General features: G+C 70.8%; 54 protein-coding genes (2 of these 54 cut by a window edge). 22 read left to right on the top strand and 32 right to left on the bottom strand.

Annotated features, from left to right (window positions below; translation table 11 throughout):
* From BLT43_RS13935 to BLT43_RS13915, 6 genes are all read right to left on the bottom strand, one after another.
* Positions 1-1231, bottom strand: part of the annotated coding region (locus tag BLT43_RS13935; RefSeq protein WP_090113776.1) for a malectin domain-containing carbohydrate-binding protein (this coding region is incomplete at its 3' end). Its footprint begins 8342 nt before the window's first position; 1231 of its 9573 annotated nt are in view.
* Positions 1232-2199: 968 nt separating this feature from the next.
* Positions 2200-3510: a TRAP transporter large permease gene (locus BLT43_RS13930; RefSeq protein WP_090113775.1), complete on the bottom strand. Its 1311-nt coding sequence runs from the start codon at positions 3508-3510 to the stop codon at positions 2200-2202.
* A complete protein-coding gene (locus BLT43_RS13925; protein WP_090113773.1) occupies positions 3510-4046 on the bottom strand; it encodes a TRAP transporter small permease in 537 nt (178 codons plus the stop codon). The genes BLT43_RS13930 and BLT43_RS13925 overlap by 1 nt, the downstream gene beginning before the upstream one ends.
* 53 nt (positions 4047-4099) lie before the next feature.
* A complete protein-coding gene (locus BLT43_RS13920; protein WP_090113772.1) occupies positions 4100-5071 on the bottom strand; it encodes a TRAP transporter substrate-binding protein in 972 nt (323 codons plus the stop codon).
* A 223-nt stretch (positions 5072-5294) separates the two neighbouring features.
* The gene (locus tag BLT43_RS19165; protein ID WP_165612621.1) at positions 5295-5447 is read right to left on the bottom strand and encodes a hypothetical protein; all 153 of its coding nucleotides are present in this window, start codon (positions 5445-5447) and stop codon (positions 5295-5297) included.
* A 364-nt stretch (positions 5448-5811) separates the two neighbouring features.
* Positions 5812-6792 (bottom strand): LacI family DNA-binding transcriptional regulator, encoded by a 981-nt coding sequence (locus tag BLT43_RS13915; protein ID WP_165612620.1) that lies wholly within the window; start codon positions 6790-6792, stop codon positions 5812-5814.
* A 348-nt stretch (positions 6793-7140) separates the two neighbouring features.
* Here BLT43_RS13915 and BLT43_RS13910 point away from each other — a divergent pair, with 348 nt between their 5' ends.
* The 9 genes from BLT43_RS13910 (at position 7141) to BLT43_RS13870 (ending at position 16651) form a co-directional block, all read left to right on the top strand.
* The gene (locus BLT43_RS13910) at positions 7141-8151 is read left to right on the top strand and encodes a TAXI family TRAP transporter solute-binding subunit (RefSeq protein ID WP_090113769.1); all 1011 of its coding nucleotides are present in this window, start codon (positions 7141-7143) and stop codon (positions 8149-8151) included.
* 120 nt (positions 8152-8271) lie between these two features.
* Positions 8272-10215, top strand: a complete 1944-nt coding sequence (locus BLT43_RS13905) for a TRAP transporter permease (protein WP_090113767.1) — start codon at positions 8272-8274, stop codon at positions 10213-10215.
* Entirely contained in the window at positions 10212-11444 is a 1233-nt protein-coding gene (locus BLT43_RS13900) for an NAD(P)/FAD-dependent oxidoreductase (protein ID WP_165612619.1), read from the top strand. The genes BLT43_RS13905 and BLT43_RS13900 overlap by 4 nt, the downstream gene beginning before the upstream one ends.
* Positions 11445-11469: 25 nt before the next feature.
* The gene (locus BLT43_RS13895) at positions 11470-11889 is read left to right on the top strand and encodes a Rid family hydrolase (protein ID WP_090113764.1); all 420 of its coding nucleotides are present in this window, start codon (positions 11470-11472) and stop codon (positions 11887-11889) included.
* Complete coding sequence (locus BLT43_RS13890) at positions 11879-13009, top strand: NAD(P)/FAD-dependent oxidoreductase (RefSeq protein WP_090113763.1); 1131 nt, start codon at positions 11879-11881, stop codon at positions 13007-13009. Before BLT43_RS13895 ends, BLT43_RS13890 begins: the two co-directional genes overlap by 11 nt.
* On the top strand, positions 13009-14403 hold the full coding sequence (locus BLT43_RS13885; protein ID WP_090113761.1) for an FAD-dependent oxidoreductase: 1395 nt from the start codon (positions 13009-13011) through the stop codon (positions 14401-14403). The genes BLT43_RS13890 and BLT43_RS13885 overlap by 1 nt, the downstream gene beginning before the upstream one ends.
* A complete protein-coding gene (locus BLT43_RS13880; protein ID WP_165612618.1) occupies positions 14403-14693 on the top strand; it encodes a (2Fe-2S)-binding protein in 291 nt (96 codons plus the stop codon). The genes BLT43_RS13885 and BLT43_RS13880 overlap by 1 nt, the downstream gene beginning before the upstream one ends.
* 7 nt (positions 14694-14700) lie before the next feature.
* Positions 14701-15927, top strand: a complete 1227-nt coding sequence (locus tag BLT43_RS13875; RefSeq protein ID WP_090113760.1) for an NAD(P)/FAD-dependent oxidoreductase — start codon at positions 14701-14703, stop codon at positions 15925-15927.
* Positions 15928-16015: 88 nt separating this feature from the next.
* A complete protein-coding gene (locus tag BLT43_RS13870; RefSeq protein WP_090113758.1) occupies positions 16016-16651 on the top strand; it encodes a GntR family transcriptional regulator in 636 nt (211 codons plus the stop codon).
* Here the strand turns inward: BLT43_RS13870 and BLT43_RS13865 are convergent.
* The 8 genes from BLT43_RS13865 to BLT43_RS13830 all read right to left on the bottom strand — a co-directional run bounded on the left by BLT43_RS13865 (position 16648) and on the right by BLT43_RS13830 (position 26384).
* Positions 16648-17694 carry a cyclase family protein gene (locus tag BLT43_RS13865; RefSeq protein WP_090113756.1) on the bottom strand — a complete coding sequence of 349 codons (1047 nt, stop codon included), beginning with the start codon at positions 17692-17694 and terminating at the stop codon, positions 16648-16650. The genes BLT43_RS13870 and BLT43_RS13865 overlap by 4 nt on opposite strands.
* Positions 17691-19583, bottom strand: coding sequence for a TRAP transporter permease (locus BLT43_RS13860; protein WP_090113754.1), 1893 nt, complete (start codon positions 19581-19583; stop codon positions 17691-17693). Before BLT43_RS13860 ends, BLT43_RS13865 begins: the two co-directional genes overlap by 4 nt.
* Positions 19584-19663: 80 nt before the next feature.
* Complete coding sequence (locus BLT43_RS13855) at positions 19664-20617, bottom strand: TAXI family TRAP transporter solute-binding subunit (RefSeq protein ID WP_090113752.1); 954 nt, start codon at positions 20615-20617, stop codon at positions 19664-19666.
* Positions 20618-20668: 51 nt separating this feature from the next.
* A complete protein-coding gene (locus BLT43_RS13850) occupies positions 20669-21025 on the bottom strand; it encodes an AtuA-related protein (protein ID WP_090113751.1) in 357 nt (118 codons plus the stop codon).
* Positions 21022-22383 (bottom strand): acyclic terpene utilization AtuA family protein, encoded by a 1362-nt coding sequence (locus BLT43_RS13845; RefSeq protein WP_090113749.1) that lies wholly within the window; start codon positions 22381-22383, stop codon positions 21022-21024. The genes BLT43_RS13850 and BLT43_RS13845 overlap by 4 nt, the downstream gene beginning before the upstream one ends.
* 306 nt (positions 22384-22689) lie before the next feature.
* Complete coding sequence (locus tag BLT43_RS13840; protein WP_090113748.1) at positions 22690-23445, bottom strand: HpcH/HpaI aldolase family protein; 756 nt, start codon at positions 23443-23445, stop codon at positions 22690-22692.
* Between the two features lie 13 nt (positions 23446-23458).
* Positions 23459-25354, bottom strand: a complete 1896-nt coding sequence (locus tag BLT43_RS13835) for a TRAP transporter permease (RefSeq protein ID WP_090113746.1) — start codon at positions 25352-25354, stop codon at positions 23459-23461.
* Between the two features lie 64 nt (positions 25355-25418).
* A complete protein-coding gene (locus BLT43_RS13830) occupies positions 25419-26384 on the bottom strand; it encodes a TAXI family TRAP transporter solute-binding subunit (RefSeq protein ID WP_090113744.1) in 966 nt (321 codons plus the stop codon).
* A 168-nt stretch (positions 26385-26552) separates the two neighbouring features.
* Here BLT43_RS13830 and BLT43_RS13825 point away from each other — a divergent pair, with 168 nt between their 5' ends.
* The 3 genes from BLT43_RS13825 (at position 26553) to BLT43_RS13815 (ending at position 29807) form a co-directional block, all read left to right on the top strand.
* Positions 26553-27536: a LacI family DNA-binding transcriptional regulator gene (locus tag BLT43_RS13825; protein WP_090113743.1), complete on the top strand. Its 984-nt coding sequence runs from the start codon at positions 26553-26555 to the stop codon at positions 27534-27536.
* An 86-nt stretch (positions 27537-27622) separates the two neighbouring features.
* Positions 27623-28957 carry a histidinol dehydrogenase gene (hisD, locus tag BLT43_RS13820; RefSeq protein WP_090113741.1) on the top strand — a complete coding sequence of 445 codons (1335 nt, stop codon included), beginning with the start codon at positions 27623-27625 and terminating at the stop codon, positions 28955-28957.
* Between the two features lie 85 nt (positions 28958-29042).
* Entirely contained in the window at positions 29043-29807 is a 765-nt protein-coding gene (locus BLT43_RS13815) for an SDR family NAD(P)-dependent oxidoreductase (RefSeq protein WP_090113739.1), read from the top strand.
* A gap of 16 nt (positions 29808-29823) precedes the next feature.
* Here BLT43_RS13815 and BLT43_RS13810 read toward each other — a convergent pair whose 3' ends face one another.
* The 12 genes from BLT43_RS13810 to BLT43_RS13755 are packed head-to-tail and all read right to left on the bottom strand — an operon-like array spanning position 29824 to position 42375.
* Positions 29824-30738, bottom strand: coding sequence for a sugar kinase (locus BLT43_RS13810; RefSeq protein WP_090113737.1), 915 nt, complete (start codon positions 30736-30738; stop codon positions 29824-29826).
* Positions 30738-31973 (bottom strand): CaiB/BaiF CoA transferase family protein, encoded by a 1236-nt coding sequence (locus tag BLT43_RS13805; RefSeq protein WP_090113734.1) that lies wholly within the window; start codon positions 31971-31973, stop codon positions 30738-30740. Before BLT43_RS13805 ends, BLT43_RS13810 begins: the two co-directional genes overlap by 1 nt.
* A complete protein-coding gene (locus tag BLT43_RS13800) occupies positions 31970-33112 on the bottom strand; it encodes a hypothetical protein (protein WP_090113732.1) in 1143 nt (380 codons plus the stop codon). Before BLT43_RS13800 ends, BLT43_RS13805 begins: the two co-directional genes overlap by 4 nt.
* Positions 33109-33996: an SMP-30/gluconolactonase/LRE family protein gene (locus BLT43_RS13795; RefSeq protein WP_090113731.1), complete on the bottom strand. Its 888-nt coding sequence runs from the start codon at positions 33994-33996 to the stop codon at positions 33109-33111. Before BLT43_RS13795 ends, BLT43_RS13800 begins: the two co-directional genes overlap by 4 nt.
* Positions 33993-35051 (bottom strand): ABC transporter ATP-binding protein, encoded by a 1059-nt coding sequence (locus BLT43_RS13790; RefSeq protein ID WP_090113730.1) that lies wholly within the window; start codon positions 35049-35051, stop codon positions 33993-33995. Before BLT43_RS13790 ends, BLT43_RS13795 begins: the two co-directional genes overlap by 4 nt.
* Positions 35038-36165, bottom strand: a complete 1128-nt coding sequence (locus tag BLT43_RS13785; protein ID WP_090113729.1) for a hypothetical protein — start codon at positions 36163-36165, stop codon at positions 35038-35040. The genes BLT43_RS13790 and BLT43_RS13785 overlap by 14 nt, the downstream gene beginning before the upstream one ends.
* Positions 36162-36920: an SDR family NAD(P)-dependent oxidoreductase gene (locus BLT43_RS13780; RefSeq protein WP_090113727.1), complete on the bottom strand. Its 759-nt coding sequence runs from the start codon at positions 36918-36920 to the stop codon at positions 36162-36164. The genes BLT43_RS13785 and BLT43_RS13780 overlap by 4 nt, the downstream gene beginning before the upstream one ends.
* Positions 36920-37699, bottom strand: coding sequence for an enoyl-CoA hydratase/isomerase family protein (locus tag BLT43_RS13775; RefSeq protein WP_090113725.1), 780 nt, complete (start codon positions 37697-37699; stop codon positions 36920-36922). The genes BLT43_RS13780 and BLT43_RS13775 overlap by 1 nt, the downstream gene beginning before the upstream one ends.
* Positions 37700-37703: 4 nt before the next feature.
* Positions 37704-38531, bottom strand: coding sequence for a carbohydrate ABC transporter permease (locus tag BLT43_RS13770; RefSeq protein ID WP_090113723.1), 828 nt, complete (start codon positions 38529-38531; stop codon positions 37704-37706).
* A complete protein-coding gene (locus tag BLT43_RS13765) occupies positions 38528-39415 on the bottom strand; it encodes a carbohydrate ABC transporter permease (protein WP_090113721.1) in 888 nt (295 codons plus the stop codon). The genes BLT43_RS13770 and BLT43_RS13765 overlap by 4 nt, the downstream gene beginning before the upstream one ends.
* Positions 39416-39465: 50 nt before the next feature.
* Entirely contained in the window at positions 39466-40674 is a 1209-nt protein-coding gene (locus BLT43_RS13760) for an ABC transporter substrate-binding protein (RefSeq protein ID WP_090113720.1), read from the bottom strand.
* Positions 40675-40695: 21 nt separating this feature from the next.
* Entirely contained in the window at positions 40696-42375 is a 1680-nt protein-coding gene (locus BLT43_RS13755) for a substrate-binding domain-containing protein (protein ID WP_090113718.1), read from the bottom strand.
* On the opposite strand from BLT43_RS13755, the gene BLT43_RS18940 reads away from it, so the two are divergent.
* From BLT43_RS18940 to BLT43_RS13730, 6 genes are read left to right on the top strand one after another with little or no spacing between them, the layout of a single operon-like run.
* Positions 42368-42628 carry a hypothetical protein gene (locus BLT43_RS18940; RefSeq protein WP_131802656.1) on the top strand — a complete coding sequence of 87 codons (261 nt, stop codon included), beginning with the start codon at positions 42368-42370 and terminating at the stop codon, positions 42626-42628. The two genes, BLT43_RS13755 and BLT43_RS18940, sit on opposite strands and share 8 nt — an antisense overlap.
* Positions 42625-43296, top strand: coding sequence for an amino acid ABC transporter permease (locus BLT43_RS13750; protein ID WP_090113717.1), 672 nt, complete (start codon positions 42625-42627; stop codon positions 43294-43296). The genes BLT43_RS18940 and BLT43_RS13750 overlap by 4 nt, the downstream gene beginning before the upstream one ends.
* Positions 43293-43964 carry an amino acid ABC transporter permease gene (locus tag BLT43_RS13745; protein WP_090113715.1) on the top strand — a complete coding sequence of 224 codons (672 nt, stop codon included), beginning with the start codon at positions 43293-43295 and terminating at the stop codon, positions 43962-43964. Before BLT43_RS13750 ends, BLT43_RS13745 begins: the two co-directional genes overlap by 4 nt.
* A complete protein-coding gene (locus BLT43_RS13740) occupies positions 43964-44698 on the top strand; it encodes an amino acid ABC transporter ATP-binding protein (RefSeq protein WP_090113713.1) in 735 nt (244 codons plus the stop codon). The genes BLT43_RS13745 and BLT43_RS13740 overlap by 1 nt, the downstream gene beginning before the upstream one ends.
* 4 nt (positions 44699-44702) lie before the next feature.
* On the top strand, positions 44703-45626 hold the full coding sequence (locus tag BLT43_RS13735) for an isoaspartyl peptidase/L-asparaginase (protein ID WP_090113711.1): 924 nt from the start codon (positions 44703-44705) through the stop codon (positions 45624-45626).
* 16 nt (positions 45627-45642) lie between these two features.
* Complete coding sequence (locus BLT43_RS13730; RefSeq protein ID WP_090113709.1) at positions 45643-46437, top strand: transporter substrate-binding domain-containing protein; 795 nt, start codon at positions 45643-45645, stop codon at positions 46435-46437.
* 29 nt (positions 46438-46466) lie between these two features.
* Here the strand turns inward: BLT43_RS13730 and BLT43_RS13725 are convergent, their stop codons facing one another.
* On the bottom strand, positions 46467-47468 hold the full coding sequence (locus tag BLT43_RS13725; protein WP_090113708.1) for a LacI family DNA-binding transcriptional regulator: 1002 nt from the start codon (positions 47466-47468) through the stop codon (positions 46467-46469).
* A gap of 71 nt (positions 47469-47539) precedes the next feature.
* Here BLT43_RS13725 and BLT43_RS13720 point away from each other — a divergent pair, with 71 nt between their 5' ends.
* The 4 genes from BLT43_RS13720 to nagA are packed head-to-tail and all read left to right on the top strand — an operon-like array spanning position 47540 to position 51143.
* Positions 47540-48445 (top strand): ROK family protein, encoded by a 906-nt coding sequence (locus BLT43_RS13720; protein ID WP_090113706.1) that lies wholly within the window; start codon positions 47540-47542, stop codon positions 48443-48445.
* On the top strand, positions 48429-49160 hold the full coding sequence (locus BLT43_RS13715; RefSeq protein WP_090113705.1) for a copper homeostasis protein CutC: 732 nt from the start codon (positions 48429-48431) through the stop codon (positions 49158-49160). Before BLT43_RS13720 ends, BLT43_RS13715 begins: the two co-directional genes overlap by 17 nt.
* 44 nt (positions 49161-49204) lie before the next feature.
* Positions 49205-49987 carry a glucosamine-6-phosphate deaminase gene (gene nagB / locus BLT43_RS13710; RefSeq protein WP_090113703.1) on the top strand — a complete coding sequence of 261 codons (783 nt, stop codon included), beginning with the start codon at positions 49205-49207 and terminating at the stop codon, positions 49985-49987.
* A complete protein-coding gene (gene nagA / locus BLT43_RS13705; protein WP_207497556.1) occupies positions 49980-51143 on the top strand; it encodes an N-acetylglucosamine-6-phosphate deacetylase in 1164 nt (387 codons plus the stop codon). The genes nagB and nagA overlap by 8 nt, the downstream gene beginning before the upstream one ends.
* 56 nt (positions 51144-51199) lie before the next feature.
* Here the strand turns inward: nagA and BLT43_RS13700 are convergent, their stop codons facing one another.
* The 5 genes from BLT43_RS13700 to BLT43_RS13680 all read right to left on the bottom strand — a co-directional run.
* Positions 51200-51424 carry a hypothetical protein gene (locus BLT43_RS13700; protein WP_090113701.1) on the bottom strand — a complete coding sequence of 75 codons (225 nt, stop codon included), beginning with the start codon at positions 51422-51424 and terminating at the stop codon, positions 51200-51202.
* A gap of 151 nt (positions 51425-51575) precedes the next feature.
* Positions 51576-53144, bottom strand: a complete 1569-nt coding sequence (locus tag BLT43_RS13695) for an ABC transporter substrate-binding protein (protein WP_090113699.1) — start codon at positions 53142-53144, stop codon at positions 51576-51578.
* 31 nt (positions 53145-53175) lie between these two features.
* On the bottom strand, positions 53176-54264 hold the full coding sequence (locus BLT43_RS13690; RefSeq protein WP_090113697.1) for a DUF917 domain-containing protein: 1089 nt from the start codon (positions 54262-54264) through the stop codon (positions 53176-53178).
* Positions 54264-55367, bottom strand: a complete 1104-nt coding sequence (locus tag BLT43_RS13685; RefSeq protein ID WP_090113695.1) for a DUF917 domain-containing protein — start codon at positions 55365-55367, stop codon at positions 54264-54266. Before BLT43_RS13685 ends, BLT43_RS13690 begins: the two co-directional genes overlap by 1 nt.
* Positions 55360-55919 carry the 3' portion of a hydantoinase/oxoprolinase N-terminal domain-containing protein gene (locus BLT43_RS13680; protein ID WP_242652301.1) on the bottom strand. It continues 997 nt past the right edge of the window, so only the last 560 of its 1557 coding nucleotides appear in the window; its start codon lies off the right edge, out of view — the gene reads right to left on this strand; its stop codon occupies positions 55360-55362. The genes BLT43_RS13685 and BLT43_RS13680 overlap by 8 nt, the downstream gene beginning before the upstream one ends.

Below are 55919 nucleotides of genomic sequence, written 5' to 3'. Positions count from 1 at the left end.
CGCCATAGACCAGCTGCAAGGCGCCGTGGTCGGGGTGGTCCCAGGTGTAGAGCGACGCGCCGCCCTCCCCGGCGGACAGACTCCGCCCGTTGAGGTCGTCGGAGCGGGTCACTTCATGGAGCTGGTCCCAGTTCTGCGGGTCGAAATTGCCGAAGATCTCGTTGTTGTCCTCGACGTAGAGGTTGGTGGCGATGTAGCCCGGCGGCGTGCCGGTCTCGGCCTCGGTGGAGTTGGTGTCGCCGTCCTGGTCCTCGCCGGCGGGGCGGCCGCCCCAGTTGTTGTTGGCGCCGTTGTCGTAGGTCCAGACCCGGCCGTCCTCCGTGACTTCGACGTCGTAGGCGTTGCGATAGCCGGCGGAATAGATCTGGACCGGGCCGTCGGCGATCAGCTTGGCGCTGTTGAGACCGTCATTGCCGCCGAACGGATCGGCGGCGTCGGTCTCGCCGGCCCGGATGGGGTCGTTCAGCGTCGGCATGTCGTAGACGTATTTGCGGCCCGAGGCCGCATCCGTGTTGACGGGCATGCCGGCCAGCTCGGTCAGGTCGACCTCGAGGATCGCCGCCGAGTAGGGCTGCTCCTGCTGCCCGGCGAAGTTGTTGGACGGGGCGCCGGTGTTGGCGTTGCCGCCATTGGCGACGATCAGCCGCTCGGAGACCAGCTTGCCGTCCACCACCTCCTGGATCACCTCGAGGCCGTTCGTCGCGTGGTTCTCCTCGGAGCGCGCCAGGCCGCGGACCAGGTCGATGGCCTCCCAGCTTCCGTCGGGCTGCTGGACCAGCTTCGTGATCATGCCCGAATTGGTGTCGAGGCCGGCGTCGTTGCCGCCGCCGCCCGCGCCGATCCGGCTGTCGGAGGAGGTGACGTACATCACCACGGCCGGCTTGCCGCTGGCCAGCATCACCGGGTCGCCATTGGCATCGTACTGCTGGGTGACGTCGATGCCGGTGACCTGCCGCTTGCTCGAGCCGAGCGAAGTCCCGTCATCGTTGAAATTGGGGATCGTCTTGACCAGGTCCACGTCCTCGGCATCGGTCACGTGGAAGCTGGCGGTGGGGTCGGCGTCGTTGGGATCCTTGTCGCCGAACGCGACCGTCAGGACCTTGATGTCGCCGTCCTGCTCGGTGACGTAGAGCCGGCCGTCCGGCCCCCAGACCAATGCGGTCGGGCTGCCGATATTGGTCTTGCCGTTGAGGTCCAGTTCGCTCGCGGTGAAATCATTCGTTACAGCCATGCGCCATCGAATTCGTCCTAGGACGAACCTCCCTGTTCGCGAAACCGGGCGGCCTCGCGTCAATTAAATCCACAAGCGGAATTCCCTCGGCAGCCCGGCTGGGGCCGACGGGACGGAACGCTGCTTTTCAGAGATGACCGGCCATTTTCGCACGATGGGCGTGCCGGGCCGGGCCGATCTTCACTTGCTCTCCGCGCGAGAGGCCTTCCGAAGCTAGGCCCCTGTGTACACGCGCCTGAGAGACACCTCGCCGCCGACGCGGATCGCGCCGGTCGCAGGCTGCGTTGCCGGACGGCCCGGCGGGCGCAACCGCGCCGCCGGACCGAGGGATGCTGCGTAACCCATCATCATGTCTGGGATATTCAGAAGGTTCGACAGGGACGGGAGCCGGCTTCGACCAGGAGGGGCGCTTGCGCGGATACCCGTTCTCACCCTGTCATTTTCGAGCCACTCATGAACTGTCCCTCTCGGTCTACCGAGCCGTGCCGATGGCACCAGAGGCGGTCTCAACATTGTCAAACTCCACCCGAAAAATCTCACGACCCCTTGGAGCCTCCCCGCCGGGTCGTGCCGCCTCTCCTGAGCCGGAGGCCGTCGCCCCGTAGGGTTGATCGGCCATTCACCAAAACTGCCCAGAAGTGCAAATGGGGTCAATAAAACAAAGGGTGTAAGTAAATTATTTACCTTTCTCCGGCCGAATTGCGGAAATGCGATGAAACCCAATGGATTTCACGGCCGCTGACGAATGACCGCGTTTTGCCGCCACCTGAACGGTTTGCCGCTGCGCTGAATGGCTTTTCCGGGAGGGCGGGACCTTTGCGCCCGGCAGGCGCACGCCGTCACCCCGCCCCTGCCCGACCGCACCCTCGCGGGAAGGCGGGCCGACCTGCGCGGCGGGCGGCCGCCCGCCGCCGACGGGCCTTGCAACCCAGAGTAGCCGGTCAGCCGAAGCGGCCGACCGGCCGCCCTCACATCAGGTCCGGCGCGACCCAGCGCGGGAAGGCCAGCACCAGCTCGGGAAACAGGATGCAGGCCAGCAGCACCCCGAGCATCGCCAGCAGGTAAAGCGTCGTCGCCCCCATCGCCGAAAGCATGGGGATGCCGCCGATCCGCGCCGCGATCAGCAGGCACAGCCCGTAGGGCGGCGTCACCAGGCCGAAGGCCAGCGCCATCACCCCGACGATCCCGAAATGCACCGGGTGGACCCCGGCCTCCAGCGCCATCGGCAGCAGCAGCGGCGCGAGGATCGCGGTGGCGGGCAGCGCGTCCATGAAGGTGCCGACCAGCAGGATCACCGCCGCCGCGAACAGCAGCACCAGCGTCGGGTCGCTGACCGAGACCAGCCCCATCAGCAGCGGCGGCAGCTTGTAGAAGGAGATCAGGTAGCCGAACACCGAGGCCCCCACCAGCGAGAACAGCGACAGCGCCGAGAGCCGCGCCGTGTCGGAAGTGGCGCGCGCCACGCCGCGCAGGTCGAGCGTGCGGTAGACCGCGAAGCCCAGCACCAAGGCCACCAGAACCGCGATCACCGCCGCCTCGGTCGGCGAGAACCACCCGAAGCGGATGCCCCCCACAACGGCCAGCGGAATGCTCAGCGCCAGGAGCCCGTCGCGGCTGGTCGAGAGGATCTCGGCGGCGCCGGCCGGTTCCCGCACCGGCACCTCGTGGCGGCGCGACAACAGCGCGCTCACCGCCATCAGCGCCAGCCCGATCAGCAGGCCCGGCACGATCCCGGCGAAGAACAGCCCGCCGATCGAGGTGTTGGTGATCGCACCCCAGACGATCATGGTGATCGAGGGCGGGATGACGTTGCCGATCACCGATGAGGTCGCGGTCACCGCGACCGACAGGCTGGCCGGGTAGCCTTCGCGCTTCATCGCCGGGATCAGCACCGTGCCCACCCCCGCCGCGTCGGCGGTGGAGGAGCCCGAGACGCCGCCGAACAGCACCGAGACGAAGATGTTGACCTGCGCCAGCGCGCCGCGGAACCGGCCCAGCAGCGCCAGCGCGAAGGCGATCAGCCGGTCGGTGACCCGCGCGGCGTTGATCACGTTGCCGGCCAGCAGGAACAGCGGCACCGCCAGCAGCACGAAGCTGTCCATGCCGTAATACATGCGCTGCATCAGGATCCACGGCACCAGCCGCGGATCGAGCCAGACCACCAGCGCGCTCGCGGCGATCAGCGCGAAGGCGATCGGGATGCCGAAGGCGATCAGGAGCCCGAGCGCGGCGAAGAGAAGCCCCGGCAGGACACCGGCGGCAAGATCGAGTGGCAGCATCAGCCGTCTCCCTGCGTGGTCGCGGCGACCCCGGCGCGCGCCCGGCCCGGCCGCACCCCGTGCAGAGCCATGGCCAGGAGCCGCTCGGCCAAAAACAGCAGCATCAGCCCGCCCAGCACCGCGAAGCCCATGTAGATCCAGATCATCGGCAGGCCGGTGACCATGGCGGTGCGGCGCAGACCGGAGAGGCCGAACTCCCAGCCGTATACGACGAAGAGCAGCCCGATCGCGGCCAGCGCGAGGTCGCGCAGCACCAGCAGCGCCCGGCCCAGCCGCCGCTCCGGCCCGACGATCTCGAGCACGAAGTGGTCGTCGGCCGCGACGCCGAGCGCGGCGCCGGCCAGCACCAGCCACTGGAAGGAGAAGCGCGACAGCTCCTCGGTCCAGTAGGCCTGCGGCAGCATGGCCAGGTTGCGGGCGAGGATCTGGTAGAGGATGGCGAGAAAGAAGAAGACGATCAGCCCGAAGCACAGGCCCGACAGCGCGCGCCGAAGCGCCGCGTTGCAGGCCCCGAGGGCGGCGAGGATGGATCTCATGGCGGGGGCTCCCGACCGGGGCCGGCCCGGCGCGCGCCGGGCCGGCGCGGCCGTCACTGCACGGACTTGATGCGCGCGACGAGACCCGAGAGCCCCATCTCCTCGACCACCGGCGCCACCGCCGGCTCGACCGTGCCGATCATCTCGGCCTTGTCGAGATCGTAGGTCATGGCGCCTTCGGTCTTCAGCGTCTCGAGGCTCTCGGCGTCGAGCCCGAGCTGCAGTTCGCGCGCATAGGCCGAGGCCTCGGCGGCGGCGGTCGCGACCGCCTCCTGCTGCGCCGGGTCGAGCGCGTCCCAGGTCGCGCCCGACATGGTCAGCGGCCGAACGGTGATGTCATGGCCGCTTAGGCCGATATGCGGCGCGACCTCGTGGAAGCGCATCCGCAGGATCCATTCCGGCTCGTTCAGAAGCCCGTCGATCGCGCCGAGCTGCAGCCCGGTGTAGATTTCCTGGTAGTTGTAGACCGCCGGCTGCACGCCGAGCGAGGACCAGGCCGCGAGCAGCGGCTTGGTCGGGTTGGTGCGCAGCTTCAGCCCGTCGAGCGCGGCCAGCGTCTCGACCGGCTCGGTGCTGACCACGTGGCGCTGGCCGCCGCCGAAATAGCCCAGCACCTTCACGCCGGTCTCGGCATGGATCGCCTCGCCGATCTCGGCGCCGGCCTCGCCGGTCAGGACCGCCTCCCAATGCGCGGTGTCGCGGTAGAGGAAGGGGATCGAGAAGACGTTCGCCGTCGGCGCGAAATCGGTGATGTTCTGCGGCGCCAGTACCAGCAGGTCGAGCGCCCCGGCCATCTGCTGCTCGAACATGTCGCCCTCGCCGCCGAGCGCGGCATTGGCGAAGATCTCGACCGTGATCTCGCCGTCGGTCAGCGCGCTCAGCCGCTCCGCGAAGCGCTCCGCGCCGAGATGGTAGGCGGTGTCCTCGGTGCCGATATGGCCGAAGCGAAGCTCCAGCGCCTGCGCGGCGCCGGCGGCCCCGGTGAGGGCCAGTGCGGAAGCGAGAATGGTCGGTAGGGCGCGCATGTCATTCCTCCCAGATGCGTGCTCGTAAGCGGGTCCGCCCGCTTTTGGAACGTTCCATTTAGAACGTTCCAAATAGATCTCCGATGCCGTGCCGCCTGTCAACGAAAAAGGGACGCGACGTCATGCCGTCGTATCGCGGAGGGCGGTTTTCGCCGGCGGCCCGGCTGCATCCGCCTCCCCTGTCGTGAGCTGCCCCGTCTGAGTGCTCCAGGTTTATTGTTAGTCATGGTCGGCCTCCGGTCGACGGGCACGACGCTTCCGGCAGAAGGAATTCCATCATCTGGCGCAGCTGGCCCTCCAGCATCACGCGCCCGAGATGGGTCGGCAGCCCGCGCGCCGCCGCGGCGGCGAGCTGCCGCGTCTCCTCCGGCTGCATGTTCACCTCGGCCACGAGAGTGCCGGGCGAAAGGTCCGCCGGGTCGAACGGCAGCGGATCGTCCGGCTTCAGCCCCAGCGAGGTGGCGTTGACGGCGATGTCGTGGCCCGCCTCGACCTCGACCGCCCGGAAAGCCGCCTGCAGATGCTGCAGCAGCGCGCGGGCCTTGGCTTCCGAACGGTCGGCGACGGTCAGCCGCTCTCCCGCCTGACCGGAACCGGGGCGCGCCTAGCGCGCGACGCCCGCCGCAGCCGCCTGTGCGCCCGAAGGCTTCAGTGCCCTTCTCAGCACCCCCTCGCTCCGGTCGGAGCGAGGGGCCGGCATGTCAGGCGGCGACGCGACCCAAGGCCCTTGGCACAGCCTTTCAGCGCGACGACCCCCTGCGGACAAATTCGACAGGAACGACGCTATGGCTTGCAGGTGACGCGTCGCCTTCGATCGTCTGCATGAGCACGCGCAGGGTTTCACCGACCATCTTGTCGATCGGCTGCCGGATCGTCGTCAGATCGAAGCTCGGCCATGCGGCGGCGGGCATGTCGTCGAAACCCACGATCGAGAGATCCTCGGGCACGCGCAGCTTCGCGTCCTTCCGGGCCATCTCCATCGCGCCGATCGCGATCTGATCGTTGACGCAGAACAGACCCTCGAGATCGGGATGGCGGCCGAGCAGCTGCGCGGCGGCTTCGTAGCCGCCGTCGAAATTGAACTGGCGCGCCCGGACCACGGCCGGCTCAGCGATCCCGCGTTCGGCCGCGCGCTCGAGAAAGCCGTTCATCCGCTCCGTGTTCACCGTCGTGGGCTCATGGCCGACGATCAGGCCCAGACGCCGAAGGCCGCCATCGATCAGCGTATCGACCGCCATGGCCCCACCGGCGCGGTGGTCGCAATTGATCGAACTCAGCTCGGCGCCCTCTATGGTGCGGTTCAGCGTGACCGCCGGAATGCCAAGCGCGATGCAGTGCCGGCAGATCTGGCGCGAGAATTCGAGCGACGCGGCCGCGGTGATGACGAAGCCGTCGACCGGGTAGCGCAGCATCTTCAGAAGCTGGTCGTCGGTATCAAGGTTCTCGACGGCCGTGATCAGGAACACGTTGTAGCCGATGTCCATCAGCCTGCTGCTGAAACAGTCCAGCAGCCGCCCATAGGACGTGCTCGCCTGGTTCGAGACGACAACCGCGATGAGGTTGGTGCGTTTCGTCATTAGGCTGCGCGCCGCCGCGTTGGGCACGTATTGCAGCTGCTGCGACGCGGCGAGAACCTTCTGCCGGGTCGCAGGCGACACCGCCGCGCCGGGCGTGAAGGTCCGCGAAACCGCGGATCTCGATACGCCGGCAAGCTTGGCCACGTCCTGCGCCGTGGCCCTGTGGGTCCGTGCCTCCCCGGATCTGCTCATCATCTCCTCCCGTAATTCGCCGACGCGGATGACGACCAATGCAGATGGCCGTCATGCAGGACACGGACCAGGCCGGCCCGCTTGACCCGCTCGCAAGGTCGATTGCCTGTCAAGGTGTTTCACCTCTTATGAAAAAGTTTCGCCTCGTTGACACGCGCAACTTCCGCACCATAGCGTTCAACTGCACGCGCGTGCAACCAGGAGGAAAACCCAGTCCCTGGTGCCAGTGCAGGCAGCTTCGGCCGGATCGGCCAATCGCAACGAAACACGTAACCGAAGCGACCTAAGGGAGGAAAACGAATGACTATGCATTCTGCGAAACTCAGCGTCAGGGGGCTCATCACGGGAATGGTGGGTGCGCTCGCGATCACCGCATCGGCCACCGGGCTGCAGGCCATGGAACAGAAACCGGTTCAGATCATCACCGCCGGCACCGGCGGATCGTGGTTCCCGACGGGCGCCACGATCGCCGACCTGGCCAACCAGTCGTTCGACGGCCAGCCGGTCTCGGTCATCCCCGGCGCCGGGGCGATCGGCAACATCGCCCGCGTCGGTGTCGGCAAGTCCGACATGGGCCTGTCCTACGGGCCGTTTCTCAAGCTCGCCAAGGAAGGCGGCAACGACATCAACCCCGGCGAGGGCTATGACGACCTGCGGGCCATCCTCGCGCTCAATGCCTACCCGTTCCACTTCCTCGTGGCCGACAGCGTCGGCATCTCGTCGCTCGACGAGCTGAAGGACATCGCCGGCGACATCAACCTCGCCTCCGAGGTGACCGGGTCCTCGATGCATTTCATCGTGCAGCGCATGTTCGAGAATTACGGCCTGCCGCTGGACGAGATCGAGAAGGCGGGCGGCAGCGTGCAGCAGCTCAACACCGACGGCCGCAAGGACGCCTGGCAGAACGGCCAGGTCAACATGGCCTCCTTCATGTTCGCGCCGCCGCACCCGGTGATCATCGAGCAGATGCGCATCCGCGACTCGCAGATCATGGGCTTCACGGATGAAGTCCTCGACCAGCTGACCGGCGAGCTGGGGTTCGATGTCTTCGAACTGACCTCCGAGCACTATCCCAAGCAGAAGGCCGCGACCAAGACCGTGGCCATGCCGACGCTGCTCTTCGGGACGGCCGATCTCGACGACGAGCTGGTCTACGAGCTGGTCAAGAACGTGGCCAACAACAAGCAGCGCATGGTCAACGCGGTGGGCAGCCTCGAGAGCTGGAACCCGGAGGACATGGTCAAGGGCCTCGGCATCGAGATCCATCCTGGCGCGCTGAAATTCTACAAGGAGCAGGGCTGGATCGACTGATCCCCGGCCTGCCGGCGCGTTCCCGGGCGGTCGCCGCGCGGGAACGCCTTCTCCTGACGCGCCGATGACCGCTGCATCGGTCCCCACATCCACCCCTCACTTCCGGAGCGACGACTTCCAATGGATATGTCCTGGGACGATTTCCGAAAGTTCATCTTTCCGCACGGCCAGCGCCGGCCCGGTGGCTTGCTGGGGCACGCGATCACCCTGGTCACGGCCGGCATCTGCCTGCTCACCCTCTACTGGGGCTTCGTCATCTCGCCTGGGCCCTACGTCATCTGCTTTCTGCACCTGACCGTCCTGATCCCGATCATCTTCCTGCTGTACCCGGCCCGCCCGACCGACGAGCCGGACTCGCACATGCCCACGACCATGGACTGGCTACTGGCCATCGTGAGCTTTCTCGTCCTCGGCTGGGGCCTGCTGAGCGCCGATCGCTTCGAGACGCGCATTCCCTATTCCGGCGAGATCCGCACCACCGACATGATCGCCGGCATTCTCGCGATCCTCTGCGTCTTCGAGGCGACGCGCCGCACGGTGGGCCTCGTCATCGTGGTGGTCGGCCTGCTGTTCATCGGCTACGCGCTCACCGGCCCCTACTGGCCGAGCGTCTTCGCGCATCGCGGCAGCACGGTCGTCGACCTGGTCGAGTCGATCTACCTGCTGCAGACCGGCATGGTGAACTTCATCGTGGTGATCGCGGCGACCTTCGTCTTCACCTTCATCACCTTCGGCGTGTTTCTGCAGGTCTCGGGCGGCATCCGCATCTTCACCGACTTGGCGATGGGCATCGCCGGCCACCGCAAGGGCGGCCCCGCCAAGGTGGCGATCGTGTCGAGCGCGATGATGGGCACGCTGTCGGGCAGCACCATCAGCAACGTGGTCACCACCGGCGCCCTCACCATCCCGATGATGAAAAAGTCCGGCTTCAAGCCGCACGAGGCTGCAGCCATCGAGACCTGCGCTTCGGTGGGCGGCGCGCTGACCCCGCCGATGATGGGGGCCGGCGTTCTGATCATGTCGGAATTCACCAACATCCCGCTGATCACGCTGCTCGGTTTCTCGATCCTGCCGGCGATCCTCTACTACGTGTCGCTCTACAGCTACGTCGACCTGAAGTCGCGCAAGGCCGGCATGAAGGGCCTGTCGCGCGACCAGCTGCCGCGAGTGCGCGACGTGCTCCGGCATGACGGCCACATCTTCGTGCCGATCGTGGTGCTGGTGGTGCTGCTGCTGCTCGAGTACACGCCCTATCTCGCCAGCTCGGCCTGCGTCGTCAGCTCGCTGCTGATCTCCTTCTTCCGCGCGAGCACCCGGATCGGCCCCAGGAAGCTCCTGGTCGCGCTGGAGGGCGCCAGTCGCGCCACCATGGGCATCACGCCGATCGCCACCTGTGCCGCCATCATCTACGCGGTGATCGCGATCACCGGGCTTCTGGTGAAGGTGACGTCGGTGATCCTAGCGCTGTCGGGCGGCAGCATCCTGCTGGCAGTGATCTTCATCGCGCTGATGTCCTACGTCCTGGGCATGGGCCTGCCTGTCAGCGCCGCCTACGTGCTGATCGCCGCGCTCGGCGCGCCGGCCCTGGCCGATCTCGGCCTGCCGATCATCGCCGCCCACATGATCATCTTCTGGTTCAGCCAGGACAGCACCATCACCCCGCCGATCTGCATGACCGCCATCGTCGCGGCCCGCATGGCCGGCGCGCCACCTATGAAGACCGGGTTCCAGTCGATGCTGATCGGCAAGGCGCTCTACCTCGTGCCGCTGGTCTTCGCCTTCGGCAACCTGCTCGACGACTCCATGCCGGAGATGGTGTTCGACTTCGCGGTGATGTGCGGCTTCTTCCTGCTGATGCCGCGGGTCACCGAGGGCTACCACACCCGCTACCTGACCCTGCCCGAGCGCGTGCTTCTCGCGGTCGCCGGCGGCCTGCTGTTCTGGGCCGCGCTCGGCCCGATGGCGACCGGGGTCTACTATGCGGCGGGCGGTCTGGCGCTGACGCTCCTGTGCCACAAGATGATCACCGCCGGCCGGCCGGTGAGCTCCGAGGCCCGGTCGTGACCTTGGCCCCCTGCGCCATCCACCCCGCCCGCGGTGACCGGCAGGGCGCCGACGTGATCATCGTAGGCGGCGGGCTGCAGGGCTGCTCGGCGGCGCTGCACCTGGCCGGGCGGGGCGTCGACGTGCTGCTGCTCGAGCGCGACCATGTTGGCCGCCACGCCTCGGCGGCCAATGCCGGCGGCGTCCGCCGCATCGGGCGCCACCCGGCCGAGCTCGAACTTTCGGCCGCCAGCGCCCGGATCTGGGAGCGCCTGCCCGATCTGGTCGGCACCGAGGCCGGGTTCCAGCGCGTCGGCCACATGTTCGTCGCCGAGACCGAGGACGAGCTGGATGCGCTGCGCGCCCGCCGCGCGCAGGTGCAGGCCCTGGGCCACGAGTTCGAGGAGTTGGTCTCGGCCGAAGAGGTGCGCGCCGCAGTGCCGGGCATCGGCCGGCACGTCGTCGGCGGCCTGGCGAACTGGTCGGACGGCTATGCCAACCCCTTCGCCACGGTCCGCGCCTTCAGGGAGGCTGCGCTGCGCCTCGGCGCCCGCATCGAGACCGGCGTCCGGGTCGACGCCGCGCGCAGGCTAGACGACGGCTGGCTGCTTGCGACGACGGGGGGCGAGTACCGCGCGGACCGCGTGCTCAACTGCGCCGGCTTCGGCGGCGCCCGCGTGGCGGCCATGTTCGGCGACGAGGCCAGTCTCTCGGTCGAGGCGCCGATGATGATGGTGACCACGCCGGTGCCGCGCTATCACGGCCCGGTGCTCGGCCGGGTCAAGGGGCGGATGTCGCTCAAGGCGTCGGCCAACGGTTCGCTGCTGATCGGCGGCGGGCACCGGGCCCGCTATTCCGACACCGCCCGGAAGGTGACGGTCGATTTCGCCGGCATCGCCAAGAGCGCCCGCACCCTGGGCGAACTCATGCCGGACCTGACCCTCGGCCGCATCCAACGTGCCTGGTACGGGCTCGAGGCCTACACCACCGACGGCCTGCCGATCCTCGGCCCCTCGCCGTCGGCCAGGGGGCTGCTGCACGCCTTCGGCTTTTCCGGCCACGGCTTCCAGCTCGGCCCGGTGATCGGCCGCGTGCTGTCCGACCTCGTCGTAGACGGCACCACGGGTTTCGACATCTCCGCCTTTGCCCTCGACAGGTTCTCGCGCCCACGACCGGACAACCCGGTCTGGTGCAGCCTCGGCGCCCGCATGGCGGCGAAGGATTCACCGGGCGCCTTGCCCATCTCCTAGCAACCCAGCAAGAAGTGGACAGAAGATGAAGATCCATCGTGTCGGCCTCAACCCCGGCAAGGACGAGGGGCCGGTCCCCCATACCGGCCAGATCGCGGTCTACAACGGCGTGGCCTATTTCACCGCCACGCCGGACAAACCCTACAAGCGCGAGATCGGCATTCGCGGCCAGATGAAGGAGCTGCTCGACCGCGTCGACGCGCGGCTCGCGAGCGTCGGATCGGACAAGGCGATGATCCTGTCGATCGACGTGACCCTGGCCGATGTCGCCGATGTCCAGGAGATGAACCGGGTCTGGAACGAATGGGTCGACCGGGACAGCCCGCCGGCCCGGATCTGCACCATCGCGCAGTTCACCAAGCCGGACATACTGGTCGAGGTGACGGTGCGCGCGGCGGTCGACGAGGCGCGCTTCAAGGCCGCGCAGGCGCAAGATGCCGCGTGACGGCACGACCGTCACCGCGGATGTCGCGGTGATCGGCGGCGGCGTCACCGGCGCCGCCATCGCCTACGGGCTGCTGCGCCGGGGCCGCCGGGTCGTCGTTCTCGACGAGGGCGACAAGGCGTTTCGCGCCTCGCGCGGCAATGGCGGGCTGGTGTGGGTCCAGAACAAGGGGCTGGGCTGCCCCTCCTATACCCGGCTGTCGCTGCGCTCCTCGTTGCTCTGGACCCGCTTCGCCCGCGATCTGCAACAGGACAGCGGCATCGACGTCGCCTATGAGCGGCGCGGCGGGCTGCAATGCTGCCTGTCGGAGGCCGAGGCCGACACACGCGCCGCGCAGGTGCGGCAGATGACCGCCGCGTGCAGCGCCGACGGCCTCGACATCCGCATGATCGCGCCGGACGAGATCAGGTCGATGGAGCCGCAGATCGGCCCCGACGTGGTGGCGGCCTCCTATTCGCCGCATGACGGCGCGGCCGATCCGATCAGGCTTTTGCGCGCGCTGCACGCCGCGATCCTCGGGCGCGGCGGTCGGATTCTCTCCGGGCCCGCGGTCGAGGCCATCGAGCCGGCCGGCGACGGCAGCCACATGCTGCGCCGCCGCGACATGCGCGTCGCGGCCGGGCAGGTCGTCATCGCCGCCGGCAACGGCGCCCGCGCCCTGGGCGGGACCCTCGGCGTGGCCCTGCCGGTCCGGCCGCAGAAGGGCCAGGCCATCATCACCGAGCGGTTCGGCGGCCACCAAAAGGTCTTCATCATCAAGGCGCGGCAGACCATCGACGGCCATTTCATCTTGGGCTCGAGCATCGAGGAGGACGCCGCCGATCTTGGCACCGATCTCGGCTATGTCGGGCCCAGCGTCGCCCGGACGCTGCGCATCCTGCCCTTCCTGCAGAACGCCCGCGTGCTGCGCACCTGGGCCGCCTACCGGGTCATGACCCCGGACTCTTTCCCGATCTACGGCCCCATCGCGACGGCGCCCGGCATCCACGTGGCCACCTGTCACAGCGGCATCACGCTCGCCGCGTTCCACGCGCTGGACCTGCCCGGCATCCTGACCGGCGATGCACCCGCCGACCCGATCGCCCAATTTTTAACCACTCGGTTCGAGGAAGCCGCCTGATGCTCGATCAAGCCATGACGCAATTCGATGTCGTGATCGTGGGCGCCGGCCCCGCCGGCATGTCGGCCGCGATCACCGCCCGCGCCGCGGGCCTGTCCTGCGCGGTGCTCGACGAACAGGGCACGCCGGGCGGGCAGATCTACCGCTGCGTTGCCGAAAACCGGCTCACCGACGCTTCGATCCTCGGCCCGGACTATCACGGCGGCGCGGCGCTGGTGCAGGCCTTCCGCGACAGCGGCGCGACCTACCTCCCCGGCGCCACCGCCTGGGAGCTGACCAGCGATCTGCGCGTGGCCTATTCGCGCAACGATGCCGTGGGCTTCGCCACCGGCCGGGCGGTGGTGGTCGCCACCGGGGCGCTGGAACGGCCGATGCCGATCCCCGGTTGGACCTTGCCGGGGGTGATGACCGTCGGCAGCGCCCAGATCATGCTGAAATCCGAAGGCGCCGTGCCGCAGGGTCGCTTCGCGCTGGCCGGCACCGGGCCGTTGCTGCTGCTGACCGCGCTGCAGCTCTGCCGCGCCGGGGCGCGGCCCGCGGCGATCATCGAGACGGGCGGCGGCAGCCCGGCCGGCGCCTTCCTGGCCGACCCGCTGGCCGGTGCCTCCGGCCTGCGGGCCCTGGGCAAGGGCCTGTCATGGATGCGCGCGCTGCGACGTCACCGGGTGCCGTACTACCACGGTGCCGACCGGCTCGTGGCGCATGGCGAGGACCGGCTCACCGGCCTCAGCTTCCGCCACCGGCGGGGCGAGGAGCGGCTCGCCCTCGACGGGTTGTTCCTGCATCAGGGCGTCGTGCCGCATCTCAACCTGCCGGCCTCGCTGGAATGCGGGCTGGAGTGGGTCGAGGACAAGCGGCTGTGGCAGCCGACGACCGGCCCGGAGGGGCAAAGCAGCCATGAGGGCGTCTACATCGTCGGCGATGGCGCCGAGGTGCTCGGCGCCGAGGCGGCGCGGGTCGGCGGACGTCTCGCGGCGCTGGAGATCGTCGGCCGGCTGACCGGGCAGGACACGGCCCGCGCCCGCGCCGCCTGCCGGCGCCGGCTCGACGCCGAGCGCCGGTTCCGCCGCGCGCTCGACCGGGCCTACCTGCCGCCGATGCACCACGTGGTGCCCCGGGAGGATGAAACCATCGTCTGCCGCTGCGAGGCGGTGACCGCCGGCGACCTGCGGCAGGCCGCGCAGAACGGCTGCCCCGGCATCAACCAGCTCAAGTTCTTCACCCGCGCCGGCATGGGCCCCTGCCAGGCCCGCACATGCGGCACCACCGTGTCGATGCTGATGGCGCAGACCACCGAAAGCAGCCCCGCGCAGCTCGGCTACATGTCGATCCGCCCGCCGGTCAAACCGGTGCCGCTGCGGCAGCTGGCGGTTCTGGCGCAGGAGACCGCGTGATGACGTTCCGAACACTCGAAACCGCGTCCGAACACGACGGCGCCGACATGGTCGAGATCTTCATCGACGACAATCCGGTGCGGGCCCGCCGGGGCCAGAACCTCGCCGCCCTGATGCTGACCGGCACGGCCGGAACCTTCCGCGCTTCGCCGGTCGACGGCTCCGCGAGGGCGCCGTTCTGCATGATGGGAAGTTGTTTCGAATGCCTCGTCGAGATCGACGGGCTGAGCAACTGCCAGGCCTGCCTGACGCCGGTCCGGCCCGGAATGCGGGTCAGGCGCCAGCTGTGAGGCCGCCATGCGCATAGCGATCATCGGCGCCGGGATCGTCGGCGCGGCGGTGGCCTTCCGCCTCGCGCAGGCGGGCCACGCGATCACCATGTTCGAGCCCGCGCCGGCCGGGCGCCCGGCATCCTACGGCAATGCCGGTCACGTCGGCACGGCCTCGATCCTGCCATGGGCCTCTAGTGCGAACCTCAGCTCGGCCTTCTCCTGTCACCGCGACCCGCGGCACCCGCTGGTCCTGCACCCGTCGGACCTGCTGCGCCAGCCGCGCTGGGTCGCCCGGTTTCTCGGGGCCTGCGGCAGGGCGCGGCACGACTCGGGCGTGCGGGCGCTGGCCGGCATCCTCGCCAATGCGGACGATGCCCTGTCCCGGCTGATGACGCAGGCAGGCTGCGCGCGGCTGCGCGAGACCGAGGGGCTCTTGCATGTCTACCTCTCCGAAGAGACCCGCCAAGGCGCCGAGCCGGGCCTGGCGCTGCGGCGGGCCCACGGCATTCCCTGTCACCGGCTGAGCGCCGCGCAGCTGTTCGACCTCGAACCCGAGCTGGTCGCCCGCGACCGTCGCGGCATGGTCCGGGGCGCCACCCTCTTTCCCGGCGTCAGCCAGATCGTTTCGCCGCATCGCCTTGTCGAGGCGTTCCGCGCGGCGTCGGGCGTGCAGCCGGTCGCAGCGGCGGTGTCGAAGATCGAGATCGAAGGCGAGCGCCTGCGCGTCCGGACGCCGGGCGAGACGCATGTCTTCGACGGCGTGGTGATCGCCGCGGGCCGCGACGGCGCCCGGCTGGCGGCACCGCACGGGGCGCGGGTGCCGGTGATCGCCGAACGCGGCTACCACCGACAATACGATGCGGCGGCGCGGTTCCGGCGCTCGGCCCTGTTCGTCGACATGCGGGTCGTGGCGTCGCCCACGCTCGACGGCCTGCGCCTGACCACCGGGGCAGAGTTCTGCCGGCCGCATCGCAAGCCCGATCACGCCCGGATGGCGCCGGTGTTTTCCCGCGCGGTGGAGCTGCTGGGCCAAGGCGCGCCCCCGTCGGACATCTGGTCGGGCGATCGGCCGAGCACCCCGGATTCACGCCCGGTCCTCGGCCCCGCCCCCCGGTCGCGCCGGATCTTCCTCGCCTATGGCCACGGCCATCTGGGCCTGACGATGAGCGGCATCACCGCCGAGATCGCGAAGGCGCATTTCGATGGAGCGACCCCACCGACAGATCTCGCGCCGTTTCGTCCCGACCGCTGACGCCCCCTGCGGCGATCGGCCCGAACCGGGTGATTGCAACCTCACGACAGATTGTCGATAATCTCGGTAGGCTTGGAGCGGGGCTTACATGTTGCGTAGTCAGGACATCGCGCGGTCGCTGGAACAGCAGATCGTCTTCGGCCGCCTGCATCCCGGCCAGCGGCTGATCGAGGACGAGCTGCTGGCGCAGTTCGACGCGACGCGCCACCAGGTGCGCAGCGCGCTCGAGGCGCTGGTGAGCGAAGGGTTGGCGACCAAGGTGCGCAACAAGGGCGTGCATGTGCGCAGCTATACCCCGACCGAGATCTCCGAGCTTTACGAGATCCGCGACATCCTGCAGACCGCCGCGATCCGGCGCATGCCGCTGCCCTGCCCGCCCGAGACGGTGGCACATCTCCAGAAGCTCTGCGACGCCCATTGCGCCGCCACCGCACCGCATGACCTGCTGACGCTGAACGACGCCTTCCACGAGACCATCTTCGCGCTGTGCGGCAACCGCATGCTCGCCGACGAGGTCGCCGCCCATACGCGCGCGACCCATCCGATCCGCTCGCGCGGGTTCTTCGACGCCGAGTATCTCAGCATCGCCCGGCGCGAGCACCAGCAGATGGTCGATGCACTGCGAGACGGCGATCGCGACGCCCTGATCGCGCTGAACTCGCGCCATATCGAGCGGCCCAAGCAGCGCTACCTGGAAATGCGGGCGGCGCTCGACCTCGCCTAGACGGTGGCGACCGGCGTCACCGGTGAGCCGACCGCGCCGGGCAGGCGCAGCGGCGGCGCGGTGAGCAGGAAGCCGTTGCGCGCCTGCCCGCGCAGATGCGCGTTCAGGGGCCCCAGATGCCACAACTCGCCCAGCGGCAGGCCGAGCTTGAACAGGCAATGCTCGTGCAGCGGCAGTGCGGCATGCGGCCCGTCGCCCGCCCGCGCCGGCGATTGCTCGACCGCGTAGTTGTCGGCCACCAGCGCCGCGATCCCGCTGTCGGAGATCCAGTTCAGCAAGGCCGGGTCATGACCGTCGAGAACGGCGAAGGCACCGTGCAGCGCCTGCGCATCTGGCTGCCCGCCCATGGCGATCACCGCGTCCGCGAACCCGGTGTGCAGGCACAGGATGTCGCCCGGCTCGATCTCGGCCCCCTGCGCGTCGATCGCCCCGAGCAGGGCGTCGCGCCCGACGGCGACCCTGTCCCGCCCGGCGATCGCGTGCAGGTCGATCAGCACGCCGCGCCCCTGCACGCAGGTTTCGGCCATGGTCTCGATCCCCAGCCGTCGCGCCGCGACGCCCTCGACATCGCCGCAGCCCTGGCAGGCCTCCGTCCCGTCGGAGCCGGTGACATGCTCGCCCGCGCGCCAGCCATTGTAGTAGACCGGCTCGGCCACGCCGTCGCCGTCTGCATCGAACAGCGCGCCGGCATGGGCGAGCGAATCCCACTGCGTGGAGTACTGCGTGTGCAGCAGCACCGCGTCGTCGCAGATCACGTCGGTCAGGTCCGGGTCATGCTGCGCCAGCGCGTGGTTGAAGTTGCTCAGCCCCGCGCGCGCGGTCGCGAAATGGCGCGGCGGGGCCCGGCGCGGGTTGAGCGTGCTGCCGCCGGGCAGGTCGAGCGGCAGCGACAGGCAGAAGCTCCGCCCCTCCCGCACCTCGGCCAGGCCGCGTTTCACCGCGTCGGGCCCGAGCAGGTTGAGCCGGCCGATCTGGTCGTCCGGGCCGAACTCGCCCCAGTTCGACCCCTCCGGGCGGCGGGTCCAGCGCCGCGCCCCGGTCATCGCGCCGCCTCAGCGACCGGGTGGCGCCGCGCCGCGACCAGCACATGCGCCAGCACCAGGACGGCGATCCCTGCCAGATCACTTGCCGCGTGGGGCCACAGAAGCAGCCCCGCCGCCGCCAGCACCGCGACCCGCGGCGCCGCGCCGCTCATCACCCAGCCGGGCAGCAGCGCGCCGGTCTGCGCCGCGGTCAGGGCATAGATGCCGAGAAAGGCGGTGAGCAGCGACCACAGCACCTGCCAGGTCAGGCCGTCCTGCAACAGAAGCTCGGGGTGGTAGGCGAAGATCATCGGGATGATGAAGCCGGGCAGCGCCAGTTGCATCGCGAACAGACCCACCGCCATCGGCTTCGTCCCCTCACCGGCGATGGTCGCGGCGATGAAGTTCGACGGCCCGACCGGCGGCGTGATCGAGGAAAGCGAGGCGAAGTAGATCAGGAACAGATGCGCCGCGATCGGGGCGACGCCGGCATCGATCAGCGCCGGCGCGACCAGAACCGCCATCAGCAGGTAGCAGACGATGGTCGGCAGGCCGAGGCCGAGGATGATCGAGGTCACCGCCGAGAGCAGCAGCAGCAGGAAGTAGCTGTTGCCCGCCAGCTGCGACAGGATCTGCGACAGCACGAGCCCGAGGCCGGTGGTGCTGGTCAGCCCCGCGATGATGCCGGCCGCCGCCACGATGCCGACGATCACCGCGCTGCCCTTCGCGCCCTCGATCAGGCCGCGCAGCAGGTTGCGCAGCACGCCGCCGAGGCTGCGCGTCTCGATCAGGTCCACCGCCATCACCGACAGGATCGCCCAGAAGCCGGCCCGCTGCGGGGTGAAGCCCTGCACCAGCATCGCGATCAGCACCGCGATCGGCAGCAGCTTCAGCCAGCCGCCCCAGAGCAGGTCCTGCGGGGCCTCGTCTCGCACCTGCGCCGGCACGCTGCGGATGCCCTGCCGCACGGCGGTCAGGTCGACCATCAGGAAGATGCTGCCGTAGAACAGGATCGCCAGCGGCAGGCTGGCCAGCATGACCGAGTTGTAGGTGATGCCGAGGATGTCGACCATCAGGAAGGCCGCCCCGCCGAGGATCGGCGGCACGAACTGCCCGCCGACGCTGGCCGTGGCCTCGACCGCGGCCGCGAAGGCCGGGTTGAAGCCCGAGCGGCGCATCATCGGGATGGTGAAGGCGCCGGTGCTCGCGGTGTTGCCATAGGCCGTGCCCATGACCGCGCCGAGCGAGCCGCTGGCCACGACGGCGATCTTGGCCGGCCCGCCGCGCGTGCGCCCGAGCACCGCGCGCGACTTGTAGAGCAGGAAGTCGATCAGGCCGATCTGACCGAGATAGGCCGCGAAGATCACGAACAGGACGATGTAGTTGGCCGAGACGCCGGCGATGGTGCCGTAGATGCCGCGCCCTGTCACGTAGAGCGCCTGCACGATCTGCTCGATGTCGAGACCGGCATGCGAGAAGGGCGCGGGCAGGCTGTTGCCGGCCAGCGTGTAGACCACGAAGAAGCTGGCGATGATCGGGATGCTCGGCCCGGCGACCATCCAGGCCGCGAGCAGCGAGATCAGGATCGCCGCCACCCCCAGCCCGATCTCGAGCCGCGACGGCGGCAGCCCGACGAACTGCCAGGCGATCGGGTAGAGATGCAGCGCGTAGGCGGTGACGCCGACCATCGTCACGAGGGCGATCACCGCGGGCCAGCGCCAGCCGCTGCGCGGCACGGCGCGCATCGCGAAGAGCATGACGAAGCCGACCCCGATATGCAGGATCCGGTTGATCACCGGGTCGACGAAGAAGAGGCCGGAGGCCATGACGAGCGTCAGGGCGGCGAAGCCGAGAGCGGCCGCGTCGCGCCCCAGCTGCGGCCATGTCGGGCGGGCGTGGCTGTCGGACATTGGACTATTCCCCCGATGGGATGGTCAGGACGGCAAACTGGCGGCGCCCGGACGGGCACCGCCGCGACACTGGTCCGGCCTTACCAGATGCCGATTTCCTCGAAATAGCGGATCGCGCCGGGATGATAGGCGATCCCCTTCCTGTCGAGGAAGTCGCGCGAGGCCAGGGCGTTCTCCTGCGTCCACTGGTTGCCGTTGCTGTGCACCTTGGCCAGCTGGGCGCTGTTCTCGTAGATCGCCTTGGTCACCGCATAGGCGGTGTCGTCCGGCGTGTCGGCCGTGATCATCATCAGCGAGGGCAGCATCACCGTGGTGATCGGCTCCGGCTGGTTGGTGTAGGAATCGGCGGGAATGGTGCCGGTCGCCATGTAGGGCATCTGCTCGCGCACCATGGCGATCTCCTCTTCCGTGCCGGCGATCATCCGCGCGTCGATCGAGGACATCACGTCGACGACCGCACCGGTCGGGATGCCCGGCGTCACCACCATGGTCTCGATGTCGCGGTTCTTCAGCGCGTCGGCCTGGGCCTGGTGGCCGATCCGGGCCGGGCGGATGTCGCCCAGATCCGTGCCGAGCGCACGGATCGCGCCGGTGGTGACCTCGAAGGCGGCGCTGCCCGGCTCGCCGACGCCGATGGTGCGCTGCGCGGCCATGGCCTCGCTCCAGCTCTGGGCCGCGTCGTCGGCCCGCACCACCACCTGCATGAAGTTGCCGTGGCCCGCGCCGATCGCGCGGATCTTGTCGGGGTCGACCGTGCCGTCGTCGATGCCGTTGGCGACGCTGGTCGCCAGCGCCAGGCCCATGGTCAGATCGCCACCGGCCGAAAGGCGGCGGGCGTTCTCCATCGAGCCCGCGGTGGTCACCGGCGTGACCGTCGTGTCGAGCGCCTCGCTCAGCACCTGCGCGAAGCCGTTGCCGAGGACGAACCAGACGCCGCCCTCGGTCGCGGTGCCAAGCCGGATCGCGTCTGCACCCATTGCCTGGCTGGCCATCATCGTGACACCGGCGATCGCGGCGAGATATCGTTTGTACATGTTTTCCTCCCTGTTGTTCTGTCGGCCATCCTCTTCCCCATGGCCGGGTTGTCAGTCGTTGCCGGACCTCGCGATCGGCAACGACAAGAGCCGGAACGACTGCGTCTTGCCGTGTCCGTCGAGATTGAGGCTGCCGTTGACGCCGCCCTCGAGAACCCCGTCGATGACGAAGTTCATGCCGTGCAGCCTGGGCAGCAGGTAGCGCCGGACCGAATGCGCCCCGCGGTGGCGGAACAGCTCCCGCACCCGCGGCTCGGTCACCTGCTCCACCAGCAGATCGTAATCCTGGGGCTCGTAGGCGAAGAGGCAGATGTTCAGCCGCTCGCCCTTGTCGCCGGCGCGGGCATGGGCAAGGTCGTAGAGCGTGAGCTGACCGGCCCCCTTGGCCGCGAGAGTTTCGTGCTTCATGCCAGCAACTCCATGCGTGTGTGCACCGCGGCCTTCGGCGCCAGACAGGAAATCGTGTGGATGCGTTCGGTCGCGGCGCGCCGGACCCCGCCGCCGCCGGCCGGGCCGCAGCACAGCAGGGCCAGCACCTCCTGGGTCGCCGCCTCGACCAGCTCGCGGCTTTCACCCTCCACCGCCATCCGCAGGCGGATGTCGGTCGGCGCCTGCAGCGCCGCCGCCGACAGCGCGCCGTCGTCGCTGTCGAAGACGCTGGCCACGCCGATCAGGTCGAAGCGGTGCCGCAGCGCCAGGCCGCGCAACTCGAGCCGGTCGCGCAGCACGTCGCGCGCCAGTCGGGCGCGGGCCAGCGCGCCGGGCCCGGCATAGCTGATCTCGCCCTCGCCCAGCCAGCCGCCGGGATAGCTGATCGTGACCTTGTAGCTGTCGGTCGCGGCCCGCCCGGTGACGCCGTGCACCGCGACGCGGTCCGGGCCCTGCTGCGAGACGCTTACACCGCTCAGGTCGATGATCACGTCGGGGGTGATGTAATGAGCAGGGTCGTGCACCTCGTAGAGTAGCTGCTCCTTGACAGTGCGCAGGTCGACCATCCCGCCGGTGTTCTCGGGCTTGGTCACGACCAGCGCGCCGTCGCGGCCGACCTCGACCACCGGGAAACCCAGATCGGCCATCCCGTCCACCGGCTTGCGCGCCGGGTCGGCGAAGTAGCCGCCGGTGACCTGCGATCCGCACTCGACGAGGTGCCCGGCCAGCATCCCCGCCGCGAGGCGCGGCCAGTCATCCGCGGCCCAGCCGAAATGATGCAGCAGCAGCCCCAGCGCCAGCGACGGGTCGGCGACCCGCCCGGTGATCACGATCTGCGCACCGGCCCCGAGCGCGTCGCGGATGCGCTCGGCACCCAGATAGGCATTCGCCGCGATCACCTGGGTGCCCTCGGCCAGAGCCCGGCCGTCGTCGCCCTCCCAGGGCTGCAGCGGGATGTCGGAGAGCTGCGCCGCGATGTCGTCGCCGGTCACGATCGCGATCCGCGGCCGGGCGCAGCCGATCTCCTCGGCGATCCGGTGGATCCGCTCGGCGGCCGCGCGAGGATTGGCCGCGCCCATGTTCGAGACGATGGGAATGCCATGGTCGAGGCAGCGCCGCAGCACCGGCCGCAGCAGCGCGTCGAGCAGCGGCTCGTATCCCGCCCGCTCGTCCTTCTGCCGCGCCTTCTGGGCCAGGGCCAGCGTGCGCTCGCCCAGCGTCTCGATCATCAGCCCGGCCGGCGCGCCGGACCGGATCAGATGATCGACCACGGGTCCCGGGGCGTCGACCCGGTCGCCGGAAAACCCGGCCCCACATCCAATCAGAAATGCATCCATCGCTGGCCTCCTCCGACTTCAATCTATCGACTTTATTATCGATAATATAGAGGAAGTTGCGTGATGAAATTGTTTCAAGGGCCGATGCGGCGTCGCGACCACGACTGCCTAAGCCGGCAGGGTGCCGGCTTAGGCATTGGTAGTGCTTATGAATCCAGTCCCCCGCCCAACTAGCGGCACGGCCCGTTACGGGCAGCGTTCGGCCGGCAAGATCGGCGTCGAGGCCGCCCGGAACGCACGGTCAGCCCCCCCTTCGCGTCACGGCGGGCAACGGCGTCGCGGCCGCGACGCCCGCCGCCGGCTTGCTCAGAGTTGCTCGAAGGCCTTGCGAAGCTGACCGGCGCCCCCAGCCATGAGCGTGTGGTCCGAGCCCACCACGAACAGCGAGGCCCCGGCCTCGCGAAGCGGCGCCAGCGTCTCGCCCGGCGCGCAGTAGAGCCCGGTGGCGGCGCCGGACGCGCCCAGGATCGCCGCGCAGCGCGCCGCGATGTCTGGCGCGAAGAAGTCGTCGCGCCCGCAGGATACCGCGAGATCGGCCCGGCCGACGAACAGCGCGTCGACGCCCTCCACAGCGGCGATCTCGTCGAAGCGGTCGGCCCCCTCGGCATCCTCGATCTGGCAGATCAGCGACACCTCGTCGCCAGCCATCGCCAAGTGCTCGCGCATGCTGCGCCCGGCGTATTCGGCGGCACGGGTCGTGCCCGCGAAGCCGCGCCCGCCCGCGCCGTAACGCATCGCGCGGGCCAGCTCGGCCGCCTGCCCGGGCGAAACGACATGCGGCACCATCACGCCCGCCGCGCCCGCGTCGAGCACGCCGAGCAGCCAGTCCGGGCTGGAACTCGGCACCCTCACCAGAAGCGGGCAGCCCGCGGCCCGGCCGGCGATCATCATGGTGTCGATCGCCGCGCGATCGAAGGGGGCGTGCTCGGCGTCCAGCACGAGGAAGTCGAAGCCGGACCGGCCCATGATCTCCACCACGATCGGGTGCGGGGTCTTGACGAAGGCGCCCAGCAGGGGCTCGCGGGCGATCAGGCGGCGGCGGAATTCGGCGTTGAGGCTCATGTCGGGCTCCGGGTCAGGCGGTTTCGGGAAGGGGCATGGCGGCGTTGCGCTGGCGCGACAGGGCCATCAGCCCGGCAAAGAGCACCACCGCCCCGATCGTCGCACTCCAGGGCGGCAGGAGCGCCAGCAGCGCCGGCGCCAGCCAGAGCACCGAGACAGGTCTCGGGCCCGGCAGTCGCGCGCCGCCCAGCAGATGCGCCATGGCCATGGCGAAGACGGTGCCCGAGATCACGGCGCGCGCGATCGCCTCCATGCCGCCGCCGCCCAGCATGCCGGGATAGATCAGGAACAGCATCGGCAGCACATAGGCCGTGGCCCCGAGCCGCAGCGTCTGCAGCGCGACCTTCATCCAGGGCGCCTGCGCGATCGTCGCGGCCACGAAGACCCCGAGGCAGACCGGCGGCGTGATCACCGACAGCGCCGCGTAGTAGAGAACGAACATGTGCACGACGAGCGGCTCGATCCCCTGCTGGATCAGCGCCGGGGCGAAGACGGCGGCGACCATCACGTAGGCGGCCGAGGTCGGCAGGCCCATGCCGGCGATCAGGCAGACCACCGCCATCAGCACCGCGATCAGCGCGAGGTTGCCCTGCCCCACCGCCAGCACCGCCGAGGTCACCGCGACGCCGAGGCCGGTGAGGTTGATCATCGCCACGAAGACCTGCGCCCCGACAAGGAGGATGCCGACGATCACCACGCCGCGCCCGCCCTCCTCGAGCGCGCGGACCACGATCCGCCCGACCTCGAGCGGGTTCTGCCCGGCGCAGATGCGCGCCACGAACACCGCCACGATCATCGCGATCATGCCGTAGCAGGCGGTCAGCTCGATCGAGTTGCCGTTGAGGATGCCGAAGCCGAGGCCCGCGAGGCCCGCCAGGATCGGCGCCAGCCGCGTCGCGGTCATGGCCGAGCGCCAGTCGGGCAGATCATCGGCCATCACCGGGCGAAAGCCCTGCCGGCGGGCGATCACGTGGACCGTCGCGTAGACGCCGAGATAGAACAGCAGCGCCGGGACCACGCCGGCCAGCGCGATGGACCAGTAGTTGACCCCGACCAGCTCGGCCATCACGAAGGCGGCCGTGCCCATGATCGGCGGCGCAAGCTGGCCGCCGGTCGAGGCGATGGCCTCGACCGCGCCGGCATAGGGCGCGGGGTATTTCAGCCGCTTCATCAGCGGAATGGTGAAGTTCCCGGTGGTCGCCACGTTGGCCACGGTCGAGCCGTTGATGGCGCCGAAGAAGCCCGAGGCGAAGGTCGCGATCTTGGCGGCGCCGCCCGGGCGCGACCCGCCGAGCCGCGCCGACAGGTCGAAGAAGGTCTCGCCCGCGCCGGTGTGCAGCAGGATCGCGCCGAACAGCACGAAGGCGGCCAGCGTCGTCGAGGCGACGTTGACCAGCATCCCCCACAGCCCCCGGTCCGACAGGAAGATGATCTCGGTCAGGTAGCCCGCGTCGAAGCCGCGATGGCCGAACTGGCCGGGAATGAGATAGCCGAAGAAGGCATAGGCGACCGAGACGAGCACGATCGCCGGAAACACCCAGTTGGAGCTGCGCCGGGCCAGCTCGAGCACCGCCAGCAGCGTGCCGAAGCCCATCGCCATGTCGCGCGGTTCGGCCCAGGGCAGCTCGGTCATGATCGTGACCTGGTTCGCCGTGATGTAGGCGGCCGAGCCGGTGATCATCGCCACGATGCCCAGATCCACCGCGATCCCCAGCGGTCGCAGCCGCGTGCCGTAGAACAGCGGATACATCAGCACCGCCAGCGCGCTGATCATGGCCACGAAGACCGACCGCTGGATCAGCGACTCGAACGGGCCGTTCAGGGAGGTGTAGAAGACGAAGCCACCCAGCAGGATGGCCAATGCGGAAATGGCGCGCTTGCGAATGGCGTCGGGGTCGCGACCGGTCATGCGGGGGCTCCGTCCGGAAGAGGTGGGTGTCCCGGCGGACCCGAAACGGGTCCGCCGGTCGGGCTCACTTGAGGGCGTCGGGCACGGTCAGCCCGATTTCCTCGTAGTAGCGGATGGCGCCGGGATGCAGCGGGCTGGTCGCGTATTGCAGCGTCAGCTCGGCGAGGTTCTCACCCTCGACCGAGGGGAAGGCCGCGGCCTGCTCCGCCATGTTCTCCATCACCGCGCGGGTGATGTCGTAGGCGGTCTGCTCGTCGAGATCCGGCCGCGCCGAGACGCCGATCATGAAGCCCCAGGTGGTGTAGGGGCCGGAGTTCTCCATCTCGCCGCCGGGCATCTCGACGATCGACAGCTCGGGCAGCGCCTCGCGCACCTTGGCGGTCTCGTCCTCGTTCAGCCCAACGACCTGCAGCGGCGTGAAGGCCGCGATGTCGGTGGTCAGCGCGTCGAACTGGGTGCCGACCGCGCTCTTGACGAAGCCGGCGGAACGGTCGTCCTTGATCATGTTCGCCAGCTCGCCATTGGTGCCGCGCACCCAGTCGGGCGTGATGTCGAGCAGCGAGAAGACATCCTCGCTGGTGGCCTCCGTCGAGGAGCCGCGCATGCCCGGCCCCATCTCCTTGCCGCCCAGGTCCGACAGCGCCGTGATGCCGGAATCGCGGCGCACGACGACGTTCTGCGGCGCCAGCGAATAGGCCCAGAGCAGCTTCGACGGCACGGCGCGGCCCTCGAACTCCTTCAGGCCGTTGAAGGCGTGGTAGAGCGACGAGGTGGTGATCAGCCCGATGTCGAGCTGGTCGCGCGACATGCGGCGCAGGTTGTCGACGGTGGCGCCGGTCTCGACCACGGAGGCCTGGTAGGTCTCGGGATAGGCGTCGTTCACGATCTTGGCCAGCGACGCGAAATAGGCGTAGTGGGCGCTTTGCGAGTTGGTCGCCCCGAAGGCGAGCCGGGTCTCGTCGGCCTGAGCCGCCCCCGCCGCCGCGACGACGGAAAGCGCCGCCACGAAGGCCTTGGTCGATCGGGTCATGTGTTCCTCCCAGTGAGCTGTCGAACCGGTGTCCTCCGCCGGTCGTCAGAGCAGTAGCGAGACGGGTTCCCCAGAGGCAACCGGGCAGGCTTTCACTGAAATTATTTCACCACTCTTCGCAGGGCCGCGGATCTGGTGCAGTCTGGCGGCCGGACAAGGGAGGTTCGGATGGCAGGACCGACGGGGCGCGACGTGGCCCGTGTCGCGGGGGTATCGGTCGCGGCGGTCTCGCGCGCGTTCCAGCCGGATTCTCCCCTCGCGCCCGCCCGCCGGGCCCGGATCCTCGCCGTGGCGCGCGAGCTGGGCTACAAGGCCCCGGCCGAGCGTCGCATCGCCGAGATGACCACCGGCACGGTGACGCTGGTGGCCGGCGATCTGTCGAACCCGTTCTACACCACGGCGATGGAGACCCTCTCGACCGCGCTGCATGCCCAGGGCCGTCGGCTCGTTCTGCACGTCGTCCCGCCCGGCAGCAGCGTCGATGCGGTAATGCGGCAGGTGCTCGACTACCGCTCCGACGCCGCCATCGTCACCTCCGCGACCATGTCCTCGCGGCTGGCCCGCGCCTGCCGCGAACAGGGCATGCCCGTGGTGCTGCTGAACCGGGTGCAGCCCGATGCCGGCATGACCGCCGCAACCTGCGACAACTTCGGCGGCGGCCGCCAGATCGCGCACCGCTTCATCGCGAGCGGGCGCCGCCGAATCGCCCTGATCGGCGGGCGCGAGGACACCTCGACCCATCTGGAGCGGATCCGCGGGTTTCTCGACGTGCTCGACGAATCCGGGATCGCGCTGTTCGACCGCCGGTCTGGCGGGTTCACCTACGAGGGCGGCCTCGATGCCGCCGGCCAGCTGTTTGACGCCCCGACCCGCCCCGACGCGCTGTTCTGCGCCAATGACGTGATGGCGCTGGCGGCCATCGACGCCGCCCGCGCGCGGGGCATGAACGTGCCCGACGACCTCGCGGTGATCGGCTTCGACGACATCCCGATGGCGGCCTGGTCGTCCTACCGGCTGACCACCATGCGGCAGCCGATCAACCGCATGGTCGCCGACGCGCTGGAACTCATCGATCTGCAGATGCAGGACCCCACCCGCGCCGGCGCCATCCGCATCGCCCCGGTCCGGTTGATCGAGCGGCAAAGCGGTTGAAAGAATTTCACCAGCCTTTCATGTTCTTGCAGCCTCGATGGCGGCTGGCCTAGCGGTAGGACGACATAGCCCCGGGAGGATCTGCCATGACCATCACCCATCTCAAGCGCGGCAAGCCGCAGACCGAGCGGGCCGAGGACGACGCCCGGACCCGTGGCATCGTCGAGGCCACGCTGCGCGACATCGAGGCCCGCGGCGACGCCGCCGTGCGCGAACTGAGCGAGAAGTTCGACGGCTACACGCCCGAGAGCTTCCGCCTGAGCCAGGACGAGATCGACGCGCTGATCGCCGAACTCAGCCCGCGCGAGCTTGAGGACATCCGCTTCGCCCAGGCGCAGGTGGTGAAGTTCGCCGAGGCGCAGCGCGCCTCGATGACCGACATCGAGGTCGAGACCCTGCCCGGCGTGGTGCTCGGCCACCGCAACATCCCGGTGCAGTCGGTCGGCTGCTACGTGCCGGGCGGCAAGTTCCCGATGGTCGCCTCCGCGCACATGTCGGTCGCCACCGCCAAGGTCGCCGGCGTGCCGCGCATCGTCGCCTGCACGCCGCCCTTCAAGGGCAAGCCCAACCCGGCGGTGATCGCCGCGATGCATTTCGGCGGCGCGCACGAGATCCACGTGCTGGGCGGCATCCAGGCCGTGGGCGCCATGGCGATCGGCACCGAGACGATCGAGCCCGTGCACCTGCTGGTCGGCCCCGGCAACGCCTTCGTGGCCGAGGCCAAGCGCCAGCTCTTCGGCCGCGTCGGCATCGACCTCTTCGCCGGTCCGACCGAGACCATGGTGATCGCCGACGAGACGGTGGACGCCGAGCTGTGCGCCACCGACCTGCTGGGCCAGGCCGAGCACGGCTACAACTCGCCCGCGGCGCTGATCACCAACTCCCGCCGCCTGGCCGAGGACACGCTGGCCGAGGTCGAGCGCCTGCTGAAGATCCTGCCCACCGCCGAGACCGCCGCCGCATCCTGGCGCGACTACGGCGAGGTGATCCTGTGCGACAGCCACGAGGAGATGCTCGAGGTGGCCGATGAGATGGCCTACGAGCACGTGCAGGTGATGACCGACCGCGACGACTGGTATCTCGAGAACATGACCGCCTATGGCGCGCTGTTCCTCGGGCCGCGCACCAACGTCGCCAACGGCGACAAGGTGATCGGCACCAACCACACGCTGCCCACCAAGCAGGCGGGCCGCTACACCGGCGGGCTCTGGGTCGGCAAGTTCCTCAAGACCCACAGCTACCAGCGCATCACCAGCGACGCCGCCGCCGCCGAGATCGGCGCCTACGGCTCTCGGCTGTGCATGCTCGAGGGCTTCGTCGGCCATGCCGAGCAGTGCAACATCCGCGTGCGCCGCTACGGCGGGCGCGACGTGCCCTACGGGCAGGCGGCCCAGAGCGCCGGCCCGGTCGCGGCCGAATGAGACCCGGGCGCGCCGGCCGGCCCCGCCGGCCCGGCGCGCCCCTGCCCCGCGGCCGCGCCGCCCGCGGATGTGAAAGGACCAAGCCATGCCCCTGCCCCGCACCCCCTCCTTCCGTCTCGACGACCGCCGCGCGCTGGTCACCGGCGCCTCCTCGGGGATCGGGCTCGGCTGCGCGGTGGCGCTGGCCGAGGCCGGCGCCGAGGTGACGCTGGTCGCGCGTGGCGCCGAAAAGCTCGACGCCGTGGCCGCCGAGATGGCCGAGGCCGGCTTCGCGGTCCGGACCCTGCCGCTCGACATCTCGGACATCGCCGCGACCGAGGCGGCGGTGGCCGCGCAGGGGCCCTTCGACGTGCTGGTGAACTCGGCCGGGCTGGCCCGCCACGGCCCCGCGCTCGAAACCGACCCCGCCGATTTCGACGCGGTCACCGACGTCAACCTGCGCGCCGCCTACTTCCTGACCCGCGCCGTGGCGCGCGGGCTGATCGCCGCCGGCCGCCCCGGCAGCCTGATCAACGTCTCGAGCCAGATGGGCCATGTCGGCGGCCGCGAACGCGCGCTCTACTGCGCGACCAAGCATGGGCTCGAGGGCATGACCAAGGCGATGGCGATCGAATGGGCGCCGCACGGCATCCGCGTCAACACGCTCTGCCCCACCTTCATCCGTACCCCGCTCGGGGCGCAGACGCTGGAGGACCCAGAGAAGCGCGCCTGGATCGAGGGCATGATCAAGCTCGGCCGCGTCGGCGAGGTCGAGGACGTGATGGGCGCGGTCGCCTATCTCGCCTCGCCCGCCTCGGCGCTGGTCACCGGCACCGCGCTTCTGATCGACGGCGGCTGGACGGCGGACTGAGCGGCGCGCGGCCCCTTCAGGCCGCCCCCCTCGCCTCCGCGAGATCGATGATCGCGCCATGCCGCGCGATCACCCGCGCCGCCATGGCGATGCCCGCCTCAGCCGCCGCCGCGCTTGGCGCACCGCGCAGACGGGCCGCGAGATAGGCACCGTTGAAGCTGTCGCCCGCGCCGGTGGCATCCACCACCTCCGCGGCTTCGGGCACAGGGATCTGCGATAGCACGCCCGCGTCCAGCAGCGTCACCGGCCCCGCGCCGTCCTTCACCGCCACCTCGTCCGCCCCGGCATCGGCGTAGCGCGCGGCGCAGGCGGCCGGGTCGGCATCGCCGAACCAGCGCGCCTCGTCCTCGAAGCTCGGCAGCACGATGTCCGAGATCGCCGCCGCCGCCATGATCGCGGCGCGCATCTCCTTTGCATCCGGCCAGAGCGCCGGGCGGATGTTGGGGTCGAAGGCCACGCGTGCGCCCCGCTGCCGCGCTTCGCGCAGCGCGTCGAGCAGCCGCGCCCGGTCGCCGCTCGGCAGGATCGCCAGCGTGATGCCCGACAGGTACAGCATCCGCGCCCCCGCGATCGCCGCGCGCAGCGCCGCGTCGTCCTCGGCCAGCGCCCGCGCGGCCGAGGTCTCGCGCCAGTAGGTGAAGGCGCGGTCGCCGTCCCTCTGCTCGATCATGTAGAGGCCGGGCCGGCGGTCGGGGAGGCGCCGGATCGCCCCGGTGGCGATGCCGGCTTCCTTGAGGAAGGCCACGATCCGGTCCGAGAAGCCGTCGCGCCCGAGCGCCGTGAAATAGCCCACCGGCCCCTGCGCCGGGTCGAGGCCGGCCCGCGCGTACCACAGCGTGTTGAGCGTGTCGCCGGCGAAGCCCATGCGCCAGCAATCCTCCTGCCCGCCCGACATCTCGATCATGCATTCGCCGATCGCCATGAGCTGCATCACGCAGGCCCGCCCATGCCGACCACGCCCTTCTGCGCCAGCTGGTCGAGCTGCGCCGCGTCATAGCCGAGCTCGGCGAGGATCTCGCGCGAATGCTCGCCCACCAGCGGCGCGTGCCGGCGGATCGAGGCCGGCGTGTCGCTAAACTTCACCGCCGGGGCCACGCATTTCACCTCGCCCGCCGTCGGGTGGGTGTAGCTGGTGATCATCCCCATGTGCCTGACCTGCGGGTCGTCGGCCACCTCGAGATGGCTCTTGACCCGGCCGCACCAGATGTCGGCCTCGAGCAGCCGGTCGAGCAGGTCGTCGCTGCCGAACCTGCGCGTCTCCTCGGCCAGCGCCGCCCAGACCTCGTCGCGCCGGTCGTAAAGGATCGCCGGGTCGTCGAAGCGGGACAGGTCGGGATTGCCCAGCACCTCGACCAGCCGCGCATAGGGCGACATCGCGATGGTGATCCAGCCGTCCCGCGTCGGGTAGGTGCCGAACGGGGCGTCCATCCCCGGATGGCCGATGCCGGAGTTCGGGCGCTCGAAATCCTCGTTGAAGTTCATGGCCATGACCATTTCCTGGTTCTGGTGCGCGAGCATCCCTGCCATCAGGTTGACCTTGATCTCCTGCCCCTTGCCAGAGCGTTCGCGCCACAAAAGCGCGGCGAGGATGCCGTAGACCATGTTCATCGCGCCGACCTGGTCGGAAAAGCCCGCCCCGACCGGGGTCGGCGGCTGGTCTGCCTGTCCGGTCGCGGCCATGATCCCGGTCAGGCCCTGGATCAGCATGTCCTGGCCGGGCCGCGAGACATAGGGCCCCTCCTCGCCGTAGCCCGAACCCGAGCAGTAGACGATGCGCGGGTTCACCGCCGCGAACGCCTCGTAGCCGTAGCCCAGCCGCGCCATCACGCCGGGGCGGAAGTTCTGCACCACCACGTCGGCCTCCTCGGCCATCTTCATGATGATCTCGCGCGCCTCGGCCGATTTCAGGTCGAGCGCGAGGCTGCGCTTGTTGCGGTTCCAGGCCAGGTGATTGGGGCTCTCGGTGCCGCCGACCCACTTGTTGCGGAAGGTGAGCGAGCGGAACAGGTCGCCCTTGCCCGGCCGCTCGATCTTGATCACGTCGGCGCCGAGATCGGCCAGCAGCTGGGTCGCGAAAGGCCCCTGCAACAGGTGCGAGAAGTCGAGAATGCGCAGGCCCGAAAGCGCGCCCTCGGCGCCGCTGAAGGGAAGGGTCGTGTCGGTCATTTCAGGTCTCTCCTGTCATCGTCGAGGGCGCCGCGCGCGCGCCCGCGGGCGTCGCGCCACAGGCGCCGGATCGTGTCGAGCGTCCGGGCCTCGTCTTCGGCCCCGGCAAGCCCGTCGCGGATCGCCGCGGCGGCCGCGGTCTGAAAGGCGATGTAGCCGTCGAAGCGCGGCCGCAGCGCGGCGTGCTCGGCCGTGTCCATCGTCGCGGCGTAGAAGCCGCCCCATGCGGCGTTGACGGCCGGGTCGGCCCAGGCGCCGCGCGCCGAGGGCTGCCCGTCATGGGCCGGGATGAAGCCGGCCTGCGTCTCGGGGCGCATCAGCCATGCGATGTGATCGAGCAGCGCCGGCGACGGCGCGGCCCGGCGGGTGAAGGCGATGCCGGTCCCGCCGAGCACGCCGCCATACCCGCCCTTCGCGCGCGGCGTGTCCGAGAAGGCCAGCGGCCGCGCGCCGCGCGCGTAGTTCACGTAGCCGAAGACCAGCGGCACCAGCGCGATCTCGTCCGAGCCCGCCATCCGCTCGCTCAGCGCGATCGGGTTGAGCGTCTCGCTGCCGGGCGGCCGGCTTCGCCAGAGCCGCGCCATCCGCGACAGCGCCGCGAGCGCGGGCCCGTCGGGCAGCATCGCCTCGCCCCCGACCAGCGCGCCCTCGGAGGCCGCCAGCGACAGCAGCGTCAGGAAGGCATGCGGCCCGGCCAGCGACAGCGCCACCGGCAGCCGCGCCGCGATCTCCTCCATCTCGTCCCAGCTGGTCGGCGCATCCGCGATCCGGTCGGGCCGGCGCAGCGTCACCTGCGTCGCGACGTCGAGCGGCAGCGCCCAGCTCCTGCCGTCCCAGCGGTAGGACTCCATCGCCGGGCCGATCGACTGCGCCCGCCACCGCGCCAGCAGCGGCTCGGGAAACAGCGCCTCGAGCGGCGTCAGGCAGTCCTCGGCCACCGCCTCGCCGATATGCGGGTGATCCATCACCAGCAGGTCGTGGCGCGCGGCCAGATCCGCGATCGGCGCGCTCTCGAAGCCTTCGAGCGGCTGCACCTCCCAGCGCAGCAGCCGGCCCTCGGGCGCGTCGGTGCCGGCCGCGGCGGCGATCAGCGCGTTGCGGCCGCGCGGGTGATCCCATGTGAGGCCCAGATAGGTCATAGCGATTGCTTCCATAGCGGCTCGGCCCCGACGGCCATCTCGATCCGGGTCACGTGCCAGCGGCCGAGATTGGCGGCGAAGAGCGCCGCGCCGTCGAAGGCGATGTTGGTGGGATGGCAGAGCCGGTGCGCGGTCGGATCCGCGATCACCGTCTCGGCCGCGCCGCCGCCGGGCGGCACGCGCAGGATATGCGAGGGCTCGTAGCAGCCGACGATCAGCCCGCCTTCCGCGTCGAAGGCGATGCCGTCGGGCAGGCCCGGCAGGCCGGTCGCGTAGATCTCCGCCGCCCCGGCCGACCCGTCCGGGCGGATTTCGATCCGCCGGATCGCCGCGGCGAAGGTCTCGCACAGGTAGATCGCGTCCTCGCCGTCGCGCATCGCGAGCCCGTTGGCGAAGTCGTAGTCGCGCCCGTCCCAGACCGCGCCCGCGCCCGTCGCGAGGTCGAAGGCCCAGATGCCGGGGCCGGGCCGCTCGGCGTCGTGGCTGTCCGACACCATGAGCCGCCCGCGCGCCCGGTCGACCAGCGGGTAGTTCGGGATGCGCGGCCCCTCGGCGAAGCGCGTCAGGCGGCGGGTGCAGAGGTCGAGCCGGAAGACCGCCGCGTGGCGCAGGTCGCACATGAACAGCGCCCGGTCGCCGTCGAAGGCGAGGCCGAGGGCGAAGCCGCCGGTCGAGGCCACCTTATCGATGCGGCCGCCATCGGGGGCGATGCGGCAGATGTCGCCATCCTGGTTGCCGGCCCAGATCCAGCCATCCGGGCCGACGGCCACCGCCTCGGGATGGCTCAGCCGCGGCTCCGAGAAGATGCCGTCGAAGAAGACCTCGGCCCGTTCGGGCGGCAGCGCCGCGGGCGGCGCCGGCGGCAGGGGCGGCGCAGCCCTCATGCCCGGCCCTCGATCCGCGCCCCGCTCTCGCCGTCGAACAGGTGCAGCGCGCCCGGCGCCAGCCGCAGCCCCACCGGCTCGTCCATGTCGCGCCCGTCCTGCGGGCCGACCTTGGCCGCGACCAGCTTGTCGCCGACCCGCACGTTGAGCAGCGTGCAATCCCCCAGAAGCTCCGAGGAATAGACCTTGCCCGTGAAATCGCCCTCGCCCGGCGCGGCGAGCGTGACGTCCTCGGGCCGCACGCCCAGCACCGCGGGCCCCTGCGGCGCCGAGGCCAGCGCCACGCCGCCATCGGGGTGGTGGAACCGCCCCTCCGCCACCGTGCCCTCGATCAGGTTCATCGGCGGCGAGCCGATGAAGCTCGCCACGAAGGTGTTGGCCGGCCGGTCGTAGATCTCCTGCGGCGTGCCCTGCTGCTGGATCTTCGCGGCGTTGAGGATGACGATGCGGTCGGCCAGCGTCATCGCCTCGACCTGGTCGTGGGTGACGTAGATCGTGGTGGTGGCGAGGTCGCGCTGCAGGTGCTTGAGTTCCGCCCGCATCACCGTGCGCAGCTTGGCGTCGAGGTTGGAGAGCGGCTCGTCCATCAGAAACAGCCGCGGCGTGCGCACGATGGCGCGGGCCAGTGCCACGCGCTGGCGCTGGCCGCCCGAAAGCTCGGCCGGGCGGCGGGTCAGCAGGTGGCCCATCTCGACCTTCTCGGCGGCGGCGCGGATCTGCGCCTGCCGCTCGGCCTTGGCGATGCCGCGCACCTTGAGCGGGTAGCCGATGTTCTCGCCCACCGTCATGTGCGGGTAGAGCGCGTAGGATTGGAACACCATGGCGAGGTCGCGGTCGCGCGCCGGGATGTCGTTGACCCGCCGGCCACCGATCCGGATCTCGCCGCCGGTCGGCTCCTCGAGCCCGGCCACCAGCCGCATCGTGGTCGACTTGCCGCAGCCCGACGGGCCGAGCAGGACGAGAAACTCGCCATCCGCGATCGTCAGATCGAGGCTCTCGAGGGCGGTGAACCCTCCGAAGCGCTTGTTCAGGCGCTCAAGTTCAACGGTTGCCATCTTGGTCTCGCGCCTCCTCTTGCGCATCGAAAAGGGTCCGGGGGCAGGGCAGCGCGCGGCGCTGGCCGCCCGGCCCGCTCAGAACGAGGCTGTCGCCCTCCCAGGCGATGCCGTGCAGCCTGTCCCAGCCGGGTGGCCGGGCGATCGCGCCGATCAGGTGGTGCAGCCGCCGTCGGCCGTGGGGGTCGAGATCGAGCGCGGTCGGCACCCCCTCGGCCGCCACCGGGCCGCGGCCCGCGGCGGCCTCGGCGGCGGTGACCGCGCCGCCGGCCATGCCGTCCTCGATCCCGAGCACGCCGGTGTGCCGGCCGTTCCACGGCGCGTAGTCGCGGCCGGCGTTGGAATGCCACAGCATCGTCACCGGCATCTCGGCCACCGGCCGCAGCACGAAGACGATGTCGTCGTGCCGCTCGCGCAGCACCGCGGTCCAGCCGAAGCCGTCGCGGGCCGCCTCGACCAGCGTCACGAAATCCTCGTGCGCCGCGCCGATCGGCAGGCGGGTGAGGTCGATGACGCCGCCATCGGCGGCCGGAAAACCGCCGAGCGCCGCCGCCCGTCCGGGGCAGCGCAGCCGGTTGCGCCCCGGCTCGAGCGGCGCGTCGGGCGCCACCACGGCCCGCTTGGGGCTGGCCGACAGCCGCGCCGGCCCGCCGAGCGCGACCATCACGTGATGCGACACCGGCAGCCGCCCGCGCCCGCCCTCGAACTCGTGCCGGCACAGCAGCAGCGGCGCGTCGGGCAGAAGCCGCAGCCGCTTGCGCAGCCGCGCGCCCTGGATCTCGCGCCCGAGCCGCAGGTCCAGCCCGCCGGGCCGCTCGGCCTCCACCTCCCAGGCGCTGTTGGCCGACCAGCCATGCGGCGGCGCGTCCTCGGCGCCGCCGGGGCCGAAGGGCGCGCAGAGAAAGTCGCCCGACAGCCGCCGCTCCACCGGCGGCAGCCCGGCCGGCAGCTCCGCCGTCTCGCCGAGCCATGGCGCGGTGGCCAGCGGCGCGATCTCGCGCCCGCCGTCGCGCAGGCGCAGCCCGTGCAGGTGCCCGACCGAGAGGTCGACCTCGAGCCCGCCCGAGGCGGCCTCGCAGCGCGCGACGCCCGCGATGTCGGCCGCGCCGCTCATTCCGCGCGCACCGCGAGGCCGCCATCGACCCGGACGATCTCGCCGGTGATGAAGCTCGCGCGGTCCGAGGCGAGGAAGGCCACCGTCTCGGCCACCTCCTCGGGCTGGCCGAAGCGGCCGATCGGGTGGGCCCGGTTCCAGCTGTCGATCAGCTCGGACGGGTCGTCCATCTCGGCGAAGATCCTGGCGTTCATCGGCGTCATGATCGTGCCGGGCGAGACGGCGTTGACCCTTATGCCATGCGGCGCGAGATCGACCGCCGACTGCCGCGTCAGCGCGTCGATCGCGCCCTTGGCGGCCGAGTAGGCCGACCAGCCCTTGAACCCCAGAAGCCCCTGCACCGAGGACATGTTGACCACCGCGCCCGACCCCTGACGCCGCATGTGCGGCACGCAGGCCTTCATGCCGCGCCATGCGCCGCTCAGGTTGGTGTTGATCACCGTCATCCAGCGCGCCTCGTCGATCTCGTCGACCACGCCCGGAAGCGCGCGAGCGGCGTTGTTGACGAGGATGTCGATCCGCCCGAACCGGTCGATCGCCGCCGCAGCGGCCGCCTCGACCGCGGCGAGGTTCTCGACATCGGTTTCGACGAACAGCGCCCGCGCCCCGAGCGCGGCCACCGCCTTGTCGCCCTCCTCGCGCGAGATGTCGGCCAGAACGACATTGCCGCCGCCGGCCACGAAGCGCTCGGCGCAGGACAGGCCGATGCCCATCGCGCCGCCGGTGATCACCGCGGTCTTGCCCTCGAACTCCATCACTGCCTCCCGAATTGCGGTTCGCGCTTGCCGAGGAAGGCGTCGATGCCCTCCTGCCCGTCGGCGCCGGAATAGAGGCGGAACAGCACCTCCTGCTCGAAGCTCTTGGCCGTCTCCAAGGGCGCGTCCACGCCCTCGCGGATCAGCCGCTTCATCTCGGCCTGCGCGCTCGGCGCGATCTTGAGGCAGGCCCGCGCGCGGGCGATCGCCGCGTCGTCGAGCGCCTCGGGCGCGGCCAGCTCGCAGGCCAGGCCCAGCTGGTGCGCGCGCCGCCCGTCGATGCGCCATCCCGCGAGCATGATCTCGGAGGCCGCGTATCGCCCGACCGCGCGGGTCAGCCGCTGCGTGCCGCCGCCGCCCGGGCACAGCCCGAGCCGGCCTTCCGGCAGGCCGAGGCGCGCGTTCTCGGAGACGACGATCATGTCGCAGCACAGCGCGATCTCGAAGCCGCCGCCCAAGGCAAAGCCGCCGATCGCGGCGATCACCGGCTTGGGCAGCCGCTCGAGCCGGTCGAACAGGGCGCGCGCCGCCATCTGGTAGGCGATGAAGGCCTCGCGCCGGTCGCCGGCATATTCGCCGATATCGGCCCCGGCCACGAAGGCCCGGTCGCCGGCGCCGCGCAGGATCAGCGCGCGCACCGTCGCGTCAGAGGCCGCCGCCGCGAGGGCCGCGTCGAACTCATGAAGCAGTGGCGTCGACAGCGCGTTGAGCTTCTCGGGCCGGTTGAAGGTGAGGCGGCGGATGCCGGGTTGCGGGTCGTCGATCTCGATCAGCGCCATGGGGTCAGCCTTTCACCGCACCGGCGGTCAGGCCGGCGACGAAGTAGCGTTGCAGGAAGAAGAAGACGGCGATCACCGGCGCCGAGACCATCACCGAGGAGGCCATCAGCTCGCCGTAGCGGATGCCGTACTGGCCGATGAAGTCGTTCAGCCCCACCGGCAGGGTGCGCTCGGCCTTGCTCGAGGTGAAGGAGAGCGCGAAGAGGAACTCCTGCCAGGTGACGATCAGCACGTAGACGGCGGTGGCGATGATCCCCGGCCGGGCCAGCGGCACGACGATCTCCCAAAACAGCCGCAGCGGATGCGCGCCGTCGATCGCCGCCGCCTCCTCGAGCGCCACCGGCAGCTTCACGAGGAAGCCGCGCAGCATCCAGATCGCCACCGGCAGCGTCACCGAGACATAGGCGATGATCAGCGCGATCTTGGTGTCGAGCAGGTCGGCGCTCCGCATCATCTTGTAGATCGGGATGATGATCGCCGAATGCGGGAACATCTGCGCCAGCACCACCATCCCCATCAGCGCCGTCAGCGCGATCAGCGCCCCGCGCGAGAAGGCATAGGCGGCCAGCAGCGCCAGCGTGACGCAGATCGTCACCGAGGCCGCCGAGACGATCAGCGAGTTCAGGAAGTAGGTCCGGAACTCCGGCCGGAAGGCGGTGACGTAGTTCGACAGGGTCGGATCCTCGGGCCAGAGCCGGGCCGGGATCGCGAAGGGCTCCGAGGGCGGCTTCAGGCTGACCGAAAACATCCAGAAGAACGGCAGCAGCACGAACGCGGCGAGCAGGATCTGGCCGGCCACGATGGCGGCGCGGGTGCGACGGGTATGGGTCATGCCTCGGGCCTCCGCCGGGAGGTGCCGCGCTCGACGATCACGTAGAGCGCCACCAGCACCGCCAGCACCAGGATCGACATGACGCCGTAGGTCGCCGCCTCGCCGAACTGGAACTGACCGAACCCGGTCTCGTAGATTTTCGTGGGGAAGATGTGGGTGCTGTCCTGCGGCCCGCCGCGGGTCAGGACCCAGACGATGTCGAAGTAGTTGAAGGTCAGGATCAGCGTCAGCACGATGTTGACCAGCACCACGTGGCGGATCGCCGGCAGCACCACGTCGAAGAGCTTGCGCACCGGCCCCGCGCCGTCGAGCGTCGCGGCCTCGAGTTGGCTCTCGTCGACGTTCTGGAGCGCGGCGAGATAGATCAGCATCGAGAAGGGAAAGCCCTTCCAGACCGCGACGAAGATCACCGCCGCCATCGCGGTGCCCGGATCGGCGAGCCAGGCGGCGCTGTCCTCGACCAGACCGGTGCGGATCATCAGCGAGTTCACCAGCCCGAGCTGCGGGTCGTACATGAAGCGCCACAGGATGGCGGTCACGACGCCGGGCAGGATGAAGGGCATCAGCACCAGCGCCCGCAGCACGCCCTGCATCGGCAGGCCCTGGTTGAGCAGCATCGCGGCGGCGAAGCCCAGCACGTTCTGCAGCGCCACCACGCCCACGGTCCAGACCAGCGAATTGGCCAGGATCGTGCCGAAGTCGGGGTCGTCGAGCACCCGGCTGTAGATCTGCGCGCCGACGAATTCGGGGTCGGGCGAGATGAAGGAGCTCTGGTGCAGGCTTTCCCAGACGGTGCCGATCATCGGGTAGTACAGGAAGACGCCCATCAGCAGGAGCGTCGGGGCCAAAAACAGCCACAGCAGCCATTGGTCGCGGCGGGTCATGCGGATCTCCGGTTGGGGGCCGGTCCGGTCTGGCCGGACCGGCGCTGGTCTCAGCGCAGCTGGTCGATGCGCGCGCAGGCTTCCTCGGCCGCGGCCGCCACCTCGGCGCCGGAATAGATGTCCTGGTAGAGGTCCATCTGCGCATCGGCGATCTGCAGGTAATGCGGCGAGAGCGGCCGCGGCGCGGCGTTCTCGAGATGCGCCATGATCCGGTCGGCGCCCTCGCGGTTGGCCGCAAGGAAGCTCTCGGCCGCGGCGACATTGGCGGGGATCAGGTCGACCACGTCGCCGTTGACGTCCTCGCGGGTCAGAAACTCGATGAACTTCCAGGCTGCGTCCTTGTGCTCGGAGCTTTCGAACACCGACAGGTTCCAGCCGCCGAAGGTGCCGACCGGCGTCTCGCCCTCTGGCGCGGTGCCGACCGCGAAGCCCCAGTCGATGTCGCTCGCCTGCAGGGTCGGCTGCTCGAGCGCCGGCCAGAACTCGATCGCCAGCGAGCCGTTGAGGAACAGCTCTCGCATGTCGCCCGACGAGGCGTTGAGGATGCCGCTCGGCGCGAACTGCGACAGCTCCTGCAGGTATTGCAGCGCCTCGACCGCCGCCGGCTCGTCGAGCGCGCAGCTGCCGTCCTCGGCCAGCACCTGCCCGCCGTTGGAGAAGATGAAGGAGTTGGCGACCACGACGGTGTCCTCGCCCTGGTGGCCGAACAGCCCGACCCCGAACCGGCCCTCGCCGCTCAGCGCCTCGGCCGCCTCGCGCAGCCCCTCGAAGGTCGCGAGCCGCTCGGGCGCGACCCCCGCCTCCTCGAGCAGCGCGCGGTTGAAGAAGGAGAACTGCCAGACATCGACGTTGAACGGGATGCCGTAGAGGCCGTCCTCGTAGACCGCCGAATCCCAGGCGCCGCCGAAGAAGGCGTCGCGCGACACGCCCGCCGCCTCGGCCCGCTCGTCCAGCGGCACCAGCGCGCCCGCGGCGGCGAAGGCGCCGGTCCAGATCTGGTCGAGCGTGGCGATGTCGGGCGCGTTGCCGCCCTGCACGGCCGTGAGCAGCCGCTGCTGGTATTCCGGGTAGGGGATCGTCGTGACCTCGACGCGGATCTCGGGGTTCTCCTGCATGAAGCGGTCCACCGCCTCCTGCTGGTACTGCGAAAGCCCGCTCTCGGTCTGCTGGTTGTCCCAGAACTGCAGCGTGACCTCCTGGGCGAAGGCGGGGCCGGCCAGCAGCAGCGCGGCGGTGGATGTCGTCAGCAGTCGTTTCATGTCGTTCTCCTCCTCTTGAACTCAGCTTCGCGCGGCGCCGGCCGGCAGCGCGGCCTCCTCGCCGGCGGTGATCACGTCGATCCCCAGCGCCCGCAGCGCCTGCCGGTCGGCCGAAAGCGCGCCCTCGTCGGTGATCACCGCGTGGATCTCCTCGGCCCGGCCGACCCGGTGCAGCGCGTCGGCGCCGATCACCGTCTGGTCGGCCAGCAGCACGGTCTGGCGCGCGGCCTCGCGCAGCCGCGCCCCGGCCAGCGCCAGCCGCTCGTCCTGCTCCGAGGCCCCGAAGCCCGGCGTCAGCCCGGCCACCGCCAGGAAGGCCCGGTCGGCGCGCATCCGTTCGAACAGCGCGCCGATCGCGGGGCCCACGAGGCAGCGGTCGGCGCTCTGGTACTCGCCCGCCGTCAGCAGCGTGCGGATGCCCGCCGCGCCGTCGAGCCGCTCGAGCACGTCGAGCGCGTTGGTCACGACCGTCACGGCAAAGCCGCCCTCCGCGGCGCGGCGGCGCAGCGCGCCGGCCATCTGCAGCACCGCCTCGCCGGTGCCGAGGATGATCGTCTCGCCGTCGCGCACCATCGCCGCGGCGGTCTCGGCGATCTCGCCCCTGAGCCGCGCCACCTCGGCGGCGATGCCCTCATGCGGCGGGATCACCACCAGTTCGAGCCCCAGCGCCTCGGCCCGGCTCGCCAGAGACTGGCCGAGGCTGCGATACCAGTCATGCGCCGGGTAATGCGGCATGAAGCCGACCCGCCGCCCGGCCAGCGAGGAGCCCCGCCGCACCGGGTCGGGCAGCACGCGGTCGCGATGCGCGAAGGCCTCTAGCGTGTCTGGCGTGACGATGGTGAAGGGCGTCACGATGTCCTCGGGCAGCGGCGTGCCGCGCAGCGCCGCGGCCACGGCATCGAGCGCCATCGCACCCACGCGGCGCGGATGCAGCGCCGCGACGCCCCAGATCCGCGCCGCGTCGCGCATCCGCTCGACGAAGTCGTCGCGCTCGCCGCCGGTGGCGAAGCCCGCGACCTCCATGCCGCGGCGGCGCGCCGCCTCGAGCCCGCCGAGCGCCGCGTGGTCGTTCACGCCGAACACCGCGTCGATGTCGGGATGCGCGGCCATGGCGTCCTGCGCGACCCGCAGCGCGATGCGGAACTGGCCCTGGCTGTTGACCCGGACCAGCTCCAGCGCGCCGCCGAAGCTTTCGCGCAGCCCCGCCTCGAAGCCGCCGGCGCGGGCGCGGGTGTTCTCGAGCTCGGGCTGCGTCAGCATCAGCAGCTTCAGCCGCGCCCGCCCCGACAGCGTCCGGCCGGCATGGCGGCCCAGCTCGCGGCCGGCCTCGTGGTTGTCGGGGCCGAGATAGCAGCCGCCGCGCTGCGGCGCCGACTCGGCGATGAAGGGGATGCCGCGCCGGGTGATCCAGTGGCGCAGCGCGTCGCTGCCGGGCCCCGGCACCGGCGGCAGGATCACCGCGTCGAGCCCGGCCAGCGGGTGCGGCGCCCGCGCCCGCGCCGGATCGAGCAGCGCCGCGTCGGGCAATGTCGCCCCGCCCCGCGTGCGCTTGAGCGCGCCCGCCTCGGCCAGCTCGGCCACGTCGCGGCGCAGCGTCACCTCGGAGACCTCCGGCATCAGCCGCGCCAGCTGCGCGATGGCGATCATGCCGTCGCTGCGCAGCAGGGCCAGGATCCGTTCGTGACGCTTCTTCTTGATCATTTCGACCTCCGATGACCGCTTGACTGATCGAAACCCTGCACGCTTTCCACAAATCGATCGCCCGTATCGCGGCAAAGCGGCCGGTTCCGATCAATTCCGATCACGCCGTGCAACCATGGCGGCCCGGGCGGGGCCGCATGCCCGCGCCGACACGCCCGCGCGGCGAAAACACGATTGCATCATTGACAAGATCGCCCGCCACCGCCTAAGTGAAACCGCTTTCACTCTTGGCGGCGCGGAGGAGGCGACGTGATCAGGTCCTGGAACGCTCTCGAACCCCATCTGGGGTTCCTGCTCGAAGGCTTCGCGCTGACCGTCGCGGCCTGCGTGCTGGCGGTGGCGGGCGCGGTGGTGCTGGGCGCGCTGATCGCCTCGCTGCGCACCGCGCGCAGCCGCGCCGCCCGCGCCGTCGCCGCCGTCTACTGTGACCTGTTCCGCAACGTGCCCTTCATCGTGCAGCTGTTCTTCTTCTTCTACGGCCTGCCCGAGCTCGGCATCTACATCGGCGCCTTCGAGACCGGCGTTCTGGCGATGTCGATCGCCGGCGGCGCCTTCGTCGCCGACGTGATCCGCGCCGGCATCCTGTCGATCGAGCAGGGCGTGATCGAGGCGGCGCGGGTGTTCGGCCTCGGCCGCTGGCAGATCTTCAGCCGCATCGTCATGCCCAACGCGCTGCGCGTCTCGGTCAGGCCGATGGGCTCGGTGCTGATCAACCTCGTTCTGACCTCCTCGATCCTGTCGACCATCACCGTCAACGAGCTGACCGGCACCGCCAAGATCGTCGCCGCCACCACCTTCATGCCGTTCGAGGTCTATGCCGTGCTCCTGGTGCTCTACGCCGCCCTGACCTATGCGCTCTCGCTCGCCGTCGCGGGCGTGCATCGCCGCCTCAACCGCGGCATGCCGGAGGCGGTGGCATGAGATACGCCGACTTCACCCCCTACGACCTCGTGCTCCTGGCGCAGGGCCTCGGCGTCACGCTCGGCCTCTTCGCCGCGACCACGCTGATCGGTCTCGCGCTCGGCGCGGCGCTGACGGTGCTGCACTACTACCGCGTGCCGGTGATCGGCCATGTCGTCGTCGCCGTGACCGAGCTTCTGAAGAACTCGCCGGTGCTGGTGCAGCTCTTCCTGGTGTTCTTCGGGATGCCGGCCTTCTTCCAGGTCAACATGACCCCGGTGACGGCGGCGCTGCTGACGGTGAGCCTCAACACCGCCGCCTTCGCCTTCGTGATCTTCCGCTCCGGCGTCGAGGCGGTCGATCGCGACCAGATCGAGGCGGCGCGGGTCTTCGGCCACAGCCGCTGGCAGATCCTGCGCCGGATCATCTCGCCGCAGGCCGCCGCCTTCTCGGTCGGCCCGCTGATCGGGCTTCTGGTGAACCAGCTGCAGGTCACCTCGCTGATCTCGGTGATCGGCGTCGCCGACCTGACCAAGATCGGCAACATCCTCAACCTCCGCACGCTCGAACCCTTCGTGGTCTGGAGCGTGATCGGGCTGACCTATTACCTCTGCGCCAAGGCGCTGGCCGCCCTCGGGGGCCGGCTCGAGCGGCACCTGCGCAGATCCGTCGTGTGGCAGGGACTCTGATGATCGAGATCAACAACGTCGAGAAGCGGTTCGGCAGCGCCGAGGTGCTCAAGCGCATCAACCTCAAGGTCGAACCCGGCGAGGTGGTGACGATCCTCGGCTCCTCGGGCTCGGGCAAGTCGACGCTGATCCGCTGCATCAACGGGCTCGAGACGCTCTCGGGCGGCGCCATCCGGGTCGACGGCAACGACGTCTCGACCGCCGCGGGCCTCGCCGCGGCGCGCCGCCGCTCGGCCACGGTGTTCCAGCTGTTCAACCTCTACCCGCACATGACGGTGCTGCAGAACGTCACGCTCGCGCCGATCCACGTGCTGGGCCAGCCCCGCGCCGAGGCCGAGACCCGCGCCCGCGCGCTGCTCGACCTGGTCGGCCTCACCGCGCAGGCCGACGCCTACCCGCAGCGCCTCTCGGGCGGCCAGCGCCAGCGCGTCGGCATCTGCCGGGCGCTGGCGATGCAGCCGCGCTACCTCTTGCTCGACGAGGTGACCAGCGCGCTCGACCCGGAGATGACCGGCGAGGTGCTCGACATCCTCGCCCGGCTCGCGGCGGAGGGCACGACGATGGTCTTCGTCACCCACGAGATCGAGTTCGCGCGCCGCATCTCCGACCGCATCGTGTTCCTCGAGGCCGGCGAGCTGATCGTCGACATGCCGGCCGAGGCCTTCTTCTCCGAGGAGGGCGGTCTCGCCGTGCCGCGGATCCGCAAATTCCTCTCGAAGATGACGAAAGACTGACCCCGTGATCCTGCTTGCAAACTGCGAGGCCGAGCCCGGCTTCTTCCATTCCGTGGCCGCGCTGAAGGCCGGCACCGGCGCCGTCGACGCGCTGGTCGAGGGCATCGGCCATGTCGAGGCCGACCCGGCGGTGCGCTCGGTCGGCTATGGCGGCTGGCCCAACATGATCGGCGAGATGGAATGCGACGCCGGCGTCATGGACGGCACCACCCGCGAGGTCGGCGCCGTCGGCGCGGTGCCGCGCACCCTGCCGGTGGCGCGGCTCGCGCGCGAGGTGATGCGCCGCCTGCCGCATGTCATGCTGACCGGGGCCGGCGCGCGCAGGTTCGCGGATGAAAGCGGTTTCAGCCGCGACGAGATGCTGCATCCCGACAGCGCCCGCGTGTGGTGGGACAAGCTCGAGGGCCTGCTCGACCCGGCCCAGCGGGAGGCCTTCCCCGACCTGCCGCTCGCGCCCTTCTCCAAGGCGATCACCGACCCAGAGCGGGTGCGCGACACCACCGTGTTCCTCGGCCGCGACGGCCGCGGCGACATGGCGGCCGTCACCTCGACCTCGGGCTGGGCCTGGAAATATCCCGGCCGGCTCGGCGACAGCCCGATCCCCGGCGCCGGCTTCTACGCCGACAGCCGCTTCGGCGCCGCCGCCTGCACCCATACCGGCGAGATGACCATGCGCAGCGCCACCGCCCACGCGGTGGTCCACGCCATGCAGCTCGGCCACGATCTCGACCAGGCGGTGGAGGCCGCCGCGCGCGACCTGCTGGCGCTCGAGACCGGCTTTCTCGGCGAGGTGGTGATCCACGCCATCGACGCGTCCGGCCGGCACCGGGTGGTCAACCTTCTCGGCCGGGCCCCGGTGTCCTACTGGATCTGGACACCGGAGATGGCAGAGCCGGAGCGCCGGCTCTCGGAGCAGTTTCAGTCTTAAACCAAGGGAGGACCCCATGAAGACCCTGTTGAAGAACGCGGTGATGGCCGCGGCCGCCGCGCTGACGCTCGGCGGCGCCGCCAGCGCCGGCACGCTCGAGGACATCGTCGAGCGCGGCGTGGTGCGGATCGGCGTGTCGCTGGGCGGCGAGCCGATCGGCTTCCGCGACGACCGCAACAACCCGGTCGGCTACGACGTCGACGTCGCCACCATGCTGGCCGAGAAGATCGGCGTGCCGGTCGAGTTCACCGACGTCTCGGGCGATGCCCGCGTCTCGATGCTGGTCTCGGGCCAGCTCGACGTGGTGGTGGCCAACACCTCCGCGACGCTGCCGCGCGCCCGCGCGGTGAGCTTCTCGATCCCCTACAACCGCGCCGGCCTGCGGGTCATCGCGCAGGCGGATTCGGGCATCGACAGCATCGCCGATCTCGACGGCAAGAAGGTCGTGGTCGGCCGCGGCACCACCGGCGAGACCTTCCTCAAGCGCGAGGTGCCCGGCGCCGAGCTGGTCTACACCGACAACTTCTCGCCCGACGGCGTGCTGCTGCTGCGCCAGAAGCGGGTCGATGCCGGGATCGAGGACAGCTCGCTGCTCGACTACCTCGCCACCCAGGAAGAGAGCCTCAAGACCCTGCCGGGCCTGCATTCGAACGACCCGATCGGCATCGCCATCGCGCAGGGCGACCCCGCCTTCCAGCGCTGGATCGACATGTTCGTCTCCGACTACATCCAGTCGGGCGCCTACGAGGCCAACTACAAGAAGTGGTGGGGCGACGACGCCAACCCGCCCGAGCTGAAGACGCTCTGGTAAGCGTCGCGACCGGGCTGGGGCGTCGCGCCTCAGCCCGTGCCGCGCGGCACGAAGCCGGTGCGGATCTCGTGCAGCTCGCCGCGCGCCGAGAACCCGGCCGGATCCTTCAGAAACAGCGCCACCCGCTCGATCAGCACGCTCTTGTCGAAGCCGATGGTCGAGATGTCGTAGGCATCGAAATTGGTCCGGCTCAGCGCGTCGAAGCCGTAGAGCAGGTAATCCTGCGGCGGCCGCAGCCCGGCCCGCCGCAGCCCGTCCATCACCCCCATCGCCATGGAGTCCGAGGTGCAGAACACCACGTCCGGGCCATCCTCCGGATCGATCCGCGCCGCCGCCTTCAGCCCCGAGGCATAGGAGTAGTCGCCTTGGATCTCTTGCGCGATCGCGATGCCGCTGGCGGCGCAGTGGCTGCGGTAGAAGCCGCAGCGCGCCTGCTCGACCAGCGACGAATCCCGCCCCGTCACCAGCACCGCGCGCCGCGCCCCGCGCGCCGCCGCCCGCTCCACCGCCGCGGCGATGCCGGCGGCGTCGTCGACCACGATCCGCGCCGATTGCAGGTCGGCGCGCCCGTTCAGCATCAGCACGTTGTCGCTGTGGAACAGCTCGCGCACCGTCTGCGCGTCGGCGAAGTCCGAGAACACCAGCGCCGCGTGCACGTGGTAGGCGACGCTGTTGCGCAGGAAATCCTCGATCCGGCGGGTCTCGCCCACCCGGATCAGCACCGCCTGCTTGCCGAGCGCCTGGATCCGCTCCAGCAGCGGGTCGATCAGGTCGAGATCCGACAGGTCGTTGAGATGGTTGACCAGCACCGCCACGAGGTCGAGCGACTTGGTCGCCAGCCCCCGCGCCAGCGGGTTCTGGTTGTAGCCCAGCTCCGCCGCCGCCTTGAGCACGCGCTCGCGCTTCTCCTGCGAGACGGGCCGGCGCACCGGCGACAGCGCGCGCGACACGATCGCCGGCGCGACGCCGGCGCGGCGCGCCACATCGGCAATGGTCGGCCGCTTGTCGCGGCTGGCAGGATCATCGGGCATTCGGGAAAGCTCGCGAGGTTCGCCCCGGGAGTTAGCGAAAAACCGGGGCCAAGGAAACAGGACAGACCCGCATGATATGCGCATTCGACATCGGCGGCTCCAAGATCGCCGCCGCCACGCCCACCTCCGGCGACCCGGCCCGGCTGAAGCCGCTGGGCGAGGTGCAAACGCCCACCGACGACTTCGACGGCTTCTGCGCGGCGCTCGCCGCCCTCCTGCCGCCCGGCGCGCACCGCGCCGGCGTCTCGGTCGCCGGGGTGATCGCGCCGGGAAACGGCCGCCTCTCCAGCGCCAACATCCCCTGCATCCACGGCCGCCCGCTCGCGCGCGATCTGACCGAGCGGCTCGGCCTGCCGGTCGACGTGATCAACGACGCCAACGCCTTCGGCCTGGCCGAGGGCGTGCTGGGCTGCGGCGCCGGCCACCGCGTGGTCTTCGCCGCCATCCTCGGCACCGGCATCGGCGGCGCGGTGGTGATCGACGGCCGCGTGCATGAGGGCCGCGCCGGCACCGCCGGCGAATGGGGCCACGGCCCGGCCTCGGCCACCGACCCCGCCGCCCTGCTCCGCCTGCCCTGCGGCTGCGGCCAGACTGCTTGCGTCGACACGCTGGGCGGCGCGCGCGGGCTCGAGCGGTTGCACCGCCACCTGCACGACCGGCGCGCCACCAGCCACGAGATCCTGTCGGCCTGGCACGCGGGCGACCCGGCCGCCGGGCGCACGCTCGGCCTCTATCTCGACGTGGTCGGCGGCGCGCTCGCGGCGGCGGCGAACCTGATCGACCCCTCGGTCGTGCCGGTCGGCGGCGGGCTCGGGCAGGACGCCCGCCTCGTCGCCGCGCTCGACGCCGAGGTCCGCGCGCGCATGATCGCGCCGCCGGACACACCGCTTCTGCGACAGGCGGTCCTGCAACCCCATGCGGGCCTGATCGGCGCCGCGATCCATGCCGGGAGGTGCGGCCATGACCGGAACGCTTGAGGTCTGCATCGACGACGCCGAGGGCCTCGCCGCCTGCCGCGACGCCGGCGTCGACCGGGTCGAGCTCTGCGCCGCGCTGGCGCTCGGCGGGCTGACGCCCGGCCCCGGCCTGATGCGCGCCGCGGCGCGCTCGGGCCTGCCGGTCTACGCGATGATCCGCCCGCGCGCCGGCGGCTTCGTCGCCACGCCGGACGATCTCGCGGTGATGCGCGACGACATCGCCATGGCCCGCGACTGCGGCCTCGCAGGCGTCGTGCTCGGCGTCGCCCGGCCCGACGGCACCCTCGACATGGCCGTGCTCGAGACGCTCTGCGCCGCCGCCCACGGCATGGGCCGGACGCTGCACCGGGTGATCGACCTCGTCCCCGACCCGCTCGCGGCGGTCGATCAGGCCGTGGCGCTGGGGTTCGAGCGGGTGCTGAGCTCGGGCCAGGCCCTTCGCGCGCCCGACGGCGCGGAGATGCTGGCGCGGATGCACCGACACGCCGCCGGGCGGATCGAGGTCATGGCCGGCGCCGGCGTCACCCCCGACAACGTGGCCGACCTCGCCCGCGCGACCGGAATCGGCGCCTTCCACGCCTCCTGCGGCACGGCCGCGCCCAACCCGCCCGAGATCGTCGCGATGGGCTTCGCCGCCGCAAGCCGCGCGCGCACCGAGGCCGGGCGCATCCGCGCCCTCAAGGCCCGGATCGCCGCGCTCGACCCGCCCGCCTGACCGGGCCCCGCGCCCCCCTCCCCCAACGCCGGAAGACAGACCCCATGAAGATCCTCATCCTGCCGGACCCGGACGCCGCCGCCGCGCGCGTGGCCGACATCATCGCCCGGACCCTCGTCGCGCGGCCCGAGGCGGTGCTGGGCCTCGCCACCGGCGGCACGATGGAGCCGGTCTATGCCCGGCTCGTCGCACAGGCCCGGTCGGGCCAGGTCGCGCTCGACCGCATGACCGGCTTCAACCTCGACGAATATGTCGGCCTGCCGCCCCGGCACCCGCAATCCTACCACGCCTTCATGCGCGCCCATCTCGCCGCGCCGGCGGGGCTCGACCCGGCCCGCCTGAACCTGCCGCGGGGCGACGCGCCCGACGCCGCCGCCGAGGCCGCGCGCTACGAGGCCGCGATCGCGGCTTCGGGCGGCATCGACCTGCAGCTCCTCGGCCTCGGCGCGAACGGCCATATCGGCTTCAACGAGCCCAGCTCCTCGCTGGCCTCGCCCACGCGCGTCAAGACGCTGAACCACGCCACGCGGGCCGCCAATGCCCGCTTCTTCGGCCCGGGCGAAGAGGTGCCGCGCCACGCCATCACCATGGGCATCGCCACCATCCTGCGCGCGCGCCATGCGCTGCTGCTGGCCACCGGCGCGCACAAGGCGCAGGCGGTCGCGGCGATGGTCGAGGGCCCGGTCAGCGCCCGCTGCCCGGCCTCGGCGCTGCAGATGCACCCCGCCGCCACCATCGTGCTCGACGCCGCCGCGGCGGCCAAGTTGGAGCTGCGCGACTACTACGAGACCGTGCACCCCGAGGGCCGGGAGCCGTGCCTTGCCTGACGCCGCCCGCTTCGTCCTGCTGCCCGGCCAGCTCTATGACGGCGACGGCGCGCTGCCGCGGCCGGGCCGCGCCGTGATCGTCGAGGAGGGCCGGATCCTCGCCGTGACCTCGGCCGAGGCCGCGCCGGCCGGCCTGCCGCGCCTGCGCGTGCCCATCGCCGCGCCGGGCTTCATCGACCTGCAGATCAATGGCGGCGACGGCGTGATGTTCAACGACGCGCCGGAGCCCGAGACGCTCGCGCGCATCGCCCGCGCGGCGCGGCGCGGCGGCACCGCGCATCTGCTGCCGACCTTCGTGACCGCGCCGGGCCGCGCCTATGCCGCCGCGATGGACGCGGTGCGCGCGGCGCTGCGCGCGCGCCTGCCCGGCATCCTCGGCCTGCATCTCGAGGGGCCGTTCCTGTCGCCCCGCCGCCCCGGCATCCACCCGCCCGCCGCGATCCGCCCGATCGCGCCCGAGGACGTCGCGGTGCTCGAGCGCGGCATCGGCGGGCCGCTCCTGCTCACCCTCGCGCCGGAGGAGGTGCCGCCGGGCACCATCGCCCGGCTCGCCGCCGCCGGCCTGCGGGTCTTCGCCGGCCACAGCGAGGCGACGCTGGAAGAGGTGGCCTCGGCCGCGGATGAGGGGCTTCGCGGCGGCACGCATCTCTACAACGCCATGTCGCAGCTCACCGGCCGCGGCCCCGGCCTCGTCGGCGCGCTTCTGGGCGACGACCGGCTTTTTGCCGGGCTCATCGCCGACGGCATCCACGTCCACGGCCAGAGCCTCGCTCTGGCGCTGCGCTGCAAGGGCGCGCGCCGCCTCTGCCTCGTGACCGACGCGATGGCGACGCTCGCGGCGCCCGACGCCGCCTTCACGATCAACGGCAAGCGCATCGCGCAGCGGGGTGGCCGGCTCGCCGATGCCGAGGGGCGGCTGGCCGGCGCGCATCTGGCGATGGACGAGGCGGTGCGCAACATGATCGGGATGGGCGGCGCGACCCGCGCCGAGGCGCTGCGCATGGCCTCGACCACACCGGCCGCGGCGCTCGGGCTCGGGCACGAGCTGGGCCGCGTCGCGCCGGGCTACCGCGCCTCGCTGACGCTGCTCGACGACGATCTCGAGGTGCTCGGCGTGGTGGTGGACGGCGCGACCTTCCTGAAGGACATCGACTAGGCCCGCGCCGCGCGCGGGGCCGGCGGGCGCGCCCGGCCCCCCGGCGAGGCCCGGCCTTACAGGTAGAGCGAGCCGCCGAAGATCCGCTGCACTTCGCCGGCGCGGGTCAGGCCCTTCGCGGCCAGTTCCTCGTCGGTGGTTTCGTTCAGCTTGCGCAGCTGCTGCATGCGCGGGCCGGATTCGGCCATCGCGACGAACACGCGGAAGATCGCGCGCAGCGGCGCCAGGGCGATCTCGCCGAGGTTCCGGTGATCGGTGGCCTGCGTCGTGGTGAATGCCATGGGACTGTCTCTCTCGCTTGAAGATCCGTCCCCTCCCTGACCGCGAACATACGCCGCGCGGTGTGGGGGACAACCTGCGAGAGAGACTGCCCGGGTTGCAGCCAGCGCAAGGCGCGCGATGCGCCGCCCCGGCGGGGCGGCGCAAGCGGGGTCAGTCGCAGTTCCAGTGGTAGCGCGAGAAGTCGAACTCCCAGCTCTGCATCGGCACCCACTCGAAGCCCTCGAGGCAGGCATTGACCGCGTGGCGGCGCTCCTGCGTCAGAAGCCAGACCGAGCGCTGGTCCTCGACCAGCTTGGCGTAGATGTCCTGGTAGATGCCGTTGCGCGCCTCGGTGTCGGTCTCGGCGCGCGAGGCGGCGATCATCTCGTCGATCGCCGGGTCGTCGACCCAGTCCATGCTCGACCACGTGCCCGCCGCGTCGGAGGCGTACTGCACGTAGAACACCGAGTCCGGCGAAGGATAGGTCGGCCCGTAGAACACCTGCGTGGCGTGCGGCGTCGTCTCGACCGAGGTGGCGAGTTCGGTGATCCGGTTCCACGGCTCGGGCTGGATCGTCACGTCGAAGCCGATGCTGTCGAGCGTCGCCTTGAACAGCAGCGCGATCTCCTCCTCGAAGGCGGTCTTCGAGACATAGGTGTGCACCAGCTCGATCGGCCCCTGCCCGGCATAGGGCGACTTCGCGAGCTCCGCCTGCGCGGCGGCGAGGTCGAATTCCGGCGCCTTGGCATCCGCCGGCACCGCCGCCTCGAAGGCGTCGGCCAGCGGGCCCTTCAGCGGCGCGCCCGGATAGATCACCTCGCGGATCGTGGCGTAGTCCATCGCCATGGCGATGGCGCGGCGCACATGCACGTCGTCGGTCGGCGCCTTCTGGTTGTTGAGCTTGATGTAGAGCCCGGTCGCGGTCGGCGCGGTCAGGATCTCGTAGCCCTCGACCGCGGCGATGCCGTCATAGGTCTCGGTCGACTGGTACTGCGAGGAGATGCCCAGCTCGCCGCGCTGCGCCAGCGCCCGCACCGTCGCCTCGTCGCGCGTCACCACGAAGCGCAGCTCGTCGATCGGGCGCCCGGCCTCGGGAAAGCCGCCATGGTAGTCGGCGTAGCGCGACAGCGTCATCTGCGCGCCCCGGTCCCAGCTCTGCAGCGCGTAGGGCCCGGCGCCGTAGCCGGCCTCGGCCAGCAGCTGCTCGCCCCATGCGTCGCCCTCGCCCGCCTCGGCCTCGACCGCGGCCTCATTGACCACCAGCACCAGCGGCGTCACCGAGATGAAGGGCGCGTAGACCTTCGACAGGGTGATCTCGACGGTCCGCTCGTCGAGCGCCTTCACCGCATCCTCGGCGACGAGGTCCTTGAACAGGTAGCTCGGCCCCTCGTTCAGCGCCAGCATCCGGCGCAGCGAGTAGACCACGTCGCCGGCGGTGACCGGGCTGCCGTCCTGGAAGGTGGCGTCGGGCTTCAGCGTGAAGGTGTAGGTCAGGCTGTCCTCCGAGATCTCCCAGCTCTCGGCCAGCTGCGGCACCACGGCGCCGCTGCCGTCGACGGTGGTGAGACCGTCATAGAGGTTCACCGCCGCCATGTACTCCGTGTAGTCGTTGATCTTGGCCGGATCGATGGTGCCGAAGATCTGCACCGCGTTCACCGTCACCGCGACCTTGTCGTCCTGCGCCTGCGCCGGCAGCGCCGCCGCGAGGGCCAGCGCCGAGGCGCCCAGTAGCTGTTTCATCGTCTCACTCTCCTGTTGGGGGCCGCGGGTCTTACACGCCCTTGGCCAGGGTCTCGATCGGGGAAAACGCGTGGTCGTAGCCGAAGTATTGTGGCCCGGCCAATTCCAGCCCGGCCGGGCTGCGCCATTGCGGATCGGCCGGCAGGCCGATCAGCCGCAGCCCCAGCCCGTAGCGCAGCGTCTCGGTCGTCACCGGCAGCCCGCCATCGGCGTCGAGCGCGCAGATCAGGTCCGGCGTCAGCGCCATCGGCCGGCCGGCATCGTCCTCGAGGCAGAGGAACTCGTTCTGGAACGACAGCACGAATTCCCGCCCCTGGTCGGCGTCGAGCCCGCGCAGCCGCGCCCGGCCGCGGGCAAAGCCGCCGGTGGTGCGGCGGTCGATGTCGACCACCCGCGCGGTGCACAGGTCATGCCCGCCGCAGCGCGCGATCAGCGCGTCGCCGGGGTGGCGGTTGGCGGCGCGCTCGGCCGCGATGGTGCGGCCGATCTCGTGCACCAGCCCGAGCGTGCCCTTCAAGAGGCCGCGCTTGGCCGCCGCCCCCACCATCGGGTAGAGCGCGACCAGCGCCGCGCCGCCCATCTCGATGGTCTGGGCGCGGGCCAACCGCTCGGTCCAGAGGTTCGACACCGCGTTCAGCACGCTCGAATTGCCCTTGTCGTCGGCCAGCACCATCGGGCTCGCGCCGATGTCGTGCAGCGTCAGGCTGACCATCTGCAGCTCGGGAAAGGCCCGGCCCATGCCGTCGGCATCGACCAGCGGCAGCCCCGTGGCCGCCGCCACCGCGAAGGGGATGGTCGAGTTCAGCCCGCCTGCCTCGATGCAGACGAGGTAGTCCGCCTTGCGCCCCAGATAGGCCTCGAGCGCCGAGAGCGCGGCCAGCGCCTCCTCGCCGCTCGGCAGCTTCTCCAGCATCACCGTCGGCGCGCCCATCATGCAGACCGGCACGCAGAGCGCGTCGTCGGGCACCTCCGACAGGTCGGCCACCCGCACCGCGCCCTCGCCGATCGCGGCGCGCGCCATCAGCTTGCCGATATAGGGATCGCCGCCGCCGCCGGTGCCAAGGAAGGCGCCGCCAAGCGCGATCGCCTCCATGTCGTCGGCCGTGATCTCGAGCGCCATCACGCCGCCTCCGACATCGGGCGGTAGACGAGATCGGGGAAGCCGAAGGCCCCCGGCCCGATCACCTCGAGCGCCTGCGGCGTGCGCAGAAGCTCGTGGCAGGGCAGCGCCAGCACCGCGACGCGCTGGCCGTAGCGCAGCACCTCGGTGGTGATCGGCAAGCCGCTGTCGAGGTCGAGCACCACCACGAGGTCGGGCACGCAGACCTGCATCTCGCCGTCGCGGCGGAAGATCAGGAACTCGTTCTGGATGGTGATCTCGCCCTGCGAGCCGCGGCAATCCTCGAGCCCCTCGATCGCGGCCACGCCGACATTGAAGCCGCCGCGGAAATGCCGCTTGAGATCGGTGATCTTGCCCGAGAACATGCGCCGCCCCTTCTCGCGCGCGCAGATCGCGGCGATCGGGTCCTCATGCGCGCGCCGCGCCTCGATCACCGCGCGCCCCAGCCCGATCGCCTGGGTGTAGCTGTGCGGGATGGCGTGACGCTTGAAGAAGGCGCCCGACATCGGCGCCGAGGCCAGCACCGAGGCCCCGCCCTGCGCGATCACGCAGGCCCGCGCCATGGTCTCGTGCCACTTCTCGCTGATCGCGTGGTCGAAGATCACCGCGTTGCCATGCGGGTCGCACATCACCGACGGGGTCGAGCGGTGGCCGTAGATCGCGTAGGTGGTCATCTGCATCTCGGGGAAGGCGCGGCCCATGCCGTCGCCATCCACCACCGGCAGCCCGGCCATCGCGGCGGTGACCAGCGGCTCCATCGAATTCTGGCCGCCGATCTCCTCGCAGCCCACCGCGTCGGCGGTGAAGCCCATGCGTTCTTCGAGAGCGCGCAGGCAGCGCAGCCCCTCGCGCCCCTCCTTGATCCGCTCGAAGGACACCAAGGGCGCGCCGATGCCGCCCATCGGCACCACCTTCGCCTCGTCCTCGAGCGCCTCGATCGGCAGGATCTTCAGCTCCAGCCCCGAGCGCAGCGCCTCGCGGGCGCGCAGCTTGCCGATATAGGGGTTGCCGCCGCCGCCGGTGCCGAGGATGCCGGAGCCGATCTCCAGCGCCTCGATGTCGGCCTCGGTCAGGCTCCAGCACTTGTCAGCCAGATCACGCATGAACGCCTCCCATGTCGCCGACCACCTTGAGATGGATGCGCGTGGCGTTGCCGGGCAGGTAGGCCAGCGGCACGTCCTCGCGCTCGATCACCGAAAGCGTCTCCTCGACCGCCCCGGCCGCCACGGCGGCGGCGCGGGCCTCGCTCTCGGCCGCGGCGAGGCAGTCCTCGCGCGTCGTGCCGTCGAGCGCGAAGATCCGGTCGACCTCGCCCGAGATCTGCGCGATCGCGGCACCCACGGCGTTGGCCACGGCGAAGTTCTCGGGGCGCAGCACCTCGAGATCGCCGATCCGCTCCGGCGCGAGGATCGAGCCGCCGCCCACCGCGATCACCGGGATCGGGTCGGGGCTGATGCGGCTGCGCTCGACCGCCGCCTCGAGCATTTCGGCGATGCGCGCCCGCGCCGCGGCGACGAGGTCGTCGTCGATGCCGGCCGCGCGCTCGGGCTCGCCCACCTCGGCCATGCCGGCGCGCACCGCGATGTCGGTGGTGGTCAGCGTCTCGCCGCCGAAGACCAGCGCCTCGCGGGTCAGCCGGTAGCCCACGGATTTGG

It is taken from the genome of Limimaricola pyoseonensis (assembly GCF_900102015.1).
GTDB classification, from domain to species: domain Bacteria; phylum Pseudomonadota; class Alphaproteobacteria; order Rhodobacterales; family Rhodobacteraceae; genus Limimaricola; species Limimaricola pyoseonensis.
This window is presented reverse-complemented; position numbering and strand designations above follow the sequence as displayed.

Coding starts and splice junctions, on each gene's coding strand:
- BLT43_RS13785 (WP_090113729.1), bottom strand. CDS start 36,165: ATGAGCGGCGCGGCCGACATCGCGGGCGTCGCGCGCTGCGAGGCCGCC.
- BLT43_RS13835 (WP_090113746.1), bottom strand. CDS start 25,354: ATGACCGGTCGCGACCCCGACGCCATTCGCAAGCGCGCCATTTCCGCA.
- BLT43_RS13840 (WP_090113748.1), bottom strand. CDS start 23,445: ATGAGCCTCAACGCCGAATTCCGCCGCCGCCTGATCGCCCGCGAGCCC.
- BLT43_RS13765 (WP_090113721.1), bottom strand. CDS start 39,415: ATGACCCGCCGCGACCAATGGCTGCTGTGGCTGTTTTTGGCCCCGACG.
- BLT43_RS13755 (WP_090113718.1), bottom strand. CDS start 42,375: ATGATCAAGAAGAAGCGTCACGAACGGATCCTGGCCCTGCTGCGCAGC.
- BLT43_RS13800 (WP_090113732.1), bottom strand. CDS start 33,112: ATGACCTATCTGGGCCTCACATGGGATCACCCGCGCGGCCGCAACGCG.
- nagB (WP_090113703.1), top strand. CDS start 49,205: ATGAAGATCCTCATCCTGCCGGACCCGGACGCCGCCGCCGCGCGCGTG.
- BLT43_RS13930 (WP_090113775.1), bottom strand. CDS start 3,510: ATGCTGCCACTCGATCTTGCCGCCGGTGTCCTGCCGGGGCTTCTCTTC.
- BLT43_RS13925 (WP_090113773.1), bottom strand. CDS start 4,046: ATGAGATCCATCCTCGCCGCCCTCGGGGCCTGCAACGCGGCGCTTCGG.
- BLT43_RS13730 (WP_090113709.1), top strand. CDS start 45,643: ATGAAGACCCTGTTGAAGAACGCGGTGATGGCCGCGGCCGCCGCGCTG.
- BLT43_RS13880 (WP_165612618.1), top strand. CDS start 14,403: ATGACGTTCCGAACACTCGAAACCGCGTCCGAACACGACGGCGCCGAC.
- BLT43_RS13725 (WP_090113708.1), bottom strand. CDS start 47,468: ATGCCCGATGATCCTGCCAGCCGCGACAAGCGGCCGACCATTGCCGAT.
- BLT43_RS13805 (WP_090113734.1), bottom strand. CDS start 31,973: ATGACCGACACGACCCTTCCCTTCAGCGGCGCCGAGGGCGCGCTTTCG.
- BLT43_RS13845 (WP_090113749.1), bottom strand. CDS start 22,383: ATGGATGCATTTCTGATTGGATGTGGGGCCGGGTTTTCCGGCGACCGG.
- BLT43_RS13810 (WP_090113737.1), bottom strand. CDS start 30,738: ATGCAGCTCATGGCGATCGGCGAATGCATGATCGAGATGTCGGGCGGG.
- BLT43_RS13890 (WP_090113763.1), top strand. CDS start 11,879: ATGCCGCGTGACGGCACGACCGTCACCGCGGATGTCGCGGTGATCGGC.
- BLT43_RS13790 (WP_090113730.1), bottom strand. CDS start 35,051: ATGGCAACCGTTGAACTTGAGCGCCTGAACAAGCGCTTCGGAGGGTTC.
- BLT43_RS13745 (WP_090113715.1), top strand. CDS start 43,293: ATGAGATACGCCGACTTCACCCCCTACGACCTCGTGCTCCTGGCGCAG.
- BLT43_RS19165 (WP_165612621.1), bottom strand. CDS start 5,447: ATGCAGCCGGAGGAGACGCGGCAGCTCGCCGCCGCGGCGGCGCGCGGG.
- BLT43_RS13695 (WP_090113699.1), bottom strand. CDS start 53,144: ATGAAACAGCTACTGGGCGCCTCGGCGCTGGCCCTCGCGGCGGCGCTG.
- BLT43_RS13685 (WP_090113695.1), bottom strand. CDS start 55,367: ATGCGTGATCTGGCTGACAAGTGCTGGAGCCTGACCGAGGCCGACATC.
- BLT43_RS13815 (WP_090113739.1), top strand. CDS start 29,043: ATGCCCCTGCCCCGCACCCCCTCCTTCCGTCTCGACGACCGCCGCGCG.
- BLT43_RS13910 (WP_090113769.1), top strand. CDS start 7,141: ATGACTATGCATTCTGCGAAACTCAGCGTCAGGGGGCTCATCACGGGA.
- BLT43_RS13780 (WP_090113727.1), bottom strand. CDS start 36,920: ATGGAGTTCGAGGGCAAGACCGCGGTGATCACCGGCGGCGCGATGGGC.
- BLT43_RS13770 (WP_090113723.1), bottom strand. CDS start 38,531: ATGACCCATACCCGTCGCACCCGCGCCGCCATCGTGGCCGGCCAGATC.
- BLT43_RS13690 (WP_090113697.1), bottom strand. CDS start 54,264: ATGGCGCTCGAGATCACGGCCGACGACATGGAGGCGATCGCGCTTGGC.
- BLT43_RS13865 (WP_090113756.1), bottom strand. CDS start 17,694: ATGACCGGGGCGCGGCGCTGGACCCGCCGCCCGGAGGGGTCGAACTGG.
- BLT43_RS13920 (WP_090113772.1), bottom strand. CDS start 5,071: ATGCGCGCCCTACCGACCATTCTCGCTTCCGCACTGGCCCTCACCGGG.
- BLT43_RS13850 (WP_090113751.1), bottom strand. CDS start 21,025: ATGAAGCACGAAACTCTCGCGGCCAAGGGGGCCGGTCAGCTCACGCTC.
- BLT43_RS13825 (WP_090113743.1), top strand. CDS start 26,553: ATGGCAGGACCGACGGGGCGCGACGTGGCCCGTGTCGCGGGGGTATCG.
- BLT43_RS13760 (WP_090113720.1), bottom strand. CDS start 40,674: ATGAAACGACTGCTGACGACATCCACCGCCGCGCTGCTGCTGGCCGGC.
- BLT43_RS13875 (WP_090113760.1), top strand. CDS start 14,701: ATGCGCATAGCGATCATCGGCGCCGGGATCGTCGGCGCGGCGGTGGCC.
- hisD (WP_090113741.1), top strand. CDS start 27,623: ATGACCATCACCCATCTCAAGCGCGGCAAGCCGCAGACCGAGCGGGCC.
- BLT43_RS13885 (WP_090113761.1), top strand. CDS start 13,009: ATGCTCGATCAAGCCATGACGCAATTCGATGTCGTGATCGTGGGCGCC.
- BLT43_RS13740 (WP_090113713.1), top strand. CDS start 43,964: ATGATCGAGATCAACAACGTCGAGAAGCGGTTCGGCAGCGCCGAGGTG.
- BLT43_RS13775 (WP_090113725.1), bottom strand. CDS start 37,699: ATGGCGCTGATCGAGATCGACGACCCGCAACCCGGCATCCGCCGCCTC.
- BLT43_RS13795 (WP_090113731.1), bottom strand. CDS start 33,996: ATGAGGGCTGCGCCGCCCCTGCCGCCGGCGCCGCCCGCGGCGCTGCCG.
- BLT43_RS13895 (WP_090113764.1), top strand. CDS start 11,470: ATGAAGATCCATCGTGTCGGCCTCAACCCCGGCAAGGACGAGGGGCCG.
- BLT43_RS13905 (WP_090113767.1), top strand. CDS start 8,272: ATGGATATGTCCTGGGACGATTTCCGAAAGTTCATCTTTCCGCACGGC.
- BLT43_RS13870 (WP_090113758.1), top strand. CDS start 16,016: ATGTTGCGTAGTCAGGACATCGCGCGGTCGCTGGAACAGCAGATCGTC.
- BLT43_RS13720 (WP_090113706.1), top strand. CDS start 47,540: ATGATATGCGCATTCGACATCGGCGGCTCCAAGATCGCCGCCGCCACG.
- BLT43_RS13855 (WP_090113752.1), bottom strand. CDS start 20,617: ATGTACAAACGATATCTCGCCGCGATCGCCGGTGTCACGATGATGGCC.
- BLT43_RS13700 (WP_090113701.1), bottom strand. CDS start 51,424: ATGGCATTCACCACGACGCAGGCCACCGATCACCGGAACCTCGGCGAG.
- BLT43_RS13860 (WP_090113754.1), bottom strand. CDS start 19,583: ATGTCCGACAGCCACGCCCGCCCGACATGGCCGCAGCTGGGGCGCGAC.
- BLT43_RS13830 (WP_090113744.1), bottom strand. CDS start 26,384: ATGACCCGATCGACCAAGGCCTTCGTGGCGGCGCTTTCCGTCGTCGCG.
- BLT43_RS13715 (WP_090113705.1), top strand. CDS start 48,429: ATGACCGGAACGCTTGAGGTCTGCATCGACGACGCCGAGGGCCTCGCC.